Source organism: Micropruina sonneratiae (assembly GCF_025972045.1).
In the GTDB taxonomy this organism is placed as follows: Bacteria; Actinomycetota; Actinomycetes; order Propionibacteriales; family Propionibacteriaceae; genus Micropruina; species Micropruina sonneratiae.
On record NZ_JAPDHX010000004.1, the window covers coordinates 230,686 to 288,356 of the forward strand.

The 57,671-nt window shown below is 67.5% G+C and carries 44 protein-coding genes (2 of these 44 only partly in view); 24 read left to right on the top strand and 20 right to left on the bottom strand.

Annotation, left to right across the window (positions count from 1 at the left end):
- The 5 genes from OIE40_RS12145 to OIE40_RS12160 form a co-directional block, all read left to right on the top strand.
- A protein-coding gene (locus OIE40_RS12145) for a tyrosine-protein kinase domain-containing protein (RefSeq protein WP_264702613.1) crosses the window boundary here: on the top strand, window positions 1-1,443 show its 3' portion. 33 nt of this gene lie to the left of the window's left edge; 1,443 of the gene's 1,476 nt are visible here — the last part of the coding sequence; its start codon lies off the left edge, out of view; it ends in the stop codon at window positions 1,441-1,443.
- 42 nt (window positions 1,444-1,485) lie between these two features.
- Entirely contained in the window at window positions 1,486-2,103 is a 618-nt protein-coding gene (locus OIE40_RS17045; RefSeq protein WP_413774493.1) for an arsenate reductase/protein-tyrosine-phosphatase family protein, read from the top strand.
- On the top strand, window positions 2,100-3,305 hold the full coding sequence (locus tag OIE40_RS12150) for a Coenzyme F420 hydrogenase/dehydrogenase, beta subunit C-terminal domain (protein WP_264702615.1): 1,206 nt from the start codon (window positions 2,100-2,102) through the stop codon (window positions 3,303-3,305). Before OIE40_RS17045 ends, OIE40_RS12150 begins: the two co-directional genes overlap by 4 nt.
- Complete coding sequence (locus OIE40_RS12155; RefSeq protein ID WP_264702617.1) at window positions 3,302-4,816, top strand: lipopolysaccharide biosynthesis protein; 1,515 nt, start codon at window positions 3,302-3,304, stop codon at window positions 4,814-4,816. Before OIE40_RS12150 ends, OIE40_RS12155 begins: the two co-directional genes overlap by 4 nt.
- Window positions 4,817-5,131: 315 nt before the next feature.
- Window positions 5,132-5,965 (top strand): polysaccharide pyruvyl transferase family protein, encoded by an 834-nt coding sequence (locus OIE40_RS12160; RefSeq protein WP_413774494.1) that lies wholly within the window; start codon window positions 5,132-5,134, stop codon window positions 5,963-5,965.
- Here the strand turns inward: OIE40_RS12160 and OIE40_RS12165 are convergent.
- The 4 genes from OIE40_RS12165 to OIE40_RS12180 form a co-directional block, all read right to left on the bottom strand.
- Window positions 5,962-6,282 (bottom strand): hypothetical protein, encoded by a 321-nt coding sequence (locus OIE40_RS12165; RefSeq protein WP_264702621.1) that lies wholly within the window; start codon window positions 6,280-6,282, stop codon window positions 5,962-5,964. The genes OIE40_RS12160 and OIE40_RS12165 overlap by 4 nt on opposite strands.
- Window positions 6,283-6,512: 230 nt before the next feature.
- Window positions 6,513-14,447, bottom strand: a complete 7,935-nt coding sequence (locus OIE40_RS12170) for a PKD domain-containing protein (RefSeq protein WP_264702623.1) — start codon at window positions 14,445-14,447, stop codon at window positions 6,513-6,515.
- A 230-nt stretch (window positions 14,448-14,677) separates the two neighbouring features.
- Window positions 14,678-17,329, bottom strand: coding sequence for a right-handed parallel beta-helix repeat-containing protein (locus OIE40_RS12175; protein ID WP_264702625.1), 2,652 nt, complete (start codon window positions 17,327-17,329; stop codon window positions 14,678-14,680).
- Window positions 17,330-17,433: 104 nt separating this feature from the next.
- Window positions 17,434-18,324, bottom strand: a complete 891-nt coding sequence (locus OIE40_RS12180; protein WP_264702627.1) for a glycosyltransferase family 2 protein — start codon at window positions 18,322-18,324, stop codon at window positions 17,434-17,436.
- A 270-nt stretch (window positions 18,325-18,594) separates the two neighbouring features.
- Here OIE40_RS12180 and OIE40_RS12185 point away from each other — a divergent pair, with 270 nt between their 5' ends.
- Window positions 18,595-19,587 (top strand): glycosyltransferase, encoded by a 993-nt coding sequence (locus OIE40_RS12185; RefSeq protein ID WP_264702628.1) that lies wholly within the window; start codon window positions 18,595-18,597, stop codon window positions 19,585-19,587.
- 4 nt (window positions 19,588-19,591) lie between these two features.
- Here OIE40_RS12185 and OIE40_RS12190 read toward each other — a convergent pair whose 3' ends face one another.
- Together OIE40_RS12190 and rfbA are read right to left on the bottom strand one after the other, a co-directional pair.
- Window positions 19,592-20,503 (bottom strand): glycosyltransferase family 2 protein, encoded by a 912-nt coding sequence (locus OIE40_RS12190; RefSeq protein ID WP_264702629.1) that lies wholly within the window; start codon window positions 20,501-20,503, stop codon window positions 19,592-19,594.
- A gap of 55 nt (window positions 20,504-20,558) precedes the next feature.
- Complete coding sequence (gene rfbA / locus OIE40_RS12195; RefSeq protein ID WP_264702631.1) at window positions 20,559-21,425, bottom strand: glucose-1-phosphate thymidylyltransferase RfbA; 867 nt, start codon at window positions 21,423-21,425, stop codon at window positions 20,559-20,561.
- Window positions 21,426-21,518: 93 nt separating this feature from the next.
- Between rfbA and rfbB the strand changes: the two genes are divergently transcribed.
- The 4 genes from rfbB (at window position 21,519) to OIE40_RS12215 (ending at window position 26,917) form a co-directional block, all read left to right on the top strand.
- Window positions 21,519-22,517 carry a dTDP-glucose 4,6-dehydratase gene (rfbB, locus tag OIE40_RS12200; protein WP_264702633.1) on the top strand — a complete coding sequence of 333 codons (999 nt, stop codon included), beginning with the start codon at window positions 21,519-21,521 and terminating at the stop codon, window positions 22,515-22,517.
- Window positions 22,517-23,902, top strand: coding sequence for a sugar nucleotide-binding protein (locus tag OIE40_RS12205; protein WP_264702635.1), 1,386 nt, complete (start codon window positions 22,517-22,519; stop codon window positions 23,900-23,902). The genes rfbB and OIE40_RS12205 overlap by 1 nt, the downstream gene beginning before the upstream one ends.
- Window positions 23,903-23,943: 41 nt before the next feature.
- Complete coding sequence (locus OIE40_RS12210) at window positions 23,944-25,254, top strand: DUF1015 domain-containing protein (RefSeq protein ID WP_264702637.1); 1,311 nt, start codon at window positions 23,944-23,946, stop codon at window positions 25,252-25,254.
- Between the two features lie 67 nt (window positions 25,255-25,321).
- Entirely contained in the window at window positions 25,322-26,917 is a 1,596-nt protein-coding gene (locus OIE40_RS12215) for a metallophosphoesterase (protein WP_264702639.1), read from the top strand.
- Between the two features lie 16 nt (window positions 26,918-26,933).
- Here OIE40_RS12215 and OIE40_RS12220 read toward each other — a convergent pair whose 3' ends face one another.
- Genes OIE40_RS12220 through OIE40_RS12250 form a run of 7 tightly spaced genes read right to left on the bottom strand, consistent with a single transcriptional unit; the run spans window position 26,934 to window position 34,179 of the window.
- Window positions 26,934-27,845 (bottom strand): protein kinase family protein, encoded by a 912-nt coding sequence (locus OIE40_RS12220; RefSeq protein WP_264702641.1) that lies wholly within the window; start codon window positions 27,843-27,845, stop codon window positions 26,934-26,936.
- Complete coding sequence (locus tag OIE40_RS12225) at window positions 27,842-28,762, bottom strand: sulfotransferase domain-containing protein (RefSeq protein WP_264702643.1); 921 nt, start codon at window positions 28,760-28,762, stop codon at window positions 27,842-27,844. The genes OIE40_RS12220 and OIE40_RS12225 overlap by 4 nt, the downstream gene beginning before the upstream one ends.
- Window positions 28,755-29,792 (bottom strand): esterase-like activity of phytase family protein, encoded by a 1,038-nt coding sequence (locus OIE40_RS12230; protein WP_264702645.1) that lies wholly within the window; start codon window positions 29,790-29,792, stop codon window positions 28,755-28,757. The genes OIE40_RS12225 and OIE40_RS12230 overlap by 8 nt, the downstream gene beginning before the upstream one ends.
- A 24-nt stretch (window positions 29,793-29,816) precedes the next feature.
- On the bottom strand, window positions 29,817-30,968 hold the full coding sequence (locus OIE40_RS12235) for a glycosyltransferase family 4 protein (protein WP_264702647.1): 1,152 nt from the start codon (window positions 30,966-30,968) through the stop codon (window positions 29,817-29,819).
- Complete coding sequence (locus OIE40_RS12240) at window positions 30,968-31,831, bottom strand: hypothetical protein (protein WP_264702648.1); 864 nt, start codon at window positions 31,829-31,831, stop codon at window positions 30,968-30,970. The genes OIE40_RS12235 and OIE40_RS12240 overlap by 1 nt, the downstream gene beginning before the upstream one ends.
- A gap of 8 nt (window positions 31,832-31,839) precedes the next feature.
- The gene (locus OIE40_RS12245; RefSeq protein ID WP_264702649.1) at window positions 31,840-32,973 is read right to left on the bottom strand and encodes a Gfo/Idh/MocA family protein; all 1,134 of its coding nucleotides are present in this window, start codon (window positions 32,971-32,973) and stop codon (window positions 31,840-31,842) included.
- Between the two features lie 27 nt (window positions 32,974-33,000).
- Complete coding sequence (locus OIE40_RS12250) at window positions 33,001-34,179, bottom strand: DUF1972 domain-containing protein (RefSeq protein ID WP_264702650.1); 1,179 nt, start codon at window positions 34,177-34,179, stop codon at window positions 33,001-33,003.
- A 537-nt stretch (window positions 34,180-34,716) separates the two neighbouring features.
- Here OIE40_RS12250 and OIE40_RS12255 point away from each other — a divergent pair.
- The 4 genes from OIE40_RS12255 to OIE40_RS12270 all read left to right on the top strand — a co-directional run bounded on the left by OIE40_RS12255 (window position 34,717) and on the right by OIE40_RS12270 (window position 39,260).
- A complete protein-coding gene (locus tag OIE40_RS12255) occupies window positions 34,717-36,066 on the top strand; it encodes a sugar transferase (RefSeq protein WP_413774499.1) in 1,350 nt (449 codons plus the stop codon).
- Window positions 36,067-36,308: 242 nt separating this feature from the next.
- A complete protein-coding gene (locus OIE40_RS12260; RefSeq protein WP_264702653.1) occupies window positions 36,309-37,181 on the top strand; it encodes a D-hexose-6-phosphate mutarotase in 873 nt (290 codons plus the stop codon).
- 196 nt (window positions 37,182-37,377) lie between these two features.
- Window positions 37,378-37,926, top strand: coding sequence for a winged helix-turn-helix domain-containing protein (locus tag OIE40_RS12265; protein WP_264702655.1), 549 nt, complete (start codon window positions 37,378-37,380; stop codon window positions 37,924-37,926).
- A complete protein-coding gene (locus tag OIE40_RS12270) occupies window positions 37,923-39,260 on the top strand; it encodes an MFS transporter (protein WP_264702656.1) in 1,338 nt (445 codons plus the stop codon). Before OIE40_RS12265 ends, OIE40_RS12270 begins: the two co-directional genes overlap by 4 nt.
- A gap of 36 nt (window positions 39,261-39,296) precedes the next feature.
- Here the strand turns inward: OIE40_RS12270 and OIE40_RS12275 are convergent, their stop codons facing one another.
- Entirely contained in the window at window positions 39,297-41,219 is a 1,923-nt protein-coding gene (locus OIE40_RS12275; protein ID WP_264702658.1) for an alpha/beta hydrolase family protein, read from the bottom strand.
- A 93-nt stretch (window positions 41,220-41,312) separates the two neighbouring features.
- Here OIE40_RS12275 and OIE40_RS12280 point away from each other — a divergent pair, with 93 nt between their 5' ends.
- Complete coding sequence (locus OIE40_RS12280; RefSeq protein WP_264702660.1) at window positions 41,313-42,824, top strand: succinyl-CoA:acetate CoA-transferase ScpC; 1,512 nt, start codon at window positions 41,313-41,315, stop codon at window positions 42,822-42,824.
- A gap of 157 nt (window positions 42,825-42,981) precedes the next feature.
- Here the strand turns inward: OIE40_RS12280 and OIE40_RS12285 are convergent, their stop codons facing one another.
- Entirely contained in the window at window positions 42,982-43,629 is a 648-nt protein-coding gene (locus tag OIE40_RS12285) for an HAD family hydrolase (protein WP_264702662.1), read from the bottom strand.
- Between the two features lie 36 nt (window positions 43,630-43,665).
- Between OIE40_RS12285 and OIE40_RS12290 the strand changes: the two genes are divergently transcribed.
- Genes OIE40_RS12290 through OIE40_RS12305 form a run of 4 tightly spaced genes read left to right on the top strand, consistent with a single transcriptional unit; the run spans window position 43,666 to window position 47,743 of the window.
- Window positions 43,666-44,295 (top strand): TetR/AcrR family transcriptional regulator, encoded by a 630-nt coding sequence (locus OIE40_RS12290; RefSeq protein ID WP_264702664.1) that lies wholly within the window; start codon window positions 43,666-43,668, stop codon window positions 44,293-44,295.
- Between the two features lie 25 nt (window positions 44,296-44,320).
- Entirely contained in the window at window positions 44,321-45,148 is an 828-nt protein-coding gene (locus OIE40_RS12295) for a hypothetical protein (RefSeq protein WP_264702666.1), read from the top strand.
- 55 nt (window positions 45,149-45,203) lie between these two features.
- Window positions 45,204-47,282, top strand: coding sequence for a catalase (locus OIE40_RS12300; protein WP_319805231.1), 2,079 nt, complete (start codon window positions 45,204-45,206; stop codon window positions 47,280-47,282).
- Complete coding sequence (locus OIE40_RS12305) at window positions 47,279-47,743, top strand: SRPBCC family protein (RefSeq protein ID WP_264702668.1); 465 nt, start codon at window positions 47,279-47,281, stop codon at window positions 47,741-47,743. The genes OIE40_RS12300 and OIE40_RS12305 overlap by 4 nt, the downstream gene beginning before the upstream one ends.
- Window positions 47,744-47,832: 89 nt before the next feature.
- Here OIE40_RS12305 and OIE40_RS12310 read toward each other — a convergent pair whose 3' ends face one another.
- Window positions 47,833-49,437 (bottom strand): phytoene desaturase family protein, encoded by a 1,605-nt coding sequence (locus OIE40_RS12310; protein ID WP_264702670.1) that lies wholly within the window; start codon window positions 49,435-49,437, stop codon window positions 47,833-47,835.
- A 231-nt stretch (window positions 49,438-49,668) separates the two neighbouring features.
- Here OIE40_RS12310 and OIE40_RS12315 point away from each other — a divergent pair, with 231 nt between their 5' ends.
- The 3 genes from OIE40_RS12315 (at window position 49,669) to OIE40_RS12325 (ending at window position 52,820) form a co-directional block, all read left to right on the top strand.
- Complete coding sequence (locus OIE40_RS12315; RefSeq protein ID WP_264702672.1) at window positions 49,669-50,463, top strand: sigma-70 family RNA polymerase sigma factor; 795 nt, start codon at window positions 49,669-49,671, stop codon at window positions 50,461-50,463.
- An 84-nt stretch (window positions 50,464-50,547) separates the two neighbouring features.
- Window positions 50,548-51,321, top strand: a complete 774-nt coding sequence (locus OIE40_RS12320; RefSeq protein ID WP_264702673.1) for a GAF and ANTAR domain-containing protein — start codon at window positions 50,548-50,550, stop codon at window positions 51,319-51,321.
- A 62-nt stretch (window positions 51,322-51,383) separates the two neighbouring features.
- Complete coding sequence (locus OIE40_RS12325; protein ID WP_264702675.1) at window positions 51,384-52,820, top strand: cobyric acid synthase; 1,437 nt, start codon at window positions 51,384-51,386, stop codon at window positions 52,818-52,820.
- A 15-nt stretch (window positions 52,821-52,835) separates the two neighbouring features.
- Here the strand turns inward: OIE40_RS12325 and OIE40_RS12330 are convergent, their stop codons facing one another.
- The 4 genes from OIE40_RS12330 to cbiT all read right to left on the bottom strand — a co-directional run bounded on the left by OIE40_RS12330 (window position 52,836) and on the right by cbiT (window position 55,253).
- The gene (locus tag OIE40_RS12330; protein ID WP_264702677.1) at window positions 52,836-53,381 is read right to left on the bottom strand and encodes a histidine phosphatase family protein; all 546 of its coding nucleotides are present in this window, start codon (window positions 53,379-53,381) and stop codon (window positions 52,836-52,838) included.
- 6 nt (window positions 53,382-53,387) lie between these two features.
- Window positions 53,388-54,164, bottom strand: coding sequence for a CbtA family protein (locus tag OIE40_RS12335; RefSeq protein ID WP_264702679.1), 777 nt, complete (start codon window positions 54,162-54,164; stop codon window positions 53,388-53,390).
- A gap of 12 nt (window positions 54,165-54,176) precedes the next feature.
- Window positions 54,177-54,398, bottom strand: coding sequence for a CbtB domain-containing protein (locus OIE40_RS12340; protein WP_264702681.1), 222 nt, complete (start codon window positions 54,396-54,398; stop codon window positions 54,177-54,179).
- Between the two features lie 279 nt (window positions 54,399-54,677).
- The gene (cbiT, locus tag OIE40_RS12345; protein WP_264702683.1) at window positions 54,678-55,253 is read right to left on the bottom strand and encodes a precorrin-6Y C5,15-methyltransferase (decarboxylating) subunit CbiT; all 576 of its coding nucleotides are present in this window, start codon (window positions 55,251-55,253) and stop codon (window positions 54,678-54,680) included.
- Window positions 55,254-55,312: 59 nt separating this feature from the next.
- On the opposite strand from cbiT, the gene cobO reads away from it, so the two are divergent.
- Window positions 55,313-55,927 (top strand): cob(I)yrinic acid a,c-diamide adenosyltransferase, encoded by a 615-nt coding sequence (cobO, locus tag OIE40_RS12350; protein WP_264702684.1) that lies wholly within the window; start codon window positions 55,313-55,315, stop codon window positions 55,925-55,927.
- Window positions 55,921-57,671, top strand: partial view of a bifunctional hydrogenobyrinic acid a,c-diamide synthase/histidinol phosphate aminotransferase CobBC gene (gene cobBC / locus OIE40_RS12355; protein WP_264702685.1) — the 5' portion only. The gene runs 670 nt beyond the window's last position; 1,751 of the gene's 2,421 nt are visible here — the first part of the coding sequence; it begins with the start codon at window positions 55,921-55,923; its stop codon lies off the right edge, out of view. Before cobO ends, cobBC begins: the two co-directional genes overlap by 7 nt.

The following is a 57,671-nucleotide window of genomic DNA, read 5'->3' on the forward strand; positions in this document are numbered from 1 at the left end:
TGGGCCGCGGGCGGCTTTGCATTAGGCGCCGTCGTCGCGTACGTCCTGTCGCAGCTCGTCACGCCCATGTATCAGTCGACAGCGGTGCTCTACTACGCGTTGAGCTTCGGCAACACGGCGGGTGATCTGGCACAGGGTTCCACCTACACGGAGAGCCAGATGCTGTCCTTTGGCGAATTGGCAACGTCCCAACTGGTGCTCGACCCCGTGATCAAGAGCGAGCAACTCCCCATTACCAGCCACGAACTCGCCAATCAAATCTCAGTGGCAACTCCGCGGGGGACGATGATCATGCAGATCACGGCGGCGTCTGCCGACCCTGAGATGGCTGCCAGAATCGCCAATGCGGTGGCGGTCGAACAGAAGCAGGCTGTCGAGTCGATTGCCCCCCGGAAGAGCGACGGAGATTCGACGGTCACGGTACGCATCATCCAACAGGCCTTTGTCGCCGAATTCGCTTCGAGCCCTAACACGAAGCTCAACATGGTTCTGGGAGCGTTGGCCGGCACATTACTCTTCGGGGGCGGCGCCGTCCTGGCCCGCTACCTCGATAAGCGCATCAAGTCGGCCGAGGACATTGCCAAGGTCACGGACACCCCATTCCTTGGAACCATCCGCCAGATCCCGGAGGACTCCACGAACGCACTCATCGTTGCCGAGAACCCGAGGAGTCCTGTTGCGGAGGACTTCCGCCAGCTGCGCGCCAACCTGCGATACGCGACCATGTTCCGCTACCCCGTGCGACTGGTGGTGTCCTCATCGGTCTCCGGCGAGGGGAAGTCTACGGTTGCCATCAATCTGGCCGTCGCGTTGGCCGAGAGCGGCCAGACGGTGCTACTGATCGACGCCGACCTTCGGCGTCCACAGATCGCCGCATACACCTCGGTCGAAGGAGCCGTCGGACTGACCGACGTGCTGGTCGGCGAGCAACCACTATCGGAAGCGATCCAACCCCTGGGCGACACGGGAGTGCAGGTTCTCACGTCCGGCCCCATCCCGCCCAACCCCGGGGAGCTGTTGGGATCCAGGTCGATGTCGGAACTTCTGCAGCTCGCCTCCAACAAGTTCAACGTGGTGATCATCGACACCGCGCCAGTGCTGGCGGTGGCGGACGCAGCGATCCTTGCCCACAAGGGTGACGGCCTTCTGCTCGTTACCCGAAACCGGAAGACCACGACTACTGCCTTGACCAAGTGCCAAGCCAAGCTCGAAAGCGCCGGGGTGGACGTGATGGGCGTCGTGCTCAACGCCGACCGCCTGACGAGAGACAAGAACCTCAAGTACTACGAGTACACACCGAAGGAGCCGAGCCCGGCGCGAGTGGCGACCCTGTCGGCGTCCACGCCCAAGGACCCGGCCAGCAGGACCGATGGGTCCGAGAACGGTGACGCCTCTGCCGAGGCGACGAGCAGAACCGAGCCCACCACCTCGCCGAAGGCTTGACGATCGCGGGTGATGTCGTGCGATCGAGCCTGAGGGAGGCTGATGGAACAGGTCGGGAAGATCCTTGTGGTGTGCACGGCCAACGTGTGCCGCTCCGTCTACGCCTCGTCCATCCTGACTGGGGATCTGGGGCGTCGTGTGGCGGTTACCAGCGCCGGCACTGACGCGGTTCCAGGAAGCGAGATGTGCAGCCTCGTGCGCGCTCTGATCGACACGGGCGGGTTGGCACGCCCGTCGCAATACGACGAAGGATCTCGACGTCTCGACTCTCGCGTTGTCGAAGACGCGGATCTCGTCATCACCTTCACCTCGAACCAGCGGGCCAAGGTTGCCCGGCAGGTGGCGTCTTCCCGGGCACGACTGTTCACTCTGCGTGAAGCGGTGGCCTTGGTGGAGGTCACCGGCGACAGACGCGCCTCGGACTCACTCTCGACCTGGGTCGGGCGATTGAACGCGCGGCGCCCGGTACTCGCTCGAACCAGAGCAGCGGAGTCGGTCTTCCACTGGTGGTGGCCCGTCCGTCCACGTCAACGAGACGACTCCCCGCGTTGGGATCTGGCGGACGCACACTCCGCTTCCGACGATCGACACCGCACCTTGCTACAGGAGGTCTCCAGGTACGCTCATCGACTGGCTTCAGCGATCGGAGGTGAGCAATGACCGATGAGTCCACCATCGATGACCAGATCCGTCGAGTCGTGGAGGCCGGAAACTGTTCCGGCTGTGGCGCCTGCGTCCTCTTGGACGCCGGGTTGTCGATGCGCCTGGATGATGCCGGCTTTGCTCGCCCCCAGCGGGTATCCCGCCAATCCGCGTCAGTGTTCAACCCCGCCTTCAACCGCGTGTGCCCGGGGGCCCGGGTGGAGGCACAGACTCCTGTCGGCTCTACGAGGCACGCCACCATGGGCTCCTTCGTCGAAGCACATCAGGGTTGGTCCATCGACGGCGAGTTCAGGCATATGGGAAGCAGTGGTGGGGTGCTGTCCGCACTGGCTAGTTGGTTGATCTCCAGCGGTCGCGTCGCAACCGTTGTCGGGGCGGCCGCTGACGTTGGAATACCGACTCGCACCGTCAGCGTGGAGATCAAGACGCGCCGGGACGCACTCGAGGCCGCCGGTTCGCGGTATGGCCCGGTCGCCAACGCGACCCTGGCCCGCATCGGCGATGAGAACTCGGCTTTCATCGGTAAGCCGTGCGAGGTCAGCGCCGTCCGGGCTCTCGCACGGACCCGTGGAGCCGAACCTCCCCTGCTGCTCTCGTTCTACTGTGCGGGCACCCCGAGTCAATCGGCTACGGACGACCTGGTGCGAGACTTGGCCGAGGGGCAGGACGTTCGAGCGATGTGGTACCGCGGTCGCGGCTGGCCGGGTTACTTCACGGTGGTGCGCGAGGACGGCACTGAAGGCGCTCTCAGCTACGACGAGTCCTGGGGGAAGGCGCTGGGTCCCTCAGCGCAATGGCGATGCAAGCTGTGCGTCGACGGCATCGGGGAGTCAGCGGACCTGGTCGCCGCGGACTATTGGCGAACCGACGATCGCGGGTACCCCCTGTTTGAGGAAGGTGAGGGAGTGAGCGCTATCCTCGCCCGGACGAAACGGGGGGCCGACATCCTCGCAGACGCGGTTGCCGACGGGATCCTGCATGTAGAGCCCCTCGACGTGGACGATCTCGCGGCCGTACAGCCGTTTCAGGTAACCCGGCGCAGCACCTTGTGGGGGCGCCTGCTGGGTGCGCGTCTGGCGGGGCGCGCCACACCGTCATATCGCGGATTCAAGCTCTGGCGATTCGCGCTTCGACAACCCTTACGGCAACTCCGCACGGCAAGGGGCACATTCCGAAGGCTTAAGGGTCCGGGCCGGTGAGCGATCAGTCGCAGTCACCCTCGGACCCTAACAACGGTCAGCAGCCTAGCCCCGGCCTCGGTCGGCGGGCTGTCGGCGGTGCGGCCGTGACGATGGCGGCCCAAGCCGCAAAGATCACCATCCAGATGGTGTCCGTCATCACGCTGGCGCGCCTTCTGACACCGCAGGATTACGGGCTCATTGCTATGGTGACGGCTCTCATCGGCGTAGCCGACACCTTTCGCGACTTCGGCCTCAGCTCAGCGGCTATTCAGGCGCCGACGTTGTCACGGGGACAGCAGGCCAACCTGTTCTGGGTGAACACCGGGTTGGGCGCCTCGTTGACCGCCCTTGCATGTCTGTGTGCGCCTCTCATCGCAGCCTTCTACGGCCGGACTGAGTTGACCGCCATAACCCTTGCAATGGCGTTTTCTTTTCTGATCAATGGAATGGCGACCCAATACCGCGCCGATCTGTATCGACGCATGCTGTTCAAGCGATTGGCGCTTGCAGACATTCTCGGGCCATTGACGGGCCTGTTGGCTGCCATCGGCGCTGCTTGGTACGGACTGAGTTTCTGGGCCTTGGTCATCCAGCAGTTGGTTGCCCTGGCCGTGGCATTGGCGGTCATGGTGATCACGGCCCGCTGGCTTCCGGGCGGGTGGGACCGGGCGGCCGGTGTGCGCTCGTTCATAAGCTTCGGCTGGCGGCTCGCCGGCTCGCAACTCGTCACCTACCTCGGCAACAACATAGACACCATCATGCTCGGCCTCCGCGTGTCAGCCGCGCAGTTGGGGGTGTACAACCGTTCGTACCAGTTGATCGCTGTGCCCATGTCGCAGATTAGGGGGCCGCTGAGTACCGTCGCCATTCCAGTTCTGGCCCGCGTACAGGACGAGCAGGATCGTTTCCACAGATACGTCGCGATGGGCCAGATGGTTCTCGGGTACACCCTTGTCGTGGGCCTGGCAGTCGCAGCAGGAGCGGCTGAGCCGTTGGTGGCCCTCCTGCTCGGCGCGCAGTGGGCGGAGGCTGTGCCGCTGCTTCGCCTTCTCGCCGTCGCCTCCGGTCTGCAATTGCTCTCGTTCGTCGGCTACTGGGTCTACGTGTCGAAGGGGCTCGTTGGCCACCTCCTGCAGTACTCATTCATCTCGACGGCGATTCGGATCGCCTTCGTAGTCTCCGGCTCCTTCTTCGGTGTCATCGGTGTCGCTTGGGCGATGGCCCTGTCTCCCCTCGTAGCGTGGCCCCTGTCGTTCTGGTGGCTCTCGAGACGTGCGAGCATCCCCATGCGAGCCCTGTGGCTCGGCGGCATCCGCATTGTCGCGTTCGCCTCAGCGATCGGGGGCTGTGCGGGACTCGTCGAATACTTGACATGGGGGCAGAACACCATTGTGCGCCTGGCGTTGATCCTGCTGGCAGCCGTGGCTACCTACCTCTTGCTGGCTCTCATTCCGCTGTTCCGGCGCGACCTGTCCGCTGCCCTGGGGATGGTGAGGCAGAACCTTCGACGCGGTCGGAAAGAGGGCTGAGCGCTCAGCCACTCGCCGGACCTGCACCAACTGCCAGGGCCTCCCGGCTAGACTGCGCGTGCTATGAATGGCGCGGGGATTGTGTTGTGGGCGCAGGAGCGGACGGCGAATCTAGGAGTTGCAGCTCTGGCCGCGGGCACCCGACGCTTGGGCAACTCGGCCTGGCCGGACATGACCTTGACGACTCAGTACTTCGCCGATGGGACAGCGCCCGCGACCATCGCGTCTCCCAAGCTTCTACTGAAGGATCTCGTCCTGGACAACGTGGGGCTCAGACGTTGGCTTCGCCAGCACGCGGTCGCTCTGGACACTCGCATGGGCGACTCGTTCGCCGACATCTACGGCCTGCATCGGCTGCGCAACTTGGTTGCCATGGGTGAGTTCGCGCGGCGCAGCGGCATTCCGCTGGTCCTCACGCCGCAGACGATTGGTCCGTTCAAAACGCGCCAGGGACGGCTTCTCGGAGCACTCTCGGTGCGCAGGGCCGACCTGGTGCTCTGCCGCGACCCCGTCTCTGCCGAAGTAGCGTCCGACTTGGGCTGCAAGAACCCGATCCTCGCCACCGATGTGGTGTTCGCACTTGACACGCCGCCGCCGCAGGGATCGTACGACGTGCTCGTGAACGTCTCGGGCCTTTTGTGGAACACCGACAGCCATGGTCCCTCCACCGATTACCGGTCCATAGTGCGAACCGTCGTCGACGCCCTTCGCCGTGCCGGCCGCGAGGTGACTTTGCTGGCGCATGTCCTGGATGCGCCGACCGTTGACAATGACGTGCCCGTGGTCAGGGCCCTGGGCAAGGAGTGGAACCTGCAGGTTGCGATCCCCAGCGGACTGGATCAGGTACGGAGCATACTGGGCGGCGCTCAACTGTTGATCGGGTCCAGGATGCACGCATGCCTCAACAGCCTCTCGGTCGGAACCCCGGCGATCGCCCTGGCCTACTCCAGGAAGTTCGCTCCCCTGCTTACACAGTTGAAGTGGCCAGGGGTCGTAGCGCTGTCCAGTCCCCAGGCAGCGGAGCAAGCCGTGGAGCTTGCGTTGCGCGGAGATTTGGCCGCGCTGGTGCCCAGGACGCGTCGTCTGGCCGACGAGGCGCTCGGAGCAGCCACTGCGGCCCTTCGGGATCTACCCCTACGGAAGAGCTAGGCCTTTCCGGAAAACTCTGCCGCCTGCGTCCCGCCCGCTACGGAAACATGCAACGTGACCGGATCTCGACGATCAGCCGCGATGAGAAACACCACCTGGGCCGTCGCCTGATCACCTGCTGCGATCACCTCGGGAAATGTGGTTGCCGGGGCACTGGTGGACTGGGCGGCTGCTCCGCCCTTTGAATCGGCCAGGGATACCTCGAGCGCTGCGGATCGGTAGTCTGCCGATGTCTCGTTGTGCAACTGCAGCGTGAATACCAATGCAGGGCCCGATCCCTCACCGGGCACCGTGGTCGTTACCTTGGTGGATGCCACCCCTGTCACGCTCACCGCGATCCCCGCCAGGTTCGCCTCCCCCTTCAAGCCCGCTCGGACCGGCGCAGGAGGCGTGACTGCAGTCGCCGTCTCCGTGACCGATCCTGGAGTCGGAGGCGCGCCGATCGGGCCAGGCGAACTCGAGCTCGTGCAACCCGCTGCTCCCACAGCCAGCACCAGCGTGGCTGCAAACGACATGCTCAGTCGTGCACAGCCACGCCAGGTGTAGGTCACACTTCCTCCGCTTCGAAGCTTACGACAGTCACCACGATCGGGGTGTTGGTCATCGCGCCGCCAGTGTATGCCTTCAGGCCCACCGCGCCCGCGCCCTGCAGGCTGGAGGTGCTGTCCGTTGTGGTCACTTGGGCATCCGACGGCTCCGCTTCGCCGGACTTCCAGACCTTCGCCGCCAGCTGTGAGGTGCCGGTGCCGGTCACGTCCAGCCGAACGTTGACCGACTGGTTCGCTGTGAGGCCGAAAGTCGCCAAGGTGGTGGAGCGCAGGACGGTTTCCGTGCCGTTGACGACCTTGGACAGGTACAACTGAACGGACCCATTCGTGTTGACTCGGACGGCGGCCATGTAGTAACTGGATGTGCCGTCTACGCGAGCCAGCACCTGGTGGCTGTAGGCGCCACCAGCGGGCGTCTTGTTCAGAGCGAAATCAGTCACGATGGACACGTCGCGCACCTGCACATCCGCAAGCCGAGCCAGCGGTCCTCGACCCGCGCCGGGAATCGAGATCACTCCATGGTCACCGTCAGCCGAGAACATCGAGTTCGCGTTGGTGGTCCACTGACCGCCTTCTTCGGCCTGACCCCACCCATTGGTCTCGGTGCGATCGAAGGAGTCGCTAGCGGCCTTCGGGAGGGCCGGCGCAGTAACACTCACGGACTTGGTCGTGGAGTCCTTGAGGCCCTCGGCGTCGGTAACTGTCAGCTTGACCGTGTACGTTCCAGCCTCGCTGTAGGTGTGCGTGACAGTTCGCCCCGCCCCGTCATGACCATCGCCGAACTCCCACGCGTAGCTGAGACCTGGTGCGTCGTCCTGCGAACCGGAGGCGTCGAGCGACACGGTGAGGTCAGAAGTGTCGGCCTCAAACGCCGCACTGGGAGCCGCGTTCTCGGTCACCGTGACCGTCTTGGTGATCGAGTTGGTCAACCCGCGGCCGTCAGCGACGGTCAACGTGACCTGGTAGTCCCCCGGTTCATCGAAGGTGTGCGAGACCGTCTTGCCCGTCGCGGATTCACCGTCGATGTCCCAGGTGTAGGTCTCGACCTTCACGTCATCGGAGGATTCGCCGGCGTCGAGAGACACCTTCAAACCATCGGTCGACGCGGCGAACTTGGCCACGGGCGCGTGGTTGACCACAGTCACGGTCTTCTCGACAGTCGTGGCGACACCGAACTCGTCGGTCACCGTCAGGGTGACGAGGTAGTCTCCGTCATCGCTGTAGGCGTGGGTTGCCGTACGTCCGGTCGCAGTTGCGCCATCTCCGAAGGTCCAGGCGTAACTGGCGATCTCGCCATCATCGCTGGACTCGCTGGCATCGACGGACAGAGTCCATTCCTGAGTCTCGGAACTGAACTTGGCGAGCGGTGCCGCGTTCGCCACCTCGACGGTCTTGGTGGAGGTCGAGGTCACTCCGCGGTCGTCCGTCACCGTGAGCTTGACGACGAAACTTCCGTCCCGATCGTAGGTGTGGGTCGCCGTCTTGCCATTGCCCGTGGCGCCGTCACCGTAGTCCCAGGCGTAGCTCGTGATGGATCCGTCGTCAGTCGACGCGCCCGCGTCGACAGACAGGTTCCAGCTGTTGGACTCGGCCGCGAACTTCGCCACCGGTGCCTGGTTCTCCAGGGCGCCGTCGGTATAGGGCTGGGCCTGGAAGTCGTCGACGCTTACCTGGGTCGGCAGGCTTGTGGTCGATCCGCTGGTGTAGAACCGCAGGCCGATGGCTCCAGCAGTCTGCAGGCTTGCAGTCGAGTCAGTGGCAGTGACGTTTGCGGCAGCCGGCTCGGAGCCGGAAGTCGCCCAGACCTTGCCCTCCAACTGTGTGGGGGAGTCGCCATGCACATCGAAACGGATCCGTAGCCGGTCACCGCCGGAGTAGGTGAGACCAGCGACGGTGACTGACTTCAGCTGGGTTTCGACACCTGCGGCAACCCGCGAGATGTAGAGACGAACGCTCCCGTTAGTCTCCATCCGCGCCGTCAGCATGTAGTAGCTCGTGCCGTTGATGCGGGCCTTCACTCCGTGCATGTACGCACCGCCCGCTGCACGCTGAGCGAGCGAGAAGTCGGTGACGATCGTGACGTCCTTGGTGGAAACGCCCTCCAAGGTGGCAACCGGCCCGGATCCCGCCCGCGCCACACTGACCTGACCCATCGACCCGTCGGTGGCGAAGAATGAAGCCCCGGAATCGGTCCAGGAGCCCCCGATGTCGGCGGTTCCCCACCGGCTACCGGTGCGGTTGAACGAATCCTTCGCCACCACGGTCACCGCAGGTGCATCGACGGTCACCTGCCTGGTGACGCTGTCGGTCGCACCCTCGTTATCGGTCACGACCAGCGTGACCGTGTAGGTGCCGCCGGCGGTGTAGCTGTGCTCGGCGGTGGCACCGGTTGCGGTTCCGCCGTCCCCGAAGCTCCAGCTGTACGACACGATCGAGCCATCCACGTCGGTGGAGTTGGAACCATCGACCTGAACACTGTTCTGGTTCGTCGCCGGTTCGTCGATCACGGCAGTGGGCTTCTTGTTCGGGGCCGCCACGGTCACCGACACCGAGGCGGCATTGGTTGCCCCCTTGTTGTCGGTCACCGTCAACGTGACCGTGTACGTGCCTCCCTCGGCGTAGGTGTGCGAAACCGTGGCGTCGTCGCCGCTCACCTCAGGAGTGTCGTCGCCGAAGTTCCAGGTGTAGTCAGCGATGGAGCCATCCTCGTCAGCCGAGCTGCTTCCGTCGACGTCCACGGTCAGTCCATCGATCGACGGATCGTCGATGGCGGCGACCGGAGCCTTGTTGGGCAGCGTCACCTCGACGTTCTTCTCAACCGTCGTTGAGACACCGCGGTTGTCCGTCACAATCAAGGTCACCTGGAAGGTGCCGCCGGCGGCGTACTCGTGGCTCACAGACGCACCGTTGGCCGGCGAGGAACCATCCCCGAAGTCCCAGCTCAGGTTGTCGACAGTTCCGTCAGGATCGCTGGCCGTAGAGGTGAAGGAGCACGCCCCCCCGGTGCAGGTCGACTCGAAATCGGCCACCGGAGCTGCATTGTAAGCGACGGAAGCCGCGTAGTGGGCCGCGACGCGTTCGGCGGACAGCACCTCGGCGTAGACGGCCGTCTCGTCGATCTCGCCGCTGAACTGGCCGTTACCGGCCCAGGAAGAGTCGGAGCCCACGCGCCAGTAGCCGCTGTAGGGGTCGGTCACAGCATCGGTGCTCGAGGCTTGGAGAGCGCCGTCCACGTACAGCGACATGCCCTCCGCGCCCAGGGTGGCTACAACGTAGTGCCATTGCCCGTCGTTGTAGCTGTTCGGCGACGTGATGGTGTGCTTAGTTGTGGCGTCGGCGCCGAAGGCAACGCGGCCGGACTCATCCACGAACACCATTCGATCTGTGACGGTAGACGTCCCCGTGTTGGAGTTTCCGAAGCCGATGATGCGCTGACCCGTCCCCGTCGTCTTGAACCAGCTCTCGACAGAGAAGGTTGTGGGTCCATCAAACATCTCGTTTGACGCGACGTACTGGTCGCCGTCCAAGGTCAGTGCGTGCCCGCCGACGGTGACCGCCGACGCAGCGCCGAAGGTGGCGCCCGCCGCCGTACCGTCGTAGACATTCCGAGTCGTGTCATGGGCCGTGCTGCCCTGGCCTTCATCGAATCGCCAGAACAACTGTGGGCTGTCCGCGGTGACCGCCTGTCCGTACTCGTCAGACGGCGCAGCCGACGCAGCCCGAACGCCGATCGATCGGGTGGTCGTGACCGACGAGCCAAGGTCATCGGTGACGGTCAACGAGACGACGTAGGTACCGGCGCCCGCGTAGGTGTGAGTGGGAGAGACGGTGGTCGCCGTGTGGCCGTCGCCGAAGTCCCAGGCGTAGGCAGCGACGGAACCGTCTGGATCGTGCGAGGCGGACGCGTCGGCCGAGACGCTCAGGCCGTTCTTGGCCAGGCTGAACGTGGACACCGGAGGCTGGTTCTCGAACACGCCGGACGCACGGTAGTGGCTGCGCACAGTCGCAGCGGACAGCACGTGGTCGTAGATCGCAGCCTCATCAATCTGGCCGCTGAACGCACCCGAACCGGACCATGTGTTGTCGGTGCCGACCCGCCAGTACCCGTCGTAGGCGTCACTCACGTTGTGCGCGTTGGTGCCGATCAACTCGCCGTCGACGTACAGGGCCATACCCGCGCTGCCGAAGGTGGCGACAACCTGGTGCCACGCGCCGTCGTTGAAGCTCTTGTCAGTGGTGATGGTGTATTCCTGACCGTTCCAGATACCGAATACGACCCGCCCGCTCGTGTCCAGGTACACGTGCTTGTCGTAGTTGGTCGAACGACCCTCGGCCGTGTTGCCGAATCCGATGATCCGTGCACCGGTAGACGTGGTGTTGAACCAGGACTCCGCGCTGAAGGTCGTCGGGTTGGTGAACAGCTCCTGCGAGGTGACATATCCGTCGCTGAAGCTGGCCGCCTTGTCGTCGGTGACGACCTGCGAGTCCGCCCCGAGCGTGTAGCCGCCGCGGTAGGTGCCGTCATGAATACTCGTCGAGTAGTCCGTGGCGGTCGTGCCGGCCGACTCGTTCAGCCGCCAGTAGAGCACTGGGTCGTCGGCGTGCACCGCCTGGCCATAGGGGTCGGTCGGGGCAGGCTGTTGCTGCTTCACGACCACCGTCTTGGTGACAACCGTCTGGGCGCCCAGGTCGTCGGTTGCGGTCAGGGTGATGGTGTAGGTCCCCACGGCTGCGTAGGTGTGGCTGACGGAAGTCTCCGTCGACACATCACTTCCGTCACCGAAGTCCCACTGGACGCCGGCGATGGACCCGTCCGGATCGGCCACGTCGGCGGAGAGGTCACACGCACCGAGAATGGTGCAGGATCCCTCGATGGACGCCGTCGGGTGCACGTTGTGCCAGGCACCCGAGGCCTTGAAGTGAGCCATGACGCGCGAAGCGTCGAGGACCCTCGGATACACAGCGACCTCGTCGATGGCGCCGGAGAAGTAGCGGTTCCCGCTCCACGTGCTATCACCGCCGACTCGCCAGTAGCCCGTGTAGGACTGCGACTGGGTATTGGCGCCGCTGGCAACGAGAATGCCGTCGACGAAGAGTTGCATCCCGTTGGCGCCGATGGATCCGACGACCTGGTGCCACGCACCGTCGTTGTAGGAGTTGGCCGAGGTGATGATGTTGGTGGCCCCGTTGTAGGTGCCGAAGTTCAACTTGCCGTCGCTGGTCATGTAGATGTGCCGGTCATAGCTGCTGCTGGTGCCGGTGGCGCTGTTTCCGAAGCCGACGATCTTGCCGCCGGACGTGGTGGTCGTCTGGAACCACGCCTCCACCGAGAAGACCGTTGGGTTGACGAAGCTCGCATTGGACGAGACGAGGCTGTCGCTGCCGTTGAACCCCGCAGCCGCGTCGGACGCAACGACGTCCGAGGCCACTCCACGGGTGACGGTGGTGCGATAGGTACCGTCAACGCCCATGCCATTCGCGTCGGCGGCGGTGTTGTTCCCGCTCGCCTCATTCAACCGCCAGTAGAGGGTCGGGTCGTCCTGCACGACGGACGCGCCGTAGGCGTCCGTGGGCGTCGGCGGCACGTTGATCGTCCGCCCGCTCTTGGTGTAGTGGTCGCGGATCTGCGCCTTCGAAAGGGCCGTCGGGTAGATGGCAACGTCATCGATGGTGCCGTTGAAGTAATTCGACGACCCCGCGTTGGGCCAGCTGCTGGCGGTGTCACCGCCGATGCGCCAGTAACCGGTGTAGCTCTGGCCGTAGGTGACGCTGGGGTCCTCCCCCACCTTCATGCCGTCGACCCACAGGGTCATGCCGTTCTCGGACAGGGTGCTGACAACGTGATGCCACTGTCCATCGTTGTAGGCCTTGGCGGACGTCACGGTCTTGACGGCGCCGGGGTACACACCGAAGGTGAGCCGCCCCGTGTTGGACATGTAGATGTGCCGGTCGTAGCTACCACTGTTTCCGGAAGCGGCATTTCCGAGGCCCAGCAGCTTGCCACCGGACGTGGTCGTGGTCTTGAACCAGAGTTCCTGACTGAAGGTGTCCGGGCCGGTGACAGTGGACCCGCTCACTGCGCGGCCCGTGCTGCCCCCGCTGAACCCCGCCGCCGTGTCAGCGGAACCGATGATGGCACCCTCCGCGCCAAGGGTGACCCCGGCCGCAGTCGTGGCATCGTTGCCGCCGGCCCAGTCCACCACACTCGCCGAGCCGGCTGTGTCGCTGAAACGCCAGTAGTTCTCGGCCCCATCGGAGAAGACCTGATCGGAGTAGCTGCTCGAGGGCGGAACGTTCGTGCCCGCAACGATGCTGACGTCCGAGCTCCATCGACGGTTTCCGTCAGGATCGGTGAACCGGACCCGATAGGTATAGGTCTGGCCCGCCGTCATCCCTGTGTCGATGAAGCTCAGCATCGGGCGTGTCCAGAAGTTCGACTCCCCGGTGAAGCTGTGCACAGGGGTCGTCGTGCCCTTGTCCAGCCTGAAGATGTCGGTCGTCAGCGTGCGATTGTCGCGGTCCCATTGGGACTTCACCGTCACGCGGGTGGCGGTCTCACTGATGTTGCGCACGCTGGGCACCATCTCGGCACCGGGCGCCGCAGGGACGGAGGTCAGCGAGCCCGAGATGTTTCGAGTGCCGAAACGCACCAGGCCCTGCTGTGCGATGCCGTTCACCTTCAAGAACTCGCCACCGACAACCAGGAAGTCACCGGAGGCCTCAGTGCTCCAACCGGCCTGCTGGGAGCCGCTACCGCCATTGGCAGTGCCGGGCTGCCACGTGGGGAACCAGTTGACATACGAGCCGGAGGGCTGACCCGGGAAGTTGGACTGCACCTGCCCCGTGACCTCGTCGGTCACGGCATCGCTGTGCTGGTACCAGCGAGGACTCGTCTCCTGGAAACCGCCGATGGCGTCGCAGTGATGGTGGTGGCTGACGGTGTAGATGAGCCCCTTGAACGGAACGGCGTCGTAGGTGTCGCCTCGGCACTCCATGAGGTTCTCGATCTGACCCGAGTAGGCATCCATCTTGACCATGCCCTCGAAGTTGCCCATGTAGTAGGACCACCCGGTCGCGTAGACCTTGTCATTGACGATCCGGATCGAGGTGACGGCAGCGCCATAGCCGGGCTGCGTCGGGTTCATTGCGCTGTTATTGATCACCGTGTTGGCAGCGAATGCGTACAGGTCGCCCGTCGACGCGTCGAGGCTCGCCAGACTGGGTGCAGTCTGGCCGTTGATGGTCGCGAAACTGCCGGAGACGATGACACGGTCCTGCGCGGAGGTCAGCCCGAGGGAGGTAACGGTGTTGTCGGCGACCGGCGCCCAAGCCAAGGTGGCACCGTTCGACACCGAGACCGCACCCAGCTTGCTGCGGGTCACGCCGTTGATCGAAGCGAACCAGCCGCCGATGTAGACGGCGTTGTTACCGACTGCCATCCCGAAGACGTCGGAACCCACGTTGGGTGCGAAGCTGGAGACCAGAGAGCCGTCGCTGGTATTGAATGCGGCCAGCCGGTTGCGGCTCTGCCCGTTCACGCTGGTGAACGAACCACCGATGTAGATCCGGGTGCCGTCGGGGGACGCCTTGATCACCCGGATGCGGCCGTTGACCGAAGGTGCCCACGACGTCATGACACCCGTGGTGAGGTTGTATGACATCAGGTTCTGGCGCGGGGACTCGCTGGTACCGAGGGCGGCCCCCGCGGGACGTGCACTGGTGAACTCGCCGGCCACGTACACCGTGTTGCCCACAATCTCCTGATCCCAGGCGATGCCGTTGATCTGCGCCGTGGGCAACGGCGCGGCGGTCACCCCGGTTGACGGATTGTCGACGAGAGGCGGCGTCGTCGAGTCGGTCGTCGCAGCGGCGGCCTCGGTGGCCGGAACCACGAAACCCAACGCTGTGACGCTAATCAGGATGCTGACGACCACGCTGACAGTGCGCGTGAGAGTGTGTTTGAACAAGGCGCCGGGCCCTTCCCCCAAGTACGGCCGGTCCTCCCAGACGGCCGACTCTCCCCCCAGAGAGCGCTACAGTGTTTCACACGCGGGGACGGGAGCACAATTCGATCTCGTAACCTGGAAGCGAAGAGGGCGACGAGAATCTCGTCGCCCTCTTCCCGCCCTTGTGAAGCGGGCAATCCGGCTCTCGCCGGTGACGCTCAGCTCAGTGCCAGATTGTCCAGTTTGAGCACGATGGGCGCGTTGGTCATGCTGGATGATGCGTAGGCTGAAAGCCCTACGTAGCCTGCGTCCTGCAACTGCGACTGGCTGTCCGTCGCCGACACCTGCCAAGCAGCGGGCTGGGGCTGGTCGCTCTGCCACGCCTTTGCCTGCAATGAGGTGCCCGAGCCGCCACCGACAACAGAGACGGAAACGTTGAGCAGCTTCCCTCCGGTGTAGGTGTAGCCAGAGAGGGTGCGTGTCGCAAGCAGGGTCTCGGTCGAGCCAACCACCTTGGCCAACCCCAGATTGACCGCCCCTCCCGTATTGAACATGACCTTGACCCGGTAGCGGCCATCAGTGCCCGAGCGCAGGCCGAGGTTCACATGCGCCTCAGCGCCTGGCGCCTTATCGAAGCCGACTTGGAAGCTCCCGCTCACGTCCTTCATCGAGACGGACTTGAGATCGGCTGTACGCGTGCTTCCCTTGCCCAAACTGAGTAGCCCGACTCCTCCAGAAGCCGAAAAGCCGCTGCCCTGGACGGACCATGCTCCGCCCTTGGCCGCTGAACCCCAGCCCGAGCTGGCTGCCTGATCGAAGGTGGCCGTCACACCAGCGCCGTTGCTCGGCGTGGCGGTCGGCGCCGCCGTCGCCGTCGCAGTCGGAGTCGGAGTCGGAGTACCGGACGACGTCGACGCCGCACCATCGAGGGTGATGACTCCGCGGTTCGACTGGTAGACCTCGCTACCGAACAGGGCAGCGATGTCACTGGGCAGTGCCCGGCCGGAGCCTCGGGCGGTCCCCGCACTGCTGAAGTCACCGCTTCCGGGTGCGACCACGTAGGGGTTTGTGCTCGCGGTAGACTGCTGACCGTTGGACTCCATGCCCTTGTTGGACTGGAAGCTCGACAGCGTCGTGAACACCTGTGTGGTGGCGCCCGCCTTCTCGGTCCACGTCATCCAGTACTTGGGTCCACCCGTGGCCGGCGTGTGGTAGCTGTTGCTGGCCATCAGCGAGATCGCCTGGGTCGCTGTCGTGTTCCCTGAATAACTCAGGTTGCCTCCGTTGACTGCGAGTTGCCGCCCCGACCCGGCGTCGCCGCCCGACACGATGTTGTTGACGAACTCGACGCCAACCGTGTTGGCCCCGATGCGTGCCGCGGCGAAGCCACCCGTGTTGCTCGAGGGTGACCGGTCGTCGTCGTAGATGCCGACCGCTCGGTTGTTGTTGACGAGAGTGTTGTTGTACATCCTCACCCTGGCCGAGCCGGCGTATATGCCGTAGCCCCCGCCGTAGGCAGGACTGTTCCACCCGTTGTTGGTGATCAGGTTCGAAGCGATCAAGGCGGTATCGCTGATCTCGTAGATCAAGCCGTGTCGGTCATTGCCGTCGAACACGTTTCCGTAGGCCTTGAGGTTGTAACAACCGAGGTCGCACCACAGGCCGGAGCCTCGACCGCCGCCGTTCTTGCTGAAGCTGCTGTACCTGGCGACGATGCCGGCCGTTCCGGTGAACTTGACGCCCGCCGCACCGCACGAAGCGGTGCAGTTGACGCCGTATCGGTCGGAGTTGTTCGAGTCGAGTCGGGAGTACTCGATCAGAACGTTGTCCGCAGGAGTCTTCCCTCCCCCTCGCGCCGACCAGTTGCCGTCGTAGTTCATCCCATTTGCTCCATTGCTGCTGAGCAGGCTCCGCCGAAGGGTCAGTCCGGATGTCTGCCACGACTGAAGTGCGTTGCCTGCACTCTCAGTAATGGCGACGTTCTCGAGCAGGACATTCGATCCTGCGTTCAGCAGGACAGCGCCTGCGGTCGCGTTGTGCATCTGATTGCTCGCGTACCGGCGAAACCCGATGCCCTTGATGCTGAAACCGGTCGGCTTGTGCAGAGCCATGGCCTGAGCGAAGCGGGAGACCTCGACTGTGCTTCCCGACGGGTCGAACTTGATGTGCAGGACCCGATTGGCCCAGTCGTAATAGAAAGTGCTCGCCGAGGTCATCGCGGACAGGGACCCGACCTGCTTGAGTTGGGAACCGTTCCGGAACACCATTTGAGGGTCGCCCAGCGAGGCTCCCGACCCGATTGAGTCTGGGTAGCTGCAGGGTCCGCTACTGGTCTGCGACGTCGGGTTCCGGGTGTAGTACTGCTGGGCACAGAAGTCGGGAGTGGACCACGATACCTGATAGTGGTCGGAAGAGACCTTGGTCCACTGAGTGACCTGCTGGCTGCCGTCGAACCACGGCTTCTCACCGGGGTATGCCTGGATCGTCACACCCGAAGGGATGTTGGTGAAGTAGTAGGTGCCACCAGTGTTGTAGCCGGTGGCAGACGAAGCACCTTGGCGGTACACGCCACCGCGAACGACGATCGTGCCACCCGCCTTGACCGACTTCATGGCCTTCGCCAGGGACTGGAAGGGCGCGCCGAGGGTGCCGGGGTTCGAGTCGGAACCGTTGGTGGCGACGAACAAGGCACCGGACGGCACCGCGTAGTTGGTGCTGAGAGTTGCCGAAGGGGAATCGGGGAGCGAAGAGGGCGTCTTGAATGGGGCGGCGTCGCCGACTTGAGCCGTCACAGTGGCGAACGCGACACCCCCCAACGCCATCGTCAGCGCCGTGACTAGCACGGACAATGAACGGAATCGAATACGCATGGGTTGTCACTCCGGGGGGATAGCAGGGGAGGCACCCCACAGCGTTGCTCTGAGGTGCCGCTGCGACACTACCATTCCTAAGAGTATGAGAGAAATTTCTCAGGTTACACTTCGATATCGACCCGCCGTTGGCGCTTCAGAGCCAGGCGAAGGCCGGCAACCGTCCCACGCAGAGCGGCCCAGACACCCCCTGGCTGGGTCAGCAACTGACGTCGCCCACCGCGACGCCAGATGCGATAGGACTCGACGGGGGTGGTTGCAAGCCACCCGCCCCTTGCTTGGGGCGCGAGCGCGGCACAGAAGACGAGTCGATTCCGCGTGTTGTAGTAGTAGTAGAGGGATGACTTGCCTGACCCCTGCGTCGTGCCGTGGGTGCCACCTTCATCGTGTCCAACGCTCAGGTCGCGCCGTAACACGAGCTCCATGCCAAGGTCGGCGGCCCGGCGACTCAGATCAACGTCCTCCCAGTACAGGAAGTACTCGGGCGCGAAACCCTCGAGGGCAGCAAAGCACCCTCCGGAGAACGCGAGGCAGGCGCCGGACAGCCAGTTCTTCCACACTGGGTCCGCGTCCCCGTCGATCCAGCCGCTCCGGATGCGACCACGGCTCACATCAATGGTGGAGCCGGTGAAGAATGATGTCCCATCGGGTCTCAGTACTACGGGACTGATCAAAGCCAGGGGACGCTCCGCCGTGGCGCGACCAAGGTCAACGATGGTCGTCGCGGTGCAGACTGCGTCCGGATTCAGGGTCACGAACTCGCGATACCCGAGTTGAGCGGCGGCCAGTACGCCCGCATTCACTCCTTCGCCGAAACCCAGGTTGGCTGTAGGTTCTACCAGGAGCCAGCCGTTGGCGTCAGCTAGCTGCCGAGCGTTGGCCCTCTCGGCGCCCGATGACCAGTTGTCAACGACGACGACCTGCACCGCGTGGGCCGCCAGGTCGGAGGGCAGGTTCTCGGCGACCATGTCGCTGGACGCGAAGCTCACGATCACCAGGGCCACACCCTCGCGCTGTGGATGTGTCAGGGCAGCCTTCAGCGCCTCCGCGTAGTCGGGTCCTGACGTCGGGCCAAGCACAACAACCGTGCCCCTCTCTGGCGCCTGGTCGACGCGCGACAGCACCCTATCGCTGAGCGTCCGGGCATCGCCCGGCGAAGAGGCCCAAGGCACGCTGTAGTAAGGTCTGTGGGCCAGACGCCGCCTCAAAGGAAGCTACCGCTCGTGGAAGAGAACGGGTCCGCCGACAACCGACCGATAGTTGTCATGGAGTCGGCGCAGGCACTTCGACCCACCACCAACCCATACATCGTTCAGCTCGTGCGGTCACTTTGCTCCGAGCCGGGTATCGAGGTGGAGCTCTTCTCGTTCGGCCGCGCGATCTTCGGCCATTTTGACGTCTTCCACGTCCACTGGCCCGAAACCCTCATCACGGCCAACAACCCGGTCAAGCGATGGCGCCGACGTGTCCTCACCCTGCTGTTCGCTCTTCGCTTGTTGCTGTTCCGCAAGCCAGTGGTCCGCACCTGGCACAACCTCGACAGGCCCGAGGGGTTGAGTCGATTCGACTACTTTCTTCTCGACCTGTTCGATCGAGCCACGACTCTGCGCATCATCCTCAACCCGCTGTCGGAACTCCCCGACGACAAGGCCGCCGCTCTGATCCCGCATGGGCACTACCGTGACTGGTATCGCGCCGAGCCGAGTGATGAGGCGATTGCCGGAAGGGTCGGCTACGTAGGTTTGATTCGGCGCTACAAGGGGGTCGAGACCCTGTTGCAGGCCTTCCGAGGGCTTGCGGACGAACGGGCGTCCTTGCACGTCGCCGGCAAGCCGTCAAACCCGGAGTTGATTCAACAGCTGACCGACTTGGCGGCCGACGATCCGCGGATCTCCTTCGACCTGCACTTCCTGGACGATGAAGAGTTCACCGCCAACATCCGTCGGTCCTCCATCGTGGCGTTGCCGTACCACCACATGCACAACTCGGGCACGGTGCTGGCAGTGCTCTCGTTGGACCGCCCAGCTCTCGTTCCCGACAATCCAATGAATCGCTCGTTGGCCACGGAAGTGGGAGGTGGCTGGCTGTACTACTTCGAGGGTGAGTTGACCACTGAGGCGCTGAGTGAGGCGTTGCAGGCGGTGACTCAAACCCCACCGCAAGGCAGGCCCAACCTCGATGCGCGCGGGTGGCCGGAGTCTGGAAGGGCGCACGCCGACGCATTTCGTCGAGCCATCTCCCTTCGGCGGGCCGGCTAGCTAGCTAGTCGTCGGCGCGCTGGTACTCCAGCCGCTCATGCCCGACCAGTGCCTGAATCATTCCCCAGCCGCGCAACAGCGCCCGCGTCCCGCGCGCGTTCAGTTCGAGGGAACCGATCAACCGACCGGCGACGGCCTTGCCTCCACCTCCGACCACGCGCAGCAGGCCCCGAGCGAGAACATTCATCCGTGCGCCAAGCGCAGGCAGGCCAGGGGCCGCCACGTGCATTTTGGCGCGCGCTTCGGAGTTTCCCAGCCGCAGCGCTCTTTGCCTGACCCATTCGCGTGTCGCTCGTTCGGCTGGGATGACATCCCGGACCCGCGCCTCGTCACACCACACGATCCTTCCACCCGCAGCCGTCAGCTGGCGGGTGAAGACGCTGTCCTCTCCCCCGGAGAGGCCGAATCGCCGATCGAAGCGCAGGTTGTGCTCGGCCACGAATGAACGAAGCAGAAGCAGATTGTTCGTGGCTGCTACAGGAATCACCGTACCGGTGGCGTAACGCGGATGCTTGAAGAAGCGTCCGGCTACGATCCAGGGATCAAGGACGCCGTCGTACTCAGAGAACACAGGTCCCGAGACGGCCTGGGCACCGGTCGCCCGCTGAGTATCGAGAAGGTTGCTCAACCATCCCTCGAGCGGTCGCTCGTCGTCATCGATGAAGACGATGACGTCGCGGTCCTCCGTCTCGGCAAGCCCGCGATTCCTGGCGGCGGAAATGCCGGGCACCGGTTCATGGACGTAACGGATCGGCCCGCCGGAGAACTCGGCAACAGCCTCCCGAGCCGTCGGCTGCACATCGTTGTCCACTACCAGCACCTCTGCGTCGGCCAGGCCCCGAATCTCGTAGAAGAGCATCGGGACGATGCCCGCCAAGCCCTCCGGTCTCTTGTACGTGAGCACGATGATGGTCACGGATCGGGTCTCCATCAGGTCCTTCCAGCTCAATGGCGCGTCGTCGACGGATGATTCAGCGGGTTTCGAGCAACTGCCGCAGGTAGTCCCCGTACCCGGACTTGGCCAAGGCGTCCGCCCGCTGGGACAGCCCCTCGTCGGAGAGGAAACCCTGCCGCCAGGCGGCCTCCTCCGGGCACCCGACCTGCAGCCCCTGCCTGGCCTGGATGGTTCGGACGAAGTTCCCGGCCGCATTGAGCGAGTCGAAGGTGCCAGTGTCGAGCCAGGCGGTGCCGCGCGGCAGGATCGACACCTGCAACCGACGATCCTCCATGTAGACGCGGTTCACGTCGGTGATCTCGTACTCGCCTCGGTCCGAGGGCGGGAGCTTGCTGGCGATGCCGACCACGTCGTTGTCATAGAAGTACAGGCCCGGCACGGCGTAGTGCGACTTCGGCTGCGCGGGTTTCTCCTCGATGGAGATCGCGAGTCCGCTCGGATCCAGCTCTACCACGCCGTAGGCCGTCGGGTCGGCCACCCAGTAACCGAAGATGACGGCGCCGTCGATGTCGTTGAACCGCTTGAGCTGCGTGCCCAACCCCTGGCCGTAGAAGATGTTGTCGCCGAGCACCAGGCAGACCGAATCGTCGCCGATGAAGTCGGCGCCGATGGTGAATGCCTGGGCAAGCCCTTTCGGCTCGGGCTGCACCGCATAGCTGATGGAGATGCCGAACTGGGAGCCGTCACCGAGCAGGCGTTGGAACGCTTCCTGTTCGTGCGGGGTGTTGATGACCAGCACCTCGCTGATGCCGGCGAAGATCAAGGTCGACAACGGGTAGTAGATCATCGGCTTGTCGTAGACCGGAACCAGCTGCTTGCTACTGCCAAGGGTGATGGGGTGAAGCCGCGTACCGGAGCCGCCTGCCAAAATGATGCCGCGCATGACCTGCATCCTCCCATGAATGAACTGACCGCTTCCACGGGGGCGTTTCTCATCAGAATGCCGCGGCAACGCCGAACCAATAGGATCGACGCCATGTCGTCACTTCTCGTCACCGGCGGAGCCGGTTTCATCGGCTGCAACTTCGTCAGGCACGTGCTGGACCACACCGACCACACAGTGACGGTCCTGGACGCCCTCACCTACGCCGGCAACGAGGCATCCCTGGCGGGCCTGCCCGCGAACCGGTTCCGGCTGGTCGTGGGTTCGGTGTGCGACCCCTCCACCGTCGACGAACTCGTCGCCGACCACGACATCACTGTGCACTTCGCCGCCGAATCTCACAACGACAACTCGTTGAACGACCCGTCGCCGTTCATTCAGACCAATCTCGTCGGCACCTTCGAGTTGCTGCAGGCCGTCCGGAAGCACGACAAGCGGTACCACCACATCTCCACCGACGAGGTCTACGGCGACCTCGAGTTGGACGACCCGGCCAAGTTCACCGAGAACACGCCGTACAACCCGTCCAGCCCGTACTCCTCGACCAAAGCCGGCTCCGACCTGCTGGTGCGCGCCTGGGTGCGCAGCTTCGGCGTCCGGGCCACGATCAGCAACTGCTCCAACAACTACGGGCCCTACCAGCACGTGGAGAAGTTCATCCCGCGGCAGATCACCAACGTGATCGACGGCATCCGGCCCAAGCTCTACGGTGCCGGCCTCAACGTGCGCGACTGGATCCACGTCGACGACCACAACGCGGCGGTGCTGCGAATCATCGACGACGGCAAGCTGGGCGAGACCTACCTGATCGGCGCCGACGGAGAAGAGAACAACAAGTCCGTCATCGAACTGATCCTAGAGCTGATGGGCCAGCCGTCGGACGCCTACGACCACGTCAACGACCGTCCCGGCCACGACCTTCGGTACGCGATCGATGCCACCCGACTGCGCACCGAGCTGGGCTGGGAACCACGCTTCCCCGACTTCCGCTCCGGACTGGCCGACACCATCGACTGGTACCGCGCCAACGAGGCCTGGTGGCGTCCGATGAAGGCAGCCACCGAGGCCAAGTACGCGAAGACGGGTCAGTGATGGCGGCGCTCAGCGTCACCGAGACGGCCATTCCGGGCCTGCTCGTCTTCGACCTGCCCCTGCACGGCGACGCCCGGGGCTGGTTCAAGGAGAACTGGCAGCGGGCCAAGATGCTCGAGCTCGGGCTTCCCGACTTCGGGCCGGTGCAGAACAACATGTCGTTCAACGCCGCCCCCGGTAGCACCCGGGGGCTCCACGCCGAGCCCTGGGACAAGCTGATCTCCCTGGCTCACGGGCGCATCTTCGGCGCCTGGGTCGATCTGCGTCCGGGCGACGGCTTCGGCACGGTCGTCACCCTCGAGATGGGTCCCGACAAGGCCGTCTACGTCCCACGCGGGGTCGCGAACGGGTATCAGGCCCTCGAGCCGGACACCGTCTACTCCTACCTGGTCAACGAGCACTGGAGCCCCGACGCGCGTGGCTCGTACACCTACCTGAATCTCGCCGACGAGACCGTGGCGATCGACTGGCCGATCCCGCTGATACAGGCCGAGATCTCTGCGGCGGACGCCGTGCATCCGCGCCTGGCCGACGTCACCCCGATGGCACCCAAGCGCACCGTGGTGGTGGGGGCCAAGGGTCAGCTCGGCCGCGCACTGATGGCGCTGCTGCCGGACGCCCTGGGCCTGGACCTGCCCGAGTTCGATCTGCGTGACCCGGAGGCGATCGCGTCGGTTCCGTGGGGGCAGGTGGGGGCCATCATCAACGCCGCCGCCTACACCGCCGTGGACGCGGCCGAGACCGCCGAGGGGCGCCGGAACTGCTGGGACGTCAACGTCACCTGCCTGGCCAGACTGGTCGAGGTGGCCCGGGCGCACCGGATTCCGCTCGCTCACGTCTCGACCGACTACGTCTTCGACGGCACCGAGGAGCTGCACACCGAGGACGAGCCGTTCACGCCGCTCGGCGTCTACGGCCAGACCAAGGCCGCCGGAGACGCGTTGGTCGCCACATTGCCGCGCTACTGGATCACCCGCACCAGCTGGGTGATCGGCGACGGCAACAACTTCGTCCGCACCATGGCGTCCCTGGCGGAGCGGGGAATCAGCCCGAGCGTGGTGGGCGACCAGTACGGCCGGCTCACCTTCACCACCGACCTGGCCGCCGGGCTGGTGCACCTGGTGACGACGCGTGCGGCGTCCGGCACCTACAACCTCACCAACACCGGGCCAACGCTGAGTTGGGCGCAGATCGCCAAACGCGTGTTCGAGTTGTCCGGTCGCTCCGCCGACGATGTCGCCGAGGTGACCACCCAGGAGTACTTCGCGGACAAGGCCGGCATCGCGCCGCGTCCGACCCACAGCACGCTGGATCTCACCAAGCTGGAGGCGACCGGCTTCACTCCGGCCGACGCCGATGAGCGCCTGGTGGCCTACCTGTCGTGAAGAGGCGTCCGCGGCCCGTCGGGAATCGCTAGCGTGACGTCATGGACGTGAATGCTGCGTTGGCGAGGGTCGGGGTGCGTGTGCCCGACATCCTTCTTCCCCGGGCCGATGTCGACCTGAAGACGTGGGCGGTGATCGCCTGCGACCAGTTCACCAGCCAGCCCGAGTACTGGCAGCAGGTGGGCGAACTGGTCGGCGATCGGCCCTCGACGCTCAACCTCGTCTACCCCGAGGTGTATCTCGACGAGGCGGACCCGCAGCGGCGAATCCGATCGATTCACGCCGCCATGGAGAGCTATCTGGCCGACGATCTTCTCGTCCCCCATTCGCAGACGATGGTGCTGGTTCGCCGCGAAACAGGGCACGGCGTCGTCCGTTGGGGGCTGATGGTTGCACTCGACCTTGAGCAGTACTCGTGGGAGCCCGACGCCCGGACGTTGATCCGCGCGACCGAGGGCACCATCCTGGATCGGCTGCCACCGCGGGTGATGGTGCGCGAGGGCGCCCCGTTGGAGTTGCCGCACATCATGGTGCTGATCAGTGATGCGTCGCGAACGGTGATCGAGCCCCTTGCCGCCGCGACCGAGAGGCTGGCTCGGCTCTACGACACCGAGTTGATGCTGGGCGGCGGCCGAGTCACCGGCTGGGCCGTCGACGAGACCAGTGATCTGACCGCGGTGGCAGCCGGGCTGCAGCGGCTCATGAAGGCCCTCGACCCGGACGACCCCCTGCTGTTCGCCATGGGCGACGGCAACCACAGCTTCGCCACCGCCAAGAGCATCTGGGAGAACATCAAGGGCGACATTCCGTGGGAGCGCTGGGTCGATCACCCGGCCCGCTACTGCCTGGTCGAGTTGGAGAACCTTCACGACGACGGGCTGGCCTTCGAGCCGATCCATCGGGTGCTCTTCGGCGTCGATCGGGCGACGTTCGAGGCCCACCTGTCCCGTCGGTGCGGCGCATTCACCCGCGCCGACCGGGACACCATCGACCACGTTCTGACAGGGATCGCCGAGACCGAGGAGCAGGCCTTCGGCTACGTGGACGCGGACGGCGCCGCGGTCTACCGACTGTCGACTCCCGCGGCCACCCTGGCCGCCGGCACGCTGCAGCTGGTCATCGATGAACTCACCACCCGACCGGAGGTGAGCGTGGACTACATCCACGGCGTCGACGTCACTGATGAGTTGGGCAGGCGACCGGGGAATGTGGGACTGCTCTTGCCCCCCGTGGCGAAGGACGCGTTCTTCACCTCGATCGTTGCCGACGGTGCTCTCCCCCGCAAGACGTTCTCGCTTGGCGAGGCGGTCGACAAGCGGTACTACCTGGAGGCACGCAACATCTCCTGCTAGCCAGGCGCGCACCTTAACAAATCCTGATATTCTCTCCTAAAGTTTTCAGCTAAGAGAGCGACGTGCCGTGCATCCCAAGACCCGGATCCTTGCTGCTCTGGTGGCCGCCACCGCGACCGCAGTCGGCGTGCTGCCCGGCAGCGCAGCCCCCGCCACGGCAGCCGACGTGTGTGACGGCCTCACCGCACCGGTGTACGACACGGTCAACCCTCGAACATCAGCGCAACTGCTGACCTCGTGGGAGGGCGAGTCGATCAACGCCACGTCCCGCTATGGATTCAGTGAGGAACGGGGCGTCCTCGGCTACGCCTCGACCGGCAAGGACTCCGACGCCGTAGCGATCTACCGGATGTACAACGACAAGAGTGTCGACTTCATGTGGGTGACCGAAGACGAGCTCACCGAGAACGAGGCGAACGGCTACACCAAGATGGCCGTGGTTAACTTCTACGCGGCCGCTGAGGCGGGTTCCTGCACCGTACCGATCCACCGGCTGACCAGCGGCAGCCACACCCGCACCGCCTCGGCCGCCGAGGTGGCGCCGCTTGAGGCTGGCGGCTGGAAGGACGAAGGAGTCGTCTTCCATCTGGCGCGGGCGGCGACGGCCGCCCGACCAACTCCCACGGCCAGCCCTACCCCCACCACCAGCGTTAGCCCCAGTGCCAGCGCCAAGCCCAGTACCGCCCCGGCGCCGACCACCACTGCCACAGCGACCCAGGAGGCAGATACGACTTTCGGGCTTGCGGTGATCCCCGACACCCAGGCGGAGACCAACAACGCTGCGAACACGCCCTTTCTCAACCGGGTGAAGTGGCTAGCTGACCAGAAGACATCCCTTGACCTCGCCTATGTACTCCATACGGGCGACATGACGAACTGGGGGTGGCTGGACGCGGGCCAACTCGCCCGCGCCCGCGCGGCCATGGATGTCCTCGCTGACGCCGGGCTGCCTTTCAGCGTCGCCGTCGGCAATCACGACACCGCTGTCGTGGGATGGGACGGCATCACCGGAAGCAGTGGCTACGGCGGATCCGCCTATATGTACAATCCCGAGTGCCCGGTGAAACTGGGTGTCGACCAGTGCAAATCCTGGCTGCTGGTCCGCAACACAGATGCGTTCAACAAGACGTTCCCCGTGTCCGAGATCAAGAACCTGGGCGGCACGTTCGAATCGGACAGGATCGACAACAACTGGACGACGTTCTCGCGGAATGACACGAAGTGGCTCGTCCTCACGCTCGAGTTGGATCCCCGCGACGAAGTCGTGGACTGGGCCGAGCAGGTCGTCAAAGCTCACCCCGATCACAATGTCATCCTCCAAACTCACCATTATCTCAGTGGCAGTGGGGCGATCTCCTCGAGCAACGACGGGTACGGCGCCAACAGCGGAAAGTACATCTACGACAGGATCGTCTCCAAGTACAGCAATGTGAAACTTGTATTCTCGGGCCACACCGGCGGATTCACGAAGCGGACCGACACCAATGATGGCAATACGGTCGTCGCCTTCCTGGGCAACGACCTGGGTGGACCGACCAACAACCCCGTCAGAGTCCTCAGCGTCGATACCAAGACGGGACGGGTCGTCAGCACCGTCTACAACCCGATCAAGAACGACGTCGTGGCGACCACCAGCGACACGATCTCGATCATTCGCGGTTGACCGGCCCGGGCGCGGACTACTCCCGCGTCATGACCGCCAAGGCGTCCAGCATTGCCCGGTCGGCTGCGTCTGCAGTCCCCCGGCCCCGCGCAACGATGAGTTGCTGAAGCCAATCGATCGTTTCCCCCGGCGCGCTGGAGGGCGGGGGGGCGCCGAACGTGGTCGCAGCAGTCAGCGCACCGTAGATCCGGTCCGCCCTTGGCGGAGCGAACCCGGCGTCCTCCCAATCGATGACCCTGACGGCGCCCGACAGGAGGGTGCGCAGATTCCAGGGCGACAGATCCCCGTGTGCCGCGCGCCAATGGGCCGGCGTCGCGTCATCCCGGTCAACAACCGCCGCCAGGAGGTCAGCGAGCTCGTCAGCCACTCGATCGCGCTGACCTGCATCCCGCACCGCGCCGAGCGGATAGTTGGGCAACGACTCGCTCAGAAGCCACGCACCCCCTTCGTCCACGCGGCCAGAGGCAATCGGACGTGCGACGTCGAAGCTCTGGGGGCGCGCGGCGTGAATACCGGATACGATGCGGAACTCCCGCTCGATGCGCCCGGCGTCAGGGTGGAAACGAGCAAAACCGACCCCCGCACCCTCGCGCAAGAGGAGGGCCGCGAACCCTGTCCTACCGCGTTGCGGGCGGCGGTACAGGACCAGCGAGTCAAAGCTGCCCGTGTGGCTTCTCAGTTCGGCCAACACCTGCTGCCACTGATCCTGCGGCAGAGGATCCTCCCAAGAGTCGCGCTCGCCGGGAAGCACCCGCGAACCAAACGCGCGGACGCCGAGGTAGAGCACGCGCTGAGCCAGCACCTTGAGCGGCCTGCACGGCGAGTGCATGGACAGTCCCGCCGCAGCAGCGCGGCGTCCATGCTGCGGAACCCAGATGTGCCCGCTGCTGGGGAACCGCACTGAGCGGTGGTCGAGGTGCACGTTCATTCCCAAGGGAGGGTACGGCCGATCATCCGTTCGAGTTCGGCGTTGTCCTCGGCGAACTCGCTCCTGAGGTGCTCGCGAACCTCGGCGTCCATCGTCGCTCCCGGGGCGGCGTTCAGATGGCCTCCCGACTTGATCGGGGGCGCATCGAGGCCCAGGAACGCCGCGACCGCCGCGACTGCGGCCGGCTGGTCGGCGTAGTACTCCTCGCTGGTCAGGACGAGGATGTTGTCCATGCCGTACAGGTCGGCCCATCGACGCAGGCTGCGGGCATATCTGCTCTGCGCCACGTACGACTGCTGCTCGTGCGGATAACTGACGTAGTCAGGCGCTTCGGCAATGATGCGTTCCTCTTCACCGGCCAGGCGCTGCCCCTCAGCCACCAGGGCTTCCGCGAACTCCAGTGGCTCGGCGTTTCCGCGACGCCTCTCCTTCCAGTGCGAATACGTGCGCTCCACCGGGTCACGCAACAGCAGAATGATCTTGGCGTTCGGTGCAGCTGCATAGGCACGCGCCGCGGCGAGAGGGTGAAAGAGGTAGTACGGGGAGGCTTCTCCGACCACGACGCGTTTGCCGAGCGCGCGCTCGGCTCGTTGCCGCGCCCAGATCGACGGCATGTACGAGCGGTACCAGTTGAGGCCCCGCTTGTAGAAGGAGTCGAAGAAGTGAACCCCCTTGGTCTCGTTCGCCTTGGGCAGGAATCGGGCGGACGGAAACATGCTGATGATCTGCGGGACCTTCAGCAGGTCGTAGTAGAGCGAGGTGGTTCCGCCCCGTTTGGTCCCGATCAGAAGGAAGTCGGGCATCGGTCGGAACCGCGCCGTCAGCGAACCCATGACCCTGAATGCTCCGCTACCGGTTCGCTTGACGAGTCGCACGAGCGACTCGCCAGCCGCGGTGAGGCGTCGGTTTTCAACCATTGCTTTCATCCTCTCTCTCGTCGCCCGACCCGTGGTCGGACGGCTCGTTCCTACGCACGACCAGACGCTCTCGGACCTTCCGCAGGCCGAGCGCAACACCGAGGAGGATCACTCCACCGGCACCTACCGACCACCACGCCGTACCGTTCTCAGAGTCGGGCACGGGCTCGGGGCTGGGAGTGGCTGTGACCGCAGAGGTTGTAGGGGACGGGCTGATCACCGGTACGTTCGCCATCCCGCTCGGGATGGACACTCGGAGTACTTCCGAATCAACGCCCTCGGTTCCGATCAGCAAGCCCGTCCCCCGCAACGGCACGGTGACGGACTCACTTTGCACCAACCCCGAAGCCGGCCCCTGCGCGACCACGTGATAGTCGTGTGGGTCAAGCACGAACAGGGCGACGTAGCTTCGCAGCACGATCCGACCGTCCGGCAGGTGGGTGGCGTCCGTCACATACTGTGGGGCATCCGCCACCTTCGTCAGCGCGTTGTCGGCGCCAACACTGGGCTGCCGAGCACTGACGTATATTCCGCCCCCGGTGGCTCCCTTGCTCACGAAGGTCATTGAACCGTCAGCGCCCACCAGCATCGCCTCGGTGTCCTTGTTCCCGTCTGGAAACGTGAAGAGAAGAGTGTCGAACGATTGCGTCGAGCCGTCGGGCCGAGGCTGGTTGAATCGTCGCACCACGACGGTCTGCCGGGGTTCACGGTTGCCACCTGTCTCGCCGACGTAGAGCCGACCGCCGACGTAGGCGATTGACTCGACATCGGCAGGCTGGGCGTCGTATCTCAGCACGCCTTTGGTGGACCCGTCGGCCCGTAGTGCGTAGACGATGCCGGGATCGCCGACATCGTTCATCGTCCAGTAGACGTCATTGTCGGTGTCGGTTGCCAACCCGGACGACTGGGTGATGCGAGGGTCACTGATCACGAACTCCACGGTCTTGGGTTCGTCAGCGCGGGCGGGTACGGGGTTCACGGCAAGGGCGATCAGAACCGCCGACACGAGGCAAGCAGTCAGCTTTCGCACGCCGCAGCGCCAAGACACTCCGACTCATCCCTTCAGCGGCCGAAGACCGATTGCGTCTACGAAGGCATCGGCGTACTGCCGTGCCGAGAAGCGCTCGGCGACAGTCACCGAGTCCTCCAGCGCGGCCCGGCTGTAGTGCGGCCACCGCTCGATGATCTCCTCCACGGCGTCGGCGAACGACTCCGGATCACCGGCGGGGACGCGAATGGCGCTGCGTGCGGCCTCGCTCGCTTCCTTGAGGCCGGCTATGTCACTCACCACGAGGGGACGGCCGCCCAACGAAGCCTCGACGGCGGTGTTTCCGAAGGGTTCGTCGACCACCGAAGAGATCAAGACGATGTCGCTGTGCGCGACCGTGTCCCAGATGCTCGGTCGAAACCCCAGGAAGTCCACTGAATCGTGGAGACCCTTCGCGTCGACCTGCCGCCGCAGCTCGTCTTCGTACGCCTCGTTCCCGGCGTAGACGGCACCGAGCAACCCCAGCCGTACGTGACGCCCTCGCTTCTCGAGCACGCCGACGGCGTCAATGAGCACGTGCGGACCCTTGCGGTGCGACAGGCGTCCCATGAAGAGCAACCGCACCGCACCATCGAGCGCCTGACGGGGAGGAACGACTTCGGCCGGTCCGGCAACGGCGTTATAGGCGATTCGTGTCCGATCGGCCAGCCATGGGGCTGACCGGGCTAGGACGCCCAGGCTGAAGCGGCTGTTGATCACGATTCTCTGGCAGAACACCAGCGGTAGGTACAGCGCTGCCCTGACCAGCGGATTCGCGGTGCCCTCGGCTTCATGCACGTGACACACCACGGACCGGCCGGTCAGCCGAGCGAGCGGAAACCACAAGGGAGGAGTGATCGTGTTGACCACCACCGTTCCCGCATCGGTGTACCGGAGCAGACGCCACGACGGTACCCAGGCCGACACCGCCTCGCGGAACAGCTTCAGCAGCCCGCGCACCGACATCAGGCTCTTTCGGATGATCGGAGTCGGTTGTACCAGCACAGTGGCACCCGCGTCGGTCAACAGCTCGATCAACGGGCCCGGGCCCGGCACCGTCACGAACACCCGGTAGCCGGCGGCCACCAGGGCCTTGACGCTCTCGACCGTCATCCGATCCGAGCCGTACAGGTCAGCCCCAGGGTTGGCGATCAGGACGGTCCGCGGGTCCCCCGCCATCACTTCCTCCAGTACTTGTCGACCAGTTCCTTGGTGCCGGCGATGTTGCGTCGCGACGACGCCCCGAACACGATCGCCTCGATGTTCGGCTGCTCGCACACCCACTGGATGGCTTCGTCAGCAGGAATTGCTCCCGACGCATACACCGACATGGCCACCGGGCGGAAGTCATGCGACTGCAGTGCGGCGTGGTAGGCGTCCATTCCGCCGGACATGCGGAAGCCGATCTTGTTGATGTTGGAGCAGATCAGCGGCGAGGCGATGTTCTGCTTCTCCAGCGCGCCGGCCAGCATCGGCAGGTTCATCGTGATGAAGCCCGGCTCGGCGTTGTAGCGGCTGCGCACGTGCTCGGCGAAGATGCTGAACGCCTCATTGAAGCCCATGCCAAGCAGCAGGTCGGTGACCACGTTCTGCAGCCAGATCACCGGCGTCGGCAGCCCCTCGAACATCTTCATCTCGGCGTCGATCAGCAACGTGACGATGCCCTCGATGTCCTTCCCGACCAGTGCGGACGTGCCGCGCATGGCTGCGTCCACCACGCCCTCGTTCGGCGTGAACCGGCGCAGCGCGCCCATCATGCCGTCGGTGGTGATGGCGTTGGCGTACTTGTGCGCGTACGGCATGCCGGGAAAGAAGGTGAAGTCGGGGTACTGCTCGCGGTTCTCGCGGAAGTAGTCGGCGACCTCGCCGATACGGTCGTGCGTGGTGCACATGAAGGTGGTGACACCCTCGTCGTAGGCGTCCTTGAGCACGTCGATGACCGCGTCGGTGTTCTGGAAGCGCATCTGCTGTTGCCGCGCCTTCTCCTCCGACATGTGGTTGACCCCGAAGAACTGGTTGTCTCCGAACAGCAGCTTGTCCATCGCCGACCTCACTTCTGGCCGGGCAGCAGGGCCCGGACCCGCTTGATGCCGGACGCCACCGCGGTCCGGACCTTCGCCGGCAGCGACTGCTTCACCGGCTCCTTGATCACGTCGTCGCTGATCAGCACCCGTGGACCGCGCTTGGAGTCCTCGATCATCCGCTCGATCAGCCGGTCGGTGACCACCGCCGACTCGAAGGTGTTCACCCCTCCGGTCTCGTTCCTCTCGACCCGCTCGATGAAGTGGGCCAGTTGCGCGGTGTACTCCTCGCCGCGCAGGTAGAAGTTGACCGGCTCGGTCAGCTCGGTGGTGTACCGGACGTTCCAGCCGGCCTGGTAGCCCTCGGGAATGACGGAGTCCTCGCGCAGGTAGACCTGCACCTCCTGACGATCGGCGAAGATGCGCCCGCCCGTGCCCCACAGGGTGATCCGGGTGGTCATCTTGCGCACCGACTCGTCCGACCAGTTGACCGACACCGAGACGGTCTGGCCGCCCGGGTAGTAGACGGTGGACGACACCTCGTCGTCGATCTCAGCACTGAACACGCTGTTCAGCACGGTGCCGCCAACCCCGTCGGGCTCGCCCAGGTACCAGTTGATCAGGTTGAGCGGGTGCGCCGCGTAGTCGTACAGGCAGCCGCCGCCCTCGGTGCTCTTGCTGCGCCAGGTGCCGCCCTGCGGCTTGAGCACCACCGGGCCGTACGCCTCGGCGAGGCCGTGGGTGACGGTGCCGATGGCACCCGCGTCCAACAGTCGCTTGACCTCGCCGAAGGCGCCGACGAAGCGGTTGTGATAGCCGACCTGGGTGACCAGCCCTTTGGCGGCGGCCAGCTGGACGAGCTCGTCGCCTTCGACGCTGGCCAGCGTGAACGGCTTTTCACAGAACACCGAAAGGCCCGCCCCGAGCAACTGCTTCACCATCGGGTAGTGCAGCCGCGACGGGGTGGCGACTATGGCGGCGTCCGGCGTCACGTCGGCCAGCAGCTTGTCCAGCGATGTGTAGGTGTTCAACCCGGTGTACTTCTTCAGGACCCCCAGCAGGTAGGTGGTCGCGTCGACGATGCCGACCACTTCCACCCCGGGCAACGCCCGCACCATGGACAGGTGCGAGATACCCATCTTGCCGAGGCCGATGACGGCCACTTTCACCATTGTTCGCGTGCCTCCGGATCAGTTCTTGGAGCGGTTCTTGAGGTTCTGGGGCAGGTACCGGTTCAGCAGCAGCCGGTACTGCTCCCCGATCTGGTGCCAGGTCAGACCGGAGCGGTAGCGCTCGCGCGCCGCGTCACTCATCGCTGCCAGCACCCTAGGGTCGGCCAACATGGCATCCAGTTCAGCGGCCACGTCCTGCGCGCTGGCGAAGTACGCCTGATCCGGCCCAGCGGTCCAGCGGTTGTAAGCGTTGTCATGGGCCAACACCGCGTTGCCGGCGCCGAGCGCTTCGACCAGGGACGGGTTGGTGCCGCCGACGGTGTGCCCATGTAGGTAGGCCGCACTGTGGAAGCGCAGCGGCTGCACCACGTCGGGGTCGAAGATCGCGCCCAGGAACACCACGTCGTCGGAGGCCGCCTCCACCACCTGTCGGTGGTAGTCGTCGGTCTCGGGGTCGTAGTTGCCGAGAATGGCCAGCTTGTAATCGCGCGGTTTGAACGAGAAACCCTTGACCAGCTCGACGATCGAGTTCTCCGGAATCGGCCGGCAGATCAGCGTGAGGTATCTCCCCGGTTCGAGCCCGAGCGCCCGGACCGGCGCTTCGTCGGCCTCGAGTACCTCGTCGGCGCCGTAGGCGATCATCGTCACCTTGCGCTTGGGCGCGCGCGTCCACAAGTACTTTTCGATCTCTGGGTGGTCGGCGATCAGGTGATTGCCTACCGCGGCCGAAAAGCGCTCATTGATGTACAGGATGGCCTGACGGAAGAAACCCCACCGAGCCCGAGACCACTCGATGCCGTCCATGTTGATCACCATGGGGATCTTCTTGAACCGCTGCCAGGTGTTGAAGATGCCGGTGTTGTAGCCGAAGACCAGGCACAGGTCATCGAACTTACTGGCGTGCCGGACGCATTTGAGATCGAACAGCGAGGTGCCCCGCCAGCCCGGCAGGTCGACCGGCACGTTGACCCGCTCGAGACCGTTCCATTCGTCGTAGGTGATCTCGCCGGTACCGTCGACCTGGCAGTACACGATCACCCGCCACCCGGACGCCAATAGGTGGAGGCCGACCTTCTCGGCTGCCGTCTCGAAGCCGCCGTAGTTCGCAGGCACCCCGTGGGTGCCGAGAATGCGGACGACGGGGCGCCCATCGTTGGAATCGTTGGCGGCGGTGACCTCAGCGTGGCTCTTGGGCAAGCCTGAATCTCCTTCGGGAATCGACGGCCCCGCGTCGGGCAAGACGCGCAACAGCAATGGGGGCGAGCGGCGCGTAGCACAGCCTACCGGCGCGACACCGGGACGCTGAAGAAGATGGACAGTCGCGGTGCGCGACTGCTCAGCGGCCTACGAATGTCACCGCTCGAATCCCCCCGGATTGTGGAAAACCGACCGATAGCGGACACGTCTCCCGGCTGAATTGTCCCACATCCACGCCTAGGACGCGAACCGCGGCCTCGGGCATTTGGGTCGTTCGGCATCTCATTCACCGAAGGCATAAGGGTCCCGGGTTGCCACGGGACCCGTCGCTGTGCGAGGATTCCCCAACGAGTGCTGGGGGGCGCTCGTAGCGAACTCGGGGGGAGTTCGCGACTTTCCCGGGGGGGATCCACACCTATGACGACTCTGGACGCCTACGTTCAGGCTGCGCAGCGACGCTTCCGGGCGCGTGTCGCTGTCCGGCGCTGGCCGAGTTCCACTGCCAGTCGGCAGACTTACCTGGCTCTGGTCGACGCACTGATCATCGCTGTCGCCGCGCTCGCCGCCAATGCGGGTCGATTGGCGCTTGGCTTCAGCGACATGCCGATCCCTGGAGACGCGTCGTGGGCCTACTACGCGATCCCGGCCGCCTGGCTCGCCTTGCTGGCGCTCAACGGGGCCTACTCCTTGAACCACCTGCAGCACGGCATGATCGAGTACCAGCGCGTGGCATCCGCCTCAGGAATGCTGGCCGGGGCCATCGGCATCTCCTGCTACCTGACGCAGTTCACGCTCCCTCGCGGCTTCTTCATGTTGCTGTTCCTGGTCGGCGTTCCCGCCCTGCTGATCGGCAGGTTCACGCGTCGCCAGGCCCTGAACAAGCTGCGCGCCAGGGGCATGATGTTGACCCCTGTCATCGTTGCCGGCGCTCCAGCTCACATCGATGACATCGCCAAGGTGCTGCGCCGCGAGAAGTGGCTCGGCTACCAGATCGTCGGCGCCGTGACTTCGGCCGAGATCGAGGAGACGAGGGCGGGCATCCCGGTCATCGGTGACGTTTCCGAGGTTGTCGGCCTAGCCAGCGACACCGAGATCGACGCGGTCATCTTCGCCGAGGGCTCCTTCCCGACCAGCCAGCACTTCAAGCGGATGGCCTGGGAACTCGAGGAGCATGACGTCCATATGGTCGTCGTGCCCGCCCTGACCGACATCAGCGCCGAGCGGCTCAACCCGCGTCCGGTGGCCGGGCTCCCGCTGGTGCACGTCGAGCGGCCGCAAGCGATGCAGGCTTCGCGCTGGGTCAAGCGTGCCTTCGATCTGATCGGCTCCAGCATTCTGCTGCTGCTCAGCGCTCCGCTGATGGCCGCGGTCGCGATCGCCATCAAGCTCGAGGACGGCGGCCCGATCCTGTTCAAGCAGGTCCGGGTCGGACGTCGCGGCGAAGAGTTCGAGTGCCTCAAGGTCCGCTCCATGGTGGTGGACGCCGAGGCGAAGCTCGCCGAGCTGGCCGCGAAGAACGAGGGCGCCGGCGTCCTGTTCAAGATGGCCAAGGATCCGCGCATCACCCGCGTCGGACAGTTCATCCGCCGTTTCTCGATCGATGAGGTGCCGCAGTTCTGGAACGTGTTCCGCGGCGACATGAGCCTGGTCGGTCCGCGTCCCGCGCTGCCCAAGGAGGTGGCGCAGTACGACCGCGACGCCGTTCGTCGGCTGGATGTCCGTCCCGGCCTGACCGGCCTGTGGCAGGTGTCCGGCCGCTCGGATCTGCCCTGGGACGAGACCGTCCGGCTCGACGTCTACTACGTCGACAACTGGTCGATCATCCAGGACCTCTCGATTCTGATGCGCACCGCCGGGGCGGTCCTCGGATCACGCGGCGCCTACTGAACCGCCACACCACCTAGGCCGGGCCAGCCCCCCTGGCCCTTTCCGCACTGCGGGTCCGGACTACCCGGCCGGCCCGCAGTGCAACACCCAGTCTGGCCACAGAGGACGGACGAAACCCGAAGCGAGCCCATCCCCCCGGGCTCAAAAAGGGCACTGCGGAGTCGGACAACCGGCTCCGCAGTGCTTCATTCTTCGGCCGACTAAGTGCTGCTTCCCGCCCGTGAGGTGAATAGGCTCCAGCAATGAGCCACACCGAGGTCACCGCTCCACTACCCGGCGTCGAGAGCGCCGACAGCCGCTTCCGCATCCACGACCATGGCGCGCACGTCGTCGCCTGGCGTCCGGAAGGGTCCGACGACCCCGTCCTGTGGGTTAGCTCGGCCACCAGGTTCGCCGACGGAACCGCGATCCGGGGAGGCATCCCGATCTGCTTCCCGTGGTTCGGTCCGGGCGCTCAGGGAGACAAGAAGCCGGCGCACGGCTTCGTCCGCGCGACAACCTGGCAGCGCGGGCAGGTGAGCGACGAGCGCGGCGCCCTGCAGGTCGAGTACCGGATCGATCCCAGCATCACCGGCGAACAGCCGCAGTTCCCACACCCGTACCGGGCCACGCTGACGGCCCGCTCGACGGCCGACAGCCTGGAGGTCTCACTCACGGTGGAGAACACCGGTGACGAGGCGTTCACGATCGAAGAGGCGCTGCACACCTACCTCGCGGTCGGCGACGTTCGGCTAATTCGGGTACGCGGCCTCGAGGGCGCCACCTACCTCGACAAGAACGCCGACGTGCCACTGTTCGACAACGTCCAGGATGGGCCGCTGCGGCTGACCGGTCCCACCGATCGGGTGTATCTGCACGATGGCGCGGTCACCGTCGAGGATCCGCAGCTCGGACGCCGCCTCGAGCTCGTCTCCGACGGGGCGGCCAACGTCGTGGTCTGGAACCCATGGGACTCCGGGGCCGCGGGGATCGCCGACATCGGCGAAGGCGAATGGACCGGGTTCGTCTGCGTCGAGGCCGCCAACGCGTTCGCCGACTCGCGCACCCTGCTACCCGGCGAGGACTGGCGGATGAGCCAGCGCATCGAGGTCGCCTCTCTGGATCCGGCGGCCTGAGCCGCCGGACAGTTCCCGAGGCAGGCCCGGGATGACGGTGCCCGAATGGGGCGGGCGGTGCCGACCAGACAGATCTCGGGGGCAGGCCTGGAATAACGGTGGCTGAACACCGGGACGCTACGGCTTGACGCAACGGTCGGCATTAACCGACCATACTGCTGTGACCGACGATACGGCTTCTGCCGACCGTAGAGCAGTGCCCGACTACGAGCTGGACGACCAGCTCGCCCTGACCGACCCCGGCCAGTACCGGGCTCTGTTCGAGGAGACCCGTCGCGAGATCGTCTCGGTGCTGCTCGAACGGGCGGCCACGACGTCCGAGCTGGCCGACGTGCTCGGCAAACCCAAGGGCACCATCGGTCACCATCTCAAGGTGCTGGCCGAGGCGGGCCTGGTGAGGGTCGTCCGCACCAAGCGGGTCCGCGCCCTGGAGGCCAAGTACTACGGACGCACCGCACGGGTGTTCTGGTACGACCGTGCGCACGAGGCGGTCGGCGACGAGGCGCGGGTGCTGGCCACCGCGGCGTCCCAGATCACGACTGCGCCGGACGAGGGTGTCGTCAAGGCGGCCAACGTCCGGCACGCACGCATTCCGCTCGAGCGCGCCCACGAGTGGCAGCGCCGGATGCAGGAACTGTTGCTGGAGTTCATGGCCGAACCACCCGCCGGTGACCTCACCTACGCCCTGGTGTTCGGGCTCTACCCGACCCCGCGTCCCCCGCTGCCCGACGAGGCGGACGAATGAGCGGCGCCACGGCGACCGGCGCCGGGCTGGGCGCCAACTACCGCAAGCTGTTCGCGTCCGCCACGGCCGCCAACCTCGGCGACGGACTGATGCAGGTCGCCCTGGTCTGGCTGGCGTCCACGGTCACCCGCGATCCGCTGCTGATCGCGCTGGTGGGAGTGGCGGGACGCCTCCCGTGGTTGTTCTTCACCCTGCCGGCCGGCGTGATCGGCGATCGCTTCGACCGCCGGCTGCTGATCGGCTGGATGGATGTGTGCCGGGTCGTCGTGGTCGTGGCGCTCGGCGTCCTGGTCTGGGTGCATCAGGGGGGCCTGCCCACCCCTGAGCAACTGGCCGCCGGCGCCCCCGAACCAGCCAGCGGGCCGCTGCTGGTGACGGCTCTGTGCATCGCCGGGGTGCTGCTCGGCTGCGCCGAGGTGTTGCGTGACAACACCGCGCAGACGCTGATGCCCGCTCTGGTCGACAAGTCCCAACTCGAGAAGGCGAACGGACGCCTGTGGGCCTCCGAGACGACGATGAACAGCTTCGTCGGGCCGCCCCTGGGCGGCGTGCTGGTCACCGTGGCGTTGGCCATCCCGTTCCTGGTCAACGCGGGATTGCTGGCGGTCAGCGCGGCGATGGTGTTCGCGCTGGTCGGCAGCTTCGTGCCCGGCGGCGCAGGGGCCGCCGAGCGGACCCGGATCAACTGGAAGGCCGAGATCGGCGAGGGTGTCCGCTGGCTGTGGGAGCACCGGTTGATCCGCTCGCTGGCGTTCCTGCTGGGGGCGTTGAACCTGCTGAGCAACATCTCGTTCTCGATCTACGTGCTGTTCGTGCAGGACGTGCTCGGCCTCTACGAGGGGTGGCAGCTGGGTCTGGTCGGCACCGGCATCGCCACCGGGGCAGTGGTGGGTTCGCTGGTGGCGGACCGGCTCACCAAACGGCTGACGCCCGGCACGGCACTGCTGGTGTCGATCGTCGGCCAGGGTGCGTCGATCGGGCTGATGGGGGTGCTCGCCTGGACGGTGCCGTTCTGGCTGCTGGGCGTGGCCTCCGGCGTGTTCATCGTGGTGTGGAACGTCGTCACGGTGTCGCTGCGGCAGCGATTGATCCCGGACCGCCTGCTCGGTCGGGTGAACTCGGTGTACCGACTGTTCGGCTGGGGCACGATCGCCATCGGCACGTTGCTGGGCGGCGCCATCGCCACCCTTGTCGAACCCGTGATCGGTCGTGACTGGGCGCTGCGCTCGGTCTTCGTGATCGCCGCGCTGGGTCACTTCGCCATCCTGCCGTTCGCCCGCCGCCGGATCAACACCGCCGAGATCAGGGCGGCGGAGGGTGCCGCCGCGCAGTGATGACGCGCGGCGGAGATCCCGGGATGCCGAACCCCCTCAGGGCTGGGCGAAGCCGAAGGTGCGAGCGTAGAACGCGAGCTCGGCCTCGACCGCACGCTCGATCGTCTCGGACTTGCGGAAGCCGTGGCCCTCGCCGTCGAACACGATCAGCTCGGCGTCCAGGCCCTTGGCCGCGACCGCGGCCGCCATGGTCTCGGCCTGGTTGGGCGGCACCACCTTGTCGTCGGCGCCCTGCAGGATCAGCATCGGACAGTCGAGCGCGTCCACGTGGTTGATCGGCGAGCGCTCGGCGTACAGCTCGGACGCCTCGGGCCAGGGCCCGATCAACCCGTCGAGGTACCGCGACTCGAACTTGTGGGTGTCGGACGCCATCGCGGCCAGGTCGCCGATGCCGTAATAGCTGCAGCCGGCCGCGAACACGGTCGAGGTGGTCAGCGCCTGCAGCGTGGTGTAGCCGCCGGCGCTCCCGCCGCGGATCGCCAGGCGCTGCCCGTCGACCCGGCCCGCCTCGGCCAAAGCGAGCGCGCCGGCGATGCAGTCCGACACGTCCAGGACGCCCCACTGGCCCTGCAACCGGTCGCGGTAGGCCCGCCCGTAGCCGCTGCTGCCGCTGTAGTTGACGTCGAGGACGGCGAACCCACGGGTGGTCCAGAACTGGACGGCGAGGTTGAACCCGCCGGTCGAGAAGGCGGTGGGCCCGCCGTGGCTGATCACGATCATCGGTGGCAGTTCGGCGGGCCTGGGCTCACCGGGCTCGATCGGTGCGGACCCATCCACACCGCCCTCACCCGGCTCGACCACGGCTGTGCGCGGGGCGTAGAACCAGCCGTGCACCTGACCCGCCTCACCCTGCCAGGTCACCGCCTCGGCGACGCTGACGGCGTCCGGGTCGAGGGTCGTCGCACTGGAGGCGTCGACGGTGCTCAGCACGCCGTCGCGCAGTTCGACGATGGCGCTCGGCGCGTCGGCGAACTGGGCGAGCGCGACGACCCGGTCGCCGGCGGCGTCCAGGCTGTCACAGTCCACGATGCCCTCCGACAAGGGGCGATACCCGTCCTGCGTGACCAGCATCGGGGCGGAGCGGCCGTCGACGCGGGGACGGACGATCACCTCGCCGCTGCCGGTCACGGCGAACGGACGTCGTCCGAACACCCAGAACGGCTCCACCAGATCGACCTCGCCACGAGTCAGCTGCTCGACCGCCCCGCCCGCCCAGCCGTACAGCTCCCAGAAGCCGCTCCGATCGCTACTGAACAGCAACTCGCTCCCCCGCCACAGCGGATGCACCGCCGACTCGTCCGGCCCGCCGGCCACGAGCTGCTCGGAGTCGACGACGGCCCCGTTCGACGACACCCCGAGCCGCCCCACCCTGATCTGGCAGGAATCCCACGGCATCGCCGGGTGGTTCCACTGCATCCACGCCAGCCGGCCATCGCGGCTCAGCTCGGGGCACGCGTAGAAGTCGGCGCCCGCGGCCACGACGGCGCCGCCGTCGGAGTTCATGCCCCCCAATCGAAGCGCGACAAGGGTGTTCACGGGTTCACCCGGTCCCGAGTGGTCCTCGCGGACCGCCAGCACGATGCCCAGTGCGGGAAACACCCGCAGGTCCGCGAAGCGCCATCCCCGGCCCTCGGGCGTGAGCGGGCGGACGCCGTCGGCCCGCACCGCCAGCACCACACCGCTGGGGTCCGAGCTGATCACCACCACCCCGCCGCGTGCGTCCCAGGCGCCGCCGCCGTACTCGTGCACCCGGCTGCGGGCGCTGACTCCCGGCGCGACCTCGGCCACGACACCGTCGCGGCGGCGCAGCAGGGCCGTCCGGCCGGCCTCGGCCGGGCGTCCCTGCAGCCAATACAGGTCGTCGCCGTCGTAGCGGGGCTCGGAGAGTCGGACGCCGGCGACGGAAAGTTGCCGAGCGGACACGTCGGAGGGCCAGGAACCGTAGGCTGAAGCAGTCACGGCCCCACCGTATGGGGCACCCGACGATGTGGTCGGTGACGACGCTGAGTACTATGCTGTGTAGTAGTCAGGAAAAGTCCATGGAGGGTGGGAATGTCCCGGGTCCAGAACGAGCAGCTGCGCAAGAAGATCACCACAGCTGAAGAGGCCGCGAAGCTGATCAAGCCCGGCACCAACGTCGGCATGAGCGGTTTCACCGGCGCCGGCTACCCCAAGGAGGTCCCCACCGCGCTGGCCGCCCAGATCAAGGCCGCCCACGAGCGCGGCGAGGAGTTCCAGATCGGACTGTTCACCGGCGCCTCGACCGCTCCCGAACTGGACGGCGTCCTGGCCGAAGTGGACGGGATCAGCTTCCGCACCCCCTACCAGTCCGACCCGATGATGCGCCGCAAGATCAACGAGGGCATCTCGGAGTACGCCGACATTCACCTCTCGCACCTGGCGCCGATGATCTGGGCCGGTTCGATGGGCGCCCTCGACACCGCCGTCGTCGAGGTCACCGCCGTCAAGCAGGACGGCTCGCTGGTGCCGTCGTCATCGGTGGGCAACAACAAGACCTTCCTCGACCGCGCCCAGCAGATCATCCTCGAGGTGAACTCGTGGCAGTCCGCCGATCTCGAGGGCATGCACGACATCTACTACGGCACCAGGCTGCCACCGGAGCGCCAGCCGGTGATGCTCACCCACACCGGTGACCGGATCGGACAGCGCAACTACAGCATCGACCTGGACAAGGTGGTCGCCGTCATCGAGACCGACGACCCCGACCGCAACACCCCGTTCAAGCCGGCCGACGCCGACTCGGAGATGATGGCGGGCTACTTCCTGGAGTTCCTTACCCACGAGGTGAAGCACGGACGCCTGCCCAAGGACCTGCTGCCCCTGCAGTCCGGAGTCGGCAACGTCGCCAACGCGGTGCTGTCCGGCCTGGCCAGCGGCCCGTTCGAGTACCTGACCTCGTACACCGAGGTGATCCAGGACGGCATGGTCGACCTGATCGACTCGGGCAAGATGACGGTCGCCTCGGCCACTGCGTTCTCGCTGTCGCCCGAATACGCGCAGCGGATGAACGACGAGGCCAAGCACTACCGGGACAAGATCGTGCTGCGGCCGCAGGAGATCTCGAACCACCCTGAGATGATCCGCAGGCTCGGTGTCATCGCCTGCAACGGCATGATCGAGGCCGACATCTACGGCAACGTGAACTCGACCCACATCATGGGTTCACGGATGCAGAACGGCATCGGCGGCTCGGCCGACTTCACCCGCAACTCGTTCATCGCCGCGTTCGTCACCCCGTCGGTGGCCAAGGGCGGCGCGATCTCGTGCATCGTGCCGATGGTCAGCCACCACGACCACACCGAGCACGACGTCCAGGTGCTGATCACCGAGCAGGGGCTCGCCGACCTGCGCGGTCTGTCGCCCAAGCAGCGTGCCCGCAAGATCATCTCGACCTGCGCCCATCCGGCCTACCGGCCGATGCTGCAGGAATACTTCGACCATGCCCAACAGGTCGCGAACGGCCAGCAGACGCCGCACGACCTGCGTCTGGCACTGTCCTGGCACCAGCGCTTCCTCGAGACCGGCACGATGCAGCCGGCCTGAGGGCACGCCCCCAGTGCCGTCGACCCGCGGACGCCGAAATCTCCGGTCGGACGTCGGGATCCGGTCGCTGCCTGCGGTCACGAGATCCCGGGGCAAGCCCGGGATGACGACGGTCGAGTCCGGGATGACGAAGGGCAAGCCCGGGATGAGGGCTGACCTACAGCGCCAGGAGGGCGCGCAGTTCGGCGACGTCGTGCACCAGGGCCTCCGGCTCGGCGGCGCGCAGCTCGTCCTCCGACGCGGCACCCCAGGTCACCCCGATCGCCCGGACGCCGGCCGCGTGCGCCGCCTGAAGGTCGACCACGGCGTCCCCGACGTAGACGGCGTCGTCGGCGTCGCACTGCAACCGGCGCAGCGCGAACAGCAGCGGCTCGGGCGAGGGCTTGTGCGCGGCGGTGTCCTCTTCGGTGGCCAGCAGCCGGACGCGTCCGGTCAGCCCGACGCAGTCCAGGGTCAGCAGCGCCGAGTCGTACCGCTTCGAGGTCGCCACCCCGAAGCGCCGGTCGGACGCGGCCAAAGCGTCGATCAGCCCGCTCACGCCGTCGAAGGCGGTGACGTAGGCACGATGGTTCGCCAGGTTCCACTCGAGGTAGCGCACCATCAACTCGTCCGCGTGTTCGGGCGACAGCGCCGTGAAGGTCTCGCTGAGCGACCTGCCGATCCACTCCTTGCACTGCTCGAAACTGGGCTCCCAGCCCAGCGTCTGCCCGACCGTGCGCTTGAAGGTGGCCACGATCAGCGGGATCGTGTTGGCGAGGGTTCCGTCCAGATCGAACAGAACGGTGCCCGGGATGGGTAAATTCACTGTTCCACCCTATGGGGCGCAGGAGAGGACGACAGCATGACGGACAGCCCGCCCAAGCGGCGCGGGCGCCGGCCCGGCCGAGTCGACACTCGCGGCATCATCACCCAGTCTGCGTTGGCGCTGTTCTCGACCGTCGGCTACGACAAGGTCTCGCTGCGCGCCATCGCACGGGAAGCCGACGTCGACCCCGCCCTGATCCACCACTATTTCGCCAGCAAGGCCGACCTGTTCGCCCAGACCGTGCTCGACCAGCCGCTGGAGGCGGAGCGGTTCCTAAGCCGCATCCTGTCCGGGCCGCGCGAGGATGTGGGGCGGGCTGCGGTCGCGGCGGTGCTCGCCGTCTACGACGCGCCCAACGGTGGTGGCGAAAGGTTCACGGCCATGCTCCGTTCCGCCGTCGCCCAGGATTCCGTGCGGCGTCCGCTGAGTGAGTTCATGTCCAAGGAGCTGTTCGGGCCCATCGCCGAGCGGTACGGGCACGCCGACCACCGGTTGCGCGGTCAACTGGCGGTGAGCCTAGTGCTCGGCATGGCGCTCAGCCGCTACATCCTGCGGCTGCCCGCCCTGGTGTCGGTGTCCCACGACGAGATCGCCGAGCTGCTGGGCCCCGCGATGCAGCAGGTGCTGGTCGACGGTGACGCGGAGCCCGACTCGCCGGCTGGGTAGGCTGGCCCTCGGACTCAGGAGGACGATGAGCTGGCCAGCACCCACCGGCAACCCGGTCGGCCCCGACGGGGGCTCGGCCAACCAGCCCCCACGCCCGGACGCCGCCCAACCGCCGGTCGGCTACCCGCCGCCCCAGGGCCAGGACCCGACAGCCCAGCAGTCGGCCCAACAGCCGCCACCGGTCGGACGCCCGGTCGAGGTGGCCTCCCAGCCCGACGCGGCCCGCACCACCGAGCTCCAGCCGCCCCTGCACGGCGGAATCGCCACCCTCGCGCCTGCGGCGTCCGCCCCCAAACGGCTGGCGCGCATGAACGAGCGCACCGGGCGTCCGGTGCGCCCCTGGACGATCTGGGTCAGCGCCACGCTGTTCTTCGCCGCCGCGGGAGCAGTCGCCGCCGGGTTGCTGCTGGCGATGTGGCAGATGGCCTCACCCTGGGTCGAGGTCGGGGACAACCAGTGGACCAAGGACGACAAGTTCAACGAAGCCACCTGGCTGACCACGCAGTTCCCCTCCGAACCGGCCAGCTGGCAGCGGGTGATGTTCGCCATCGTGTGCTGCGCGATCGCGGTGCTGGTGGCCGCGGCGGTGACGACGGTCGGCTACTACGCCTTCGCCGGCTATCGCTGGACTCGCATCGGCGGTGCGGTGGCGACCGGCGTCTGCCTGCTGTCGCTGCTGCTCACCCCGCTCGCCGCCCTCTCGATCGCCCTGGCGGCGCTGGCCACCGCGCCGTTGTGGCTGCCGGCCAGCACGCGCTTCTTCGCGCGCTGGGACCTGTTGCGGAACCCGCGGGTCGCCTACTCCGAGCCGGTCGAGAACGTCGTCTACGGACCGCTGCCCCGCTACCGCTGAGCGTGGCCGCCGCGCCCGGCGCATGAATCCGGCCCGTCCTGGGTACCTCCATTCCATGACTGCCAACGACACCGACCTGACCAATGGGGCGCCCGGCGTCCAAAAGGCGCCGCACCAGCGCGGAGACCGGCTGACCACCTCGACCGGGACCAGGCTGTCCGACACCGACCATTCGCTGAAGGCGGGTCCGCGCGGACCGATCCTGCTGGCCGACCACCACCTGCGCGAGAAGATCACCCACTTCGACCACGAACGTATCCCCGAGCGGGTCGTCCACGCCCGCGGCGCCGCCGCGCACGGCACCTTCGTCGCCAACGGCGCCGCCGAGGGCATCTGCCGTGCCGACTTCCTGCGCCGCGCCACGAGGACGCCGGTGTTCGCCCGATTCTCCACCGTGCTGGGCTCGCGTGGTTCGGCCGACACCGCCCGGGACACCCGCGGCTTCGCGGTGAAGTTCTACACCCAGGAAGGCAACTACGACCTGGTCGGCAACAACATTCCGGTCTTCTTCATCCAGGACGGGATCAAGTTCCCCGACATCATCCACGCCGGCAAGCCGCACCCGGACCGGGAGATCCCGCAGGCCCAGTCCGCCCACGACACGTTCTGGGACTTCGTCTCGCTGCACACCGAGGCGCAGCACCACACCATCTGGAACATGTCCGACCGCGGCATCCCGCGGTCGTTGCGGATGATGGAGGGGTTCGGGGTGCACACCTGGCGGCTGACCAACGACAACGGCGAGACGACGCTGGTGAAGTTCCACTGGAAGCCGCGACTCGGCGTCCACGGCCTCACCTGGGAGGAGGCGCAGCTGCTGGGCGGTGCCGATCCGGACTTCCACCGCCGTGACCTGGCCGACGCCATCGACGCCGGCGACTTCCCCGAGTGGGATCTGGGCGTCCAGGTGATGCCGGACACCCCCGAGGAGATGTTCGAGGGCATCGACCTGCTCGACCCGACCAAGCTGATCCCCGAGGAGCTGGCGCCGGTGCGGATCATCGGCACCCTCACCCTCAACGCCAACCCGACCAACTACTTCGCCGAGACCGAGCAGGTCGCCTTCCACGTCGGCCAACTGGTGCCCGGCATCGACGTCACCAACGACCCGCTGCTGCAGGTGCGGCTGTTCAGCTACGTCGACACCCAGTTGACCCGGCTCGGCGGGCCCAACTACAACCAACTGCCGATCAACCGGCCCGCCGCTCCGGTCGACGACCTGCTGCGCGACGGTATGCATCAGCACGACGTCCACCGCGGCGTGGCCCCGTACCTGCCGAACTCGCTGGGCGGCGGGTGCCCGTTCACGGTGGCGCAGGACGCGTTCATCGACGTGCCGCAGAAGCTCCCCGCGTCGCGCCGGGTGCGGGAGAACCCGGCCAGCTTCGCCGACCATCACAGCCAGGCCGGCCTGTTCTTCCGGTCCCTGTCGCCGGTCGAGCGCGACCACGTCATCGGCGCGTACACCTTCGAGCTGGCGCACGTGTTCGAGCAGGAGATCAGGGAGCGGCAACTGCAGCAGCTCGCCCTGATCGACACCGGTCTGTGCGCGGCGGTCGCCGCCGGACTGGGGCTGCCGGCGCCGGCGTCCGAATCGGTGGAGTCGCAGCCGACGAGCTCGCCGGCGTTGTCGATGGTCGGACGCCGCTTCCCGGCGGCCGGCCGCAAGGTCGGGGTGCTGGTCGGCAGCGACCCTGCTCCGCAACTGCCCGGCCTGCTCGCCACCCTGCGCGGCGCCGGGCTCACCCCGCTGCTGATCGCTCCGGCCGGCGGCACCGTCGAGGGCGAAGTGGTCGAGCGCAGCTACGCCACCGCGGTCGGACCCGAACTGGACGCCGTGCTGGTCGCCTCGGCGACGCCGCCCGCGCCGGACGCCCTGCCCAGCCTGGACGCCAAGGCCGACGGCCTGCGGTCCGAGGTCGATCCGCGGGTGCGCACCCTGCTCGAGCAGGCCTGGCGGCACGCCAAGCCGATCGGCGCGCTGACCGACGCCGAGCCGGTGCTGAGCGCCGCGGGCTTGGACGCGGCCGCCGCGGGCATGCTGGCCGGGACGGCACCGCAGCTCGCCGGCGGGCTGGTCGACCTGCTCGAGGCCCACCGGGTATGGGAGCGCTTCGCTACGGTGTCGCAATGAGCGCGAACGCCGCACGCACGCCCGGCCCGACGGTCACCCGCCGGGTGGCCGCCCCCGCGGCGGCCGTCTGGGCGGTACTGGCCGACGGCTGGTCGTACGCCACCTGGGTGGTCGGCGCGTCCCGGGTCCGGGACGTCGACGAGGGCTGGCCGGCGCCCGGCACCCGGGTGCATCACGCCTTCGGACCCTGGCCGCTGATCGTTCAGGACGTGACCGAGGTCGACTCGGCCGAACCCGGACGCGAACTCGTTCTGACCGCCCGCGGCTGGCCGATCGGCGAGGCGCGGGTCACCCTCACGATCCGGCCGGACGGGGAGGCGAACTCGGTGGTGACGATCACCGAGGACGCCGTCGCAGGGCCCGGACGCCTGATGCCGGCACCGCTGCGGCACCTGCTGCTGCGGCCCCGCAACACCGAAACGCTGTACCGCCTGGCGCTGCTCGCCCAGGGCAGGAAGTAGCACGGTTCCAGACATCCCGGCGTCCGCCGGGATGACGAGGGGCCCCGGTGTCGAGGCGGCCGGGATGACGAGGGCCCGGGATGACGGCCTCAGCGCAGCACCCGGCTCCAGGCCGTCCGGGCCAGGGCGGCCCGCACGGTGCCGGCCCGTCCGTTGTCCCGCAGGGCAGCCCGGGCCGCGTTCCAGCCGCAGGCACCGTGCACGCCTCCGCCCGGGTGCGCGGAGGCGCTGGCCAGGTAGAGCCCGGCGATCGGGGTTCCGGGGCGGCCCAACCCAGGGGTGGGGCGGAACACGAGCTCCTGGTGCAGCGCGGCGGTGCCGCCGTTGATCGCACCGCGGGACAGGTTCGCGTCGGCGTCCTGCAGGTCCAGCGGGTGCTGCACGTGGCGTCCGACCACCAGGTCACCGAAGCCCGGCGCGGCCTGCTCCATCGTCTCCTCGAGGCGCTGCACCTGGGTGTCCAGCACGGCGCGGTCGTCGGCCAAGGCCCGGGGCAGATGCGTGTACGCCCACGCCGATTCGGTGCCGGCCGGTGATCGGCTGGGATCGGCGGTGGTCATCTGCCCCACCAGCAGGAAGGGTCGCCGCGGGGCGCGTCCGACCGTCAGGTCGGCGGCGAAGTCGACGATGCCGTCCTCGTCGGCACCCACGTGCACCGTGCCTGCCCCGGCCGCCGCGGCCGCTCGCCACGGGATCGACGACCGCAGCGCCCAGTTCACCTTCAGCGTGCTGTGGTCCCACTGGAAGCGGCGCAGGTCGTCCAGCAGTCGCGCCGGAACGTCGCCCGGCTCGAGCAGCCGGGTGTACAGCGCGGGGGCGCTGACGCCGGCGAGCACCGCCCGCCGCGCCAGGATGCGTTCCCCCGAGGCCAGCCGGACGCCGGTGGCCCGGCCGCCGGCCACCTCGACACCGGTCACCTCGACCCCGGTGTGCAGCTGCGCCCCGCCCGCCACGGCCCGGGCGGCGAGCGCCGCGCTCAACTCGCCCGACCCGCCGCGGGGCACGGGGAATCCGACGTCCTGACCGAGCATGCACAGCAGCCAGCCGAACAACGCGCTGCCGGCCGCCTCGGGTCCCAGGTCGGTGTGCAGGGCGTTGCCGGTCAGCAGCAGCCGCCCGCCCGCGCCGTCGAACTGTTCGGCGGCGAACCGGCGGACCCCCATGGTGGCCTGCCGGGCCAGCCGCAGCGCACCGGCCGTGCCGAGCCGCCGCAGCAGCCGCAGCCCCGCACCGACCGGGGGAAAGGTGGTGAACAAGGCGTCGAGCAGCGGGTCGCGCAGCCGGCGCCAGTCGTCGACCAGCCGCAGCCAGGCGTCCCCGTCGCCGGGGGCGAAGGCGTCCAGGCCCGCCGCGGTGTCGTCGGCGTTCCGGTGCAGCACCGCAGCACCCCCGTCGCTCGTCACGTGCGCGAGCACCGCCGGCGCCTGGCTCCAGGCCAGGCCGTGCCGCCCCAGGTCGAGCCCGCGCAGCACCGGGCTCGCCGCCGCCAGCGGGTAGAAGGCGCTGAACAGGTCGGTCACGTAGCCGGGCGCCGCCACCTCCGCGCTGCGTACCGCCCCGCCCAGGCTGGGCTGCTGTTCGAGCACCACCACGTCCCAGCCCGCATCGACGAGCGCGTTCGCGGCCACCAGGGCGTTGGGTCCGGAACCGATCACGACGGCGTCGGCGGCGGCTGGCGGTGACGGGTTGGGCATTCGACCTCCTGCTGGCATGCTGCCCGACCCGTACCCATTTGTCCCGCCCTCACCGGCACGAACGGCGATCGGCTCCCGGCGGGTGTGCCCCGATGGCGTCGGGGTCGATGGCCGGGACCCGGGTCCCCCTCACCCTTTGGGATGGGACGTCGACGGCGTCCGGTCTGGCAGTGTCGAGACACCCGGGCGGTCAAGCCACGCGCCGACTCGGCCCTCCCCCGAGGAGCCTTCATGGCGCGTTCCCTCCCCGACGCTCCACACCCCCGTGACACCCAGACCCACGCACTGTTCGTGGCGCGCGAGCGCGCGACCGACGAGTTCGAACGGCGCCGGCTGAACGACCGCATCCTGCGCCTGAACCTGCCGCTGGCCGACGCCCTGGCCGCCCGGTACACCGGACGGGGCGCTGAACCCGACGACCTGGTCCAGGTCGCCCGCACCGCCCTGCTGCTGGCCGTGCAACGGTTTCGGCCCGACCACGAGCGCGGCTTCGCGGCGTTCGCCGTCCCCACCATCACCGGAGAACTCAAGCGCTACTTCCGTGACCACTGCTGGGTGGTGCGGCCGCCGCGAAGCCTGCAGGAGTTGCGCGCCCGCGCCACCGTCGCCCACGACGACAGCGAGCAACGGCTGGGACGGCGTCCGAGCATCGACGAACTCGCGGCGGAACTCCGCGTCGAGCCGCGCCGGCTCGCCGAATCGCTGGACTGCGCCGACAGCTACCAGCCGCTGTCGCTCGACGCGCCCGTCCAGCACCAGGCTCGCGAGACCGTCGGCACCCTGCTGTCGGCCGGGGTCGACATCGCCGCCACCAGCACCGACCGGATCGCCCTGCATCGGGTACTGGCCGCTCTGCCGCCCCGCGACCGGCAGGTGATCCAGTGGCGCTACGCCGAGGAGTGCACGCAGGCGGAGATCGGCCGGCGGCTCGGCGTCTCGCAGATGCAGGTGTCCCGCATCCTGGGCGGCATCCTGGCGCGTGCCAGGGCGGCCTTCGACCCGGTGTCCGCCCCGCTCGCGGGTTGAGTCGGGAGCGCGTCGGCTTGCTACCGTGACAGGGTCGCACGCCGCCACTGGGGCGGCCCGCTCCGACCATGGGGGTGCTGGTCGATGACCGATGATCCCGCGCTGAAGTCAGCCGAGCTGGCGAGCCTGGGCACCCATTTCTCGATGATCTCCACCCTGCTGGCCACACCCGACGGCCAGGTGGACGCCCAACGCGTCGTCGACCTGGCCGGCGCGGCCCTGCCGCACGCCAACCACGCCGGCATCACCCTGCTCCGCCCCAACGGCTCACCCGAATCGGTCGCGGTCAGCGACCCGCTGCCGACCAGGGTGGATGCCCTGCAGTACACGCTGCTGCAGGGACCGTGCCTGGATGCGTCCAACGGCGACGACCTGGTGCTCAGCGCCGACCTGGCCGGCGACCGGCGTTGGCCCGAGTTCGCCCCTCGTTGCGTGACCACCACCGGCGTCCGCAGCATGCTGTGCGTGCGGGTCGGGCTGATCGGCGGTGAACGCGCCGCCCTCAACTTCTACGCGCTCGCCCCGGACGCCTTCGACGACCTCGACCAGGGTGTCGCCTCCATTTTCGCGCCCTTCGCGGCGATCGCCGTGAACCGCCTGCTGCACGAGCGCGAGGTGGCAGGCTTGAACATCGCGCTGAGCAGCAGCCGGCAGATCGGCACGGCCATCGGCATCCTGATGGCCCGCCACCAGGTCACCTCCGAACAGGCGTTCACCCTGCTCAGCCGGGCGAGCCAGCACCTCAACCGCAAGCTCCGCGACGTCGCCACCGACGTCGAACTGACCGGCGAACTGCCGGCGGCGGAACGTCGTGGGCGACGCTCGGAACCGGATCGGCTGCAACCCCGCCCCGAGTAGCGCCCACCCGGCAAGGATCGGTTGACTAGGATCGTCACCATGGGGCCGGACGGGAGCGAGCGGTGACCGGGCTGGTCATCGCCGGCACCTCGTCCGACGCCGGCAAGTCGCTGATCACCGCCGGTTTGTGCCGCGCGCTGCAGCGCCGCGGCGTCGACGTCGCCCCCTTCAAGGCGCAGAACATGTCGAACAACTCGATGGTCTGCCCCGACGGCTCGGAGATCGGACGCGCCCAGTACCTGCAGGCCCAGGCGGCCCGGCTGGAGCCGACCTCGGCGATGAACCCGGTGCTGCTCAAGCCCGGCACCGACCGGCGTTCGTTCATCGTGCTGCGCGGCGAACCCGCCGGCACGCTCGAGGCCGGGCAGTACGCGACCGGACGCCGCCGGCTCGCCGAGGCGGCCTTCGCCGCCTACGCCGAACTGGCCGCCGCGCACGAACTGGTGCTGTGCGAGGGCGCCGGCTCGCCGGCCGAGATCAACCTGCGGGCCGGCGACTACGTGAACTTCGGCCTGGCCGAGCGGTTCGACCTGCCCGTCGTGCTGTGCGGCGACATCGACCGGGGCGGTGTGCTGGCGGCGATCTTCGGCACCTGGGCGATCGTCGACGACGCCGACCGGGCCCTGCTGGCCGGCTACCTGATCAACAAGTTCCGCGGCGACCAGTCGGTGCTCGACCCCGGCCTGGCCGAGCTGACCGTACGGACCGGGCTGCCGTGCCTGGGTGTGGTGCCGTGGCTGCCGGAGGTCTGGCTCGACGGCGAGGACGCGCTCGCCTTCGCGCACTGGCCGCGGGTTCCGGGTGCCGGCGGCACGCTGCGGGTCGCGGCCGTGCGGTTCCCGCGGATCTCCAACGCCACCGACCTCGACGCCCTGGCGGCCGAGCCCGGCCTGGACGTGATCGCCACCCGCTCACCGGCCGAAGTCGCCGACGCCGATCTGGTCGTGCTGCCGGGCAGCCGCTCCACCCTGGCCGACCTGGCCTGGCTGCGTGAGCGCGGGCTGGCGGACGCCGTCGCGCAGCGGGCGCGCACCGGGCGTCCGGTGCTGGGCATCTGCGGCGGCTACCAGATGCTCGCCGAGGTCATCGACGATCCGGTCGAGTCGGCGAGCGGCGTCCAGCCCGGCCTGGGACTGCTGCCGACCCGGGTCGACTTCTCGCCCGACAAGGTGCTGGGGCGGCCCACCGGCACCTGGCAGGGCCACCGCGTCGAGGCCTACGAGATCCACCACGGCGTCGTCACCGCCACCGGCGGCGAACCGTTCCTGGACGGCGTCCGGCAGGGCGCCGTGTGGGGCACCCTCTGGCACGGGGCGTTCGAGAACGACGGGTTCAGGCGGGACTGGCTCGCCGAGGTGGCGGCGGCGTCCGGCTCGACGTGGCGGCCGATGCCCGGCGCGGTCGGGTTCCGCGACCGCCGTGAACTGATGCTGGAGAGCCTCGCCGATGCCCTCGAGCAGTGCATCGACGTGGACGCCGTGCACCGGCTCGCCCGCTGACCTCGAGGCCGTCGCTCAGCCGCGGTCGGGGGTCAGCGACCGCAGCCGCCATGAGCCGGGCCCGCCCGTGATCACCGCCCGGGTGTAGGGGCCGACGTCGAGATGGAACAGGGCCTGCGGGCCCGCGCACAGGGCGTGCACGCAGGCCGCCCGAGCCGTCAGCGGCGACACCACCAGCACCACCGCACCGGCGGCGAACGGTGCGCCGTCGAGCTGGGTGGCGACCCTGTGCAGGTGCTGCGCCAGCGACTCCCCGCCCGGCGGTACGGCGTCGGCGCCGGTCAGCCAGGCCCGCAGGCCGGCCGGGTTTGTGGCGGCCAGGTCGGCCACCGGGGTCCCCGCCCAGTCACCGAAGTCGGGACCGGCCAGTCCGGGATGCACCGGCGCCGAGGCCGCGCCGAGCAGGGCTGCCGTGTCGGCGCATGCGGTCTCGGGTCCCCGCGCGATCGTCCCGTGGACGGCGGGCGGTCGCCGTCCGGCCACGAGCGGATCGCGCGGAGCTCCGAAGAGCCCCGTGCGTGCAGCGGCGGTGTCGCCGTGCGCCAGCAGGGTCAGTCGCACCGCGGCTCAGCCGACGGTGGCGGGCACCGGCGTGGCGGCGGCGCCCCGCACCATCAGCCGGTGGGTCAGTTCGCCGAGCACCACGCCGATGACCCCCCACAGCACGGCCTGGGTGATCACACTGGCCTGCCGGAAGGCGAACAGCACGGTGGCCGGGAAGTCGTCCGGCACCTCGTTGTAACGGGGCAGCACCAGCAGGGCGATGATGATGATCACCGCGTAGCCGCCGACCCCGACCAGGCCGGCGTACCAGGCGCCCAGCCGGCCGCGCAGCATGCGGGCCAGGTAGAGCCCGAGCACGGCGGCCACGATCGAGATCGCCAGCATCGCGACGTACAACCCGGTGCGGTAGCCGATGGTCTCGGTTAGGCCGACGGCGGGCGGGTTCGGCGGGTAGATCAGGTACGGCACGACGTAGAACACGGTGAAGGCGGTACCCGCGACGGCGAGCGCAGTGGAGCGGGCGCTGCGGCGTCCGAACCGGCCGAACGCGACGCCGGTCATGATGCCGGCGAGGCCGCCCAGCGCGGTGCCCATCACGAGCGTCCCGGTGGCCAGGCCGAGCGTCGACTGGAGGTCGCGCGGCACCACGGTGCCTTCGTCCTCGGCTTCGGCGGGTGCCTCCGCCTCGTCACCGTGGCTGTGACCGCCGCCGGCCTCCTCGATGGCGATGGAGGCGCCGACCGACGGTCCACCGACGACGTAGCCGACGACGAATGCGGCCACGCCGGCGATCAGGCCGGCCAGCAGGCCGCGGACAAGGAACTCCCTGGGAGTCAGCATGATGTCCGGCCCTCAGTGGCAGGGGAAGCCGAGCAGGTGGCGGGCATCGTGTACCCACTCGTGCACGGCAGTGCCGGAGAACACCGAGGTGGCGCCCTGTTCGGCGCCCACGAAGTAGACCGCCAGCAGGGCGATCAGGATCGAGAACAGGATCCAGGGCCACAATTCGCGCAGCGACAGGGTGGGCAGTTCGACGGTGATGGCAGGTTCGTTGGGGATGGCGGCGGCACTCATGAGGGCTCCTTCCGAGCTGATGCGGCCCGTTGTCTGAAGTGATGCGAACAGGTGGGTCTGGCTCGGGATTCTCACCCTCACAGTGGCGCAACCGCGCCGGGATCACACCGGCTTCCAAGCTGCTCGCTCGCTTCAGTATCCACCTCGCGAACCCGGCCTGAGGCCGAAACGAAAAATGCCTGGCGGCGATCGCCGAGCGGGTCCGTCGGGGTTGTCCGGGGTCCCCCGTGACCCGCAGCCGCAGGGCGCGCCGACGCCCTCAGCGGTGGGCGGGCACCGTCAGGAGGCCGGCCGGGTCACCGCCCAGGCCGTCACGGTACGGGCCGGCCTGAAACCGGTGAACCGGCCGATGGGTTCGGCGTATTCCAGGCCGATCCGCAGCAGTTCGCCGCCGTGCCCGCGGTAGGCCTCCAGCAGCACCGCGTCGGAGTCCGCCGTGACGCTGTGCACCACCAGCCGTCCGCCGGCGGGCAGCACCGACCAGCAGGCGTCCAACACCGCCGCGTCCACCCCGCCGCCGACGAAGACGGCGTCCGGACGCGGCAGCGCGGGAAGCGCGCCGGCGATGTCGCCGGCCACGATCCGGAGCCGTTCCGCCACGCCGTGCCGCTCGGCGTTGGCCCGGATCCGCTCCAGCCGCTCCGCGGTGCGTTCGACCGCGACCGCGGCGTTGCCGGACGACAAGCGGCACCACTCGATGCCGATGGAGCCCGAGCCGGCGCCCAGATCCCACAGCAATTCGTCGCCGTGCGGGGCGAGGCTGGACAGCGCCGCGGCCCGCAGCACCCGCTTGGTCAGCAGGCCGTCACTGGCGAACCGATCGTCGGGCAGGCCGGTGGACAACTGGTCGGACACGAGGCCGACCCTAGCCGGACGGGCAGAGCGGCTCGCCCCGATGCGGCACAATCGGCCGGGTGAACCGAGGCGCACCCCACGAGGTTCCCGATGACGGGCTGAGCACTGCCGAGCGACGGCGCCGCCCGGCGCTGATCCTCAACACCGGCCATGGCAAGGGCAAGACCACCGCCGCGTTCGGCACCGCCCTGCGGGCCTGGCACCAGGGCTGGTCGATCGGCGTCTACCAGTTCGTGAAGTCGGGCCGCTGGCGCAGCGGCGAACGGGTCGCCTTCGAGCAGCTGGACCGCACGCACCGCGAAGCGGGCATCGGCGGTCCGGTGAGCTGGCAGACGCTCGGCGCCGGGCTCACCTTCCGCCGGCCCGGGGCCGACCGCGGTGAGCAGAGCGCCGCGGCCAGGCGGGCCTGGGCCGAGGTGAGCGCGGGCCTGGCCGCCGAACGCCACGACCTGTACGTGCTCGACGAGTTCACCTACCCGCTGGCCTACGGTTGGCTGCCCGTCGACGAGGTGGTGTCGACACTGGCCCGCCGCCCCGGCGTCCAGCACGTCATCATCACCGGCCGGGACGCCCCGCAGGCGCTGCTGGACATCGCCACCACGGTGACCGAGATGGTGAAGGTCAAGCATCCGTTCGATGAGGGCCAGAAGGGTCAGGCGGGCATCGAATGGTGACCGTTCCCCGGCTGGTGATCGCCGCCGCGGCCTCCTCGGCGGGCAAGACCACCGTCGCCACCGGGCTGATGGCCGCGCTGCGCGGCCGAGGCGTCCGGGTCGCCGGGTTCAAGGTGGGCCCGGACTTCATCGACCCCGGCTATCACGCGCTGGCCACGGGGCGTCCCGGCCGCAATCTCGACCCCGTGCTGGTCGGCGAGCACCGGGTGGCTCCGCTGTTCGTGCACGGCGCGACCGTTCCGGAACCGGCCGAGGTGGCGATCGTCGAGGGAGTGATGGGCCTGTTCGACGGACGCCTCGGCACCGACGGCGAGGGCTCCACCGCCCACGTCGCACGACTGCTCGACGCACCGGTCGTCCTGGTCGTGGACGCCGCCGGCAGCTCCCGCACCGCCGCGGCGGCCGCGCTGGGGTTGCGCGACTTCGACCCCCGGCTGCGGGTGGCCGGCGCAATAGTCAACCGGGTCGGCAGCGCCCGCCACGGCGCCGAGCTGGCGGCCGTCCTGGAACGGGCCGGCGTCCCGGTGCTCGGGGTGCTGCCGCGCAACGCGGGCATCAGCGCACCGTCGCGCCATCTCGGCCTGGTGCCCGCGGCAGAGCGGGCCGAGTCGCGGGCCACCATCGACGCACTGGCCGAGCACCTGGCCGGCCACGTCGACCTGGACGCCGTGATCGAGGTGGCCGGCACTGCCGGCGAGCTGGCGGCACCCGCCTGGGATCCGACAACCGAGGTCAGCGCCGTGCCCGGGTCTCCGTTGGTGGGGGTGCTGGCCGGCCGGGCGTTCACGTTCCGCTACGCCGAAACCACCGAACTGCTGGTGGCGGCCGGGTGCCGGGTCGTCGAGATCGATCCCCTGACCGACACCGCTCTGCCCGCCGGGATCGGGGCGCTCTACGCCGGCGGCGGGTTCCCCGAGGTGCACGCGGCCGCACTGAGCGGCAACGCATCGTTGCGGGCCGGCCTTGCAGCGGCGATCCGCGACGGGCTGCCGACCGTCGCCGAATGCGCCGGGCAGCTGTACCTGTGCGAACACCTGGACGGGCACCCCATGGTGGGCGTGCTGCCGGCCTCGGCCCGGATGACGCCGCGGCTCAGCCTCGGGTACCGGACGGCGTGCGCCCCGGCCGAGACGATGTTGGCGCACGCCGGCCAGCGAGTCACCGGACACGAGTTCCACCGCACGCTGACCACGCCCGGCGCCGCCACTCCGGCCTGGTCGTGGGACGCCCGCACCGACGGCTTCTCGCTCGACCCGGCGGGCCGCGGCTCCCCGACTCTGCACACCGGCTACCTGCACCTGCACTACGCCGGTCACCCCGCCCTGGCGCACCGGCTGGCGAACGCGGCGTCCGGTTTCGCACCATCCGCTCCGCGGCCGGCCGCACCGCCGGCGCAGCTGGACGGCATCGCGCTGCGCCACCACGGCGACCGCGACCTTGCGCCCGGCCTGGTCGACCTGGCCGTCAATGTGCAACTCGCCGCCCCTCCGCCATGGCTGGCCGACGTCATCGGCGCAGAAACGCGGCAGCTCGGTGCCTACCCGGACGTCGAACCGGCCCGCCGGGCCCTGGCCGAGCGGCACGGCGTTGAGGCCTCGATGGTGCTGCCCACCAACGGCGCGGCGGAGGCGTTCGCCCTGGTGGCAGGCGTGATCGGCGCCGCGAACCCGATGGTGGTGCACCCCCAGTTCACCGAACCCGAGGCCGCCCTGCGGGCTGCCGGGCTGGCCGTGCAGCGCTGGCT

What these genes read in the sequence shown, in the direction of transcription:
- OIE40_RS17045 (WP_413774493.1), top strand. Translation starts at nt 1,486, where the DNA reads ATGGAACAGGTCGGGAAGATCCTTGTGGTGTGCACGGCCAACGTGTGC.
- OIE40_RS12150 (WP_264702615.1), top strand. Translation starts at nt 2,100, where the DNA reads ATGACCGATGAGTCCACCATCGATGACCAGATCCGTCGAGTCGTGGAG.
- OIE40_RS12160 (WP_413774494.1), top strand. Translation starts at nt 5,132, where the DNA reads ATGGGCGACTCGTTCGCCGACATCTACGGCCTGCATCGGCTGCGCAAC.
- OIE40_RS12175 (WP_264702625.1), bottom strand. Translation starts at nt 17,329, where the DNA reads ATGCGTATTCGATTCCGTTCATTGTCCGTGCTAGTCACGGCGCTGACG.
- OIE40_RS12185 (WP_264702628.1), top strand. Translation starts at nt 18,595, where the DNA reads ATGGAGTCGGCGCAGGCACTTCGACCCACCACCAACCCATACATCGTT.
- rfbA (WP_264702631.1), bottom strand. Translation starts at nt 21,425, where the DNA reads ATGCGCGGCATCATTTTGGCAGGCGGCTCCGGTACGCGGCTTCACCCC.
- rfbB (WP_264702633.1), top strand. Translation starts at nt 21,519, where the DNA reads ATGTCGTCACTTCTCGTCACCGGCGGAGCCGGTTTCATCGGCTGCAAC.
- OIE40_RS12205 (WP_264702635.1), top strand. Translation starts at nt 22,517, where the DNA reads ATGGCGGCGCTCAGCGTCACCGAGACGGCCATTCCGGGCCTGCTCGTC.
- OIE40_RS12210 (WP_264702637.1), top strand. Translation starts at nt 23,944, where the DNA reads ATGGACGTGAATGCTGCGTTGGCGAGGGTCGGGGTGCGTGTGCCCGAC.
- OIE40_RS12220 (WP_264702641.1), bottom strand. Translation starts at nt 27,845, where the DNA reads ATGAACGTGCACCTCGACCACCGCTCAGTGCGGTTCCCCAGCAGCGGG.
- OIE40_RS12225 (WP_264702643.1), bottom strand. Translation starts at nt 28,762, where the DNA reads ATGGTTGAAAACCGACGCCTCACCGCGGCTGGCGAGTCGCTCGTGCGA.
- OIE40_RS12235 (WP_264702647.1), bottom strand. Translation starts at nt 30,968, where the DNA reads ATGGCGGGGGACCCGCGGACCGTCCTGATCGCCAACCCTGGGGCTGAC.
- OIE40_RS12240 (WP_264702648.1), bottom strand. Translation starts at nt 31,831, where the DNA reads ATGGACAAGCTGCTGTTCGGAGACAACCAGTTCTTCGGGGTCAACCAC.
- OIE40_RS12260 (WP_264702653.1), top strand. Translation starts at nt 36,309, where the DNA reads ATGAGCCACACCGAGGTCACCGCTCCACTACCCGGCGTCGAGAGCGCC.
- OIE40_RS12270 (WP_264702656.1), top strand. Translation starts at nt 37,923, where the DNA reads ATGAGCGGCGCCACGGCGACCGGCGCCGGGCTGGGCGCCAACTACCGC.
- OIE40_RS12280 (WP_264702660.1), top strand. Translation starts at nt 41,313, where the DNA reads ATGTCCCGGGTCCAGAACGAGCAGCTGCGCAAGAAGATCACCACAGCT.
- OIE40_RS12290 (WP_264702664.1), top strand. Translation starts at nt 43,666, where the DNA reads ATGACGGACAGCCCGCCCAAGCGGCGCGGGCGCCGGCCCGGCCGAGTC.
- OIE40_RS12295 (WP_264702666.1), top strand. Translation starts at nt 44,321, where the DNA reads ATGAGCTGGCCAGCACCCACCGGCAACCCGGTCGGCCCCGACGGGGGC.
- OIE40_RS12300 (WP_319805231.1), top strand. Translation starts at nt 45,204, where the DNA reads ATGACTGCCAACGACACCGACCTGACCAATGGGGCGCCCGGCGTCCAA.
- OIE40_RS12305 (WP_264702668.1), top strand. Translation starts at nt 47,279, where the DNA reads ATGAGCGCGAACGCCGCACGCACGCCCGGCCCGACGGTCACCCGCCGG.
- OIE40_RS12310 (WP_264702670.1), bottom strand. Translation starts at nt 49,437, where the DNA reads ATGCCCAACCCGTCACCGCCAGCCGCCGCCGACGCCGTCGTGATCGGT.
- OIE40_RS12315 (WP_264702672.1), top strand. Translation starts at nt 49,669, where the DNA reads ATGGCGCGTTCCCTCCCCGACGCTCCACACCCCCGTGACACCCAGACC.
- OIE40_RS12320 (WP_264702673.1), top strand. Translation starts at nt 50,548, where the DNA reads ATGACCGATGATCCCGCGCTGAAGTCAGCCGAGCTGGCGAGCCTGGGC.
- OIE40_RS12335 (WP_264702679.1), bottom strand. Translation starts at nt 54,164, where the DNA reads ATGCTGACTCCCAGGGAGTTCCTTGTCCGCGGCCTGCTGGCCGGCCTG.
- OIE40_RS12340 (WP_264702681.1), bottom strand. Translation starts at nt 54,398, where the DNA reads ATGAGTGCCGCCGCCATCCCCAACGAACCTGCCATCACCGTCGAACTG.